The sequence below is a fragment of the Streptomyces sp. NPDC054757 genome (assembly GCF_053612185.1).
Genome location: NZ_JBSHBW010000035.1, coordinates 1 through 55,770, shown reverse-complemented (window position 1 = coordinate 55,770; position 55,770 = coordinate 1). Strand labels below are relative to the sequence as shown.

Sequence of the window (55,770 nt, the reverse complement as noted above, 5' to 3'; positions counted from 1 at the left end):
CAGAGGAACGTCCCTATGCGGCGCATCGACGTGAACGCGGAGACGTCACGTCCGGCGCTGCCGGCACTCTGGTCCAGCAGGCTCCCCAGGAACAGGTTGTAGTGGATGCTCGCGAGAGTGCAGAGGCCACCGTCCACCACTCCGGTCCACTCGTGCAGCGCGCACAGCCGCCGTACGTCGAAAGCCAGGTCCGCGGCGTCGCCGGCGGCGTCGTTGACCAGACGCAGCCGGGAGTACGAGAGCTGGACACGCTCCGCGGGGGAGAGCCCGGGACGGTGCCGGAAGCCCTCCGTGGCGATGAGATCCCGCCAGGGTCCGTGCACCCGGGCCCGGTCCTCGCCGTCGAAGAGGAGACGGGTCAACTCTCGGCTCGGGGCAGAGGCATGCGCCACTCCCCCCTCCTTCACCAGACGGCCCCGTTCCGACGCGGCAGCAAGGGGAGCCTTGTCACGGAATGGCTGCATGGTCACGAAGTACTCCGCAAGGACGCTTTACACCAGTGAATGGAAAGTTGAAACAAGTGAATACCGGCCAACACTCCTTATCCAGAGCCAGTGTGATCTTTTTTTGAGTGGAAGATCACTACGGAAAGGACTTGAGAAGAGGGGTCATCTCAATTACCCTGGGCGCCCGCACGACTCCAGGGCGTAAGTTGGCAGACCGGGCGAAATGGACTTTTTCGCCGATAACACCGGACTGGCAGGGGATGTTTATCCATCGGATCTCGCGGGGTATCCTTCTCCCTACGCGGAGTATTCACATCGGTGGCGACGCCATTCATCGTCTCATACGACACGCAAAGCGCCGAACCCGGCCGGGCGGCGGCTCTCACCGTCGCATTCTTCAGCCTCTCTGAATGAGGATTTCCCGTAAAGGAAATAGCCCGGCCACTTTCCGGCGATATGGTGGATCCGTCCAATACCGGAAGCCGCGCGACACCGCCGGCCCAGCGGGGAGAAGGACGGTGGACCGGGCCGCGGGCCAGCGCGGCCCCCGTCAGCCCGTGGCGGCCCCGTCAGCCTGTGGTGGCGATGAAATCCCGTAGCGCTGATACGAGTTGCTCCGGCTGGTCCTCGGCGATCAGAGTGCCGCTGTCCTCGATCTCCAGGAGCCGCCCCTGCGGCAGCAGCCCGGCGAGCCGCCGGCCATGGGCCCGGGGCATCATGCGGTCATCGAGCGCCCAGACGACCAGGGCGGGCTTGTCGAACCTCCGCAGGCCCTCCGCGGCCTCCAGGAGTTCCGTTCTGCGTACGCCCAGACCGTAGCGGCGGAAGTCCTCGCGGATCGCCGGGTCGGTGAGGAGCGGGTGCAGCCAGCCGTCGACGATCTCCTCGGGGACAGGCCGCTTGGTGAGCGCCCCGAAGCCGACCGGCAGACGCCGCAGCGGCTTGACCGCGAGCGTACGGACCAGCAGGGGGATGCCGCCCGGCACCCGGCAGGCCAGTGCGATCAGTTTGCCCGGGACACCCGGCGGATAGTTGTCGAAGGCCTCACAGGACGTCAGGACCAGCCGGGCGAGCCGCTCCGGATGGCGGGCGGCGACGGACTGGGCGCGGCCGCAGTCGTTCTCGACCAGGGTGACGTCACTCAGCTCAAGCCGTTCGAGGAACTCGGCGATGAGCTCCACGACGGAGTCCGGGGTCAGCGGTACGTCACGGCGCATGGGGATGCGGTGCGCGCCGTACGGCAGGGTCGGCGCGAGCACACGGTGGCCGTGGCGCAGTCCTTCGACGACCTTGCGCCAGACGGTGGCGTCGTGGACGAGTCCGTGGAGGAGCACGACGACGGGGCCTGGGCCGCCGGTGTCCACGTACTCGACGGTGCCTGCGGTGAGTGTGATCTCGGGCATGTCAGGACAGTACGGCGACTCCGTCGATTTCGACCATCGCCTGCGCGTCCCAGAGCCGCGTGGCGCCGATCACCGCCATGGCCGGGTAGTCGCGTCCGGCCAGTCTCCGCCAGATGCGCCCCAGTTCGGCGGCGTGGGCGCGGTAGTCGGCGACGTCGGTGGCGTAGACCGTGACCCGGGCGAGGTCGGCGGGGCCGCCGCCCGCGGCGCTCAGCGCGGCGAGCAGATTCGAGAGCGCCACCTCGAACTGGGCCGGAAGGGTGGCCCCGGTGACCGCGCCCGCTCCGTCCAGGGCGGTCTGCCCCGCCAGGAAGACCAGCCGGGTCCCGGTGGCGACGACGGCGTGGGAGAAGCCGGTGGGGGGCGAGAGCTCCGGCGGGTCGATTCGGTCGAGGGTCATGCGTGCGGCTCCTTGGCGTCGGTCCGGCCTGGGCTCATCCGTGCAGCCCCCTGGCATCGGTGCGGCCGGGGCTCGTCCGGGCCCGTCCGCCTCATCCGTACAACTCCTTGGCGATGATGGTCCGCTGGACCTCGGTGGCGCCCTCGTAGATCCGCGGGGCGCGGACCTCGCGGTAGAGGTGTTCGAGGAGGTGGCCGCGCTGGAGGGCGCGGGCGCCGTGCAGCTGGACGGCGGCGTCCACCACGTACTGGGCGGTCTCGGTGGCGAAGAGTTTGGCCATGGCGGAGCGTTTGGCGATGCCCGGGTCACCCGCGTCGCAGGCGGCAGCGGCAGCGTGCACCAGCAGGCGTGCGGCCTCGGTGCGGGTGGCCATCTCGGCGACCTGGTGGGCCACGCTCTGGAGGTCCTTGAGCGGGCCGCCGAACGCGGTGCGCGCCGAGGTGTGCGCGACCGTCGCGTCCAGGGCAGCCTGGGCCATGCCGACCGCGAAGGCGCCGACACTGGGGCGGAAGAGGTTGAGGGTGTTCATCGCGACCCGGAAGCCCCGGCCCTGCTCGCCCAGGACGTCCTGCGGACCGACCGGCACCGCGTCGAACTCCAGCGTGCCGATGGGGTGCGGCGAGAGCATGTCGAGCCGGGACCCGGTCAGCCCCGGCCGGCCGGACGGCACCAGGAACGCGGTGATGCCGCGCGCCCCCGCGCCCTGCGTCGTACGGGCGAAGACCGTGTAGAAGTCGGCGTCGGGGGCGTTGGAGATCCAGCGTTTCCCGCCGGTGAGCCGCCAGCCGCCGCCGTCCGGTACGGCCTTCAGCTCCAGGGCCGCCGCGTCCGACCCCGCACCGGGCTCGCTCAGCGCGAAGGCGGCGACCGCACGGCCCGCGATCACCTCGGGCAGCAGCCGCGCGCGCTGCTCCGCGGTGCCGGCCTGGACGAGGGGGTAGCTGCCGAGCCCCTGGAGGGCGAGAGCGGTCTCCGCCTCGGTGCAGCCGTACGCCAGGGACTCGCGCAGCAGACAGAGATCGAGGGCGCCCGCACTGAACAGCCGCTCCAGCAGGCCCAGTTCACCGAGAGCGGCGACCAGGGGGCGGTTGACGCGGCCGGGCTCCCCCGCCGCGGCGATCGGCCCGAGCTCCTCGGCGGCCAGGGTGCGCAGCTCGGCGCACCACTTCCGCTGGTCCGGGTCCAGTGCGAATGCGGTCATCCCCGATCCCCTCTATCGTGAACCGTTGACTGTCGTCACGCAAACGATACGCTCCATATGCGATGCCGCCTAAGGGGGCGATCCTGTGATGGAGCTGAAAACCTCAGCGCACGTCGACACTTTTCCCCGCGAGCAGCTGCCGCCCGCCGACCAGTGGCCCCGGCTGCTCCTCGATGACCTTCCCGGGCCGGCCTGTCCGGACCGGCTGAACTGCGGGGCGGAGCTGCTCGACCGGACCGCCGAGCGCTTCGGTGCCGACCGCCCCGCCTTCCGTACCGGCGCCGGTGAGCTGTGGACGTACGGCGAACTCCGGGCCGAGGTCGCCCGTATCGCCCATGTCCTCACCTCGGACCTCGGGGTCGTGCCGGGGAACCGGGTGCTGCTGCGCGGCCCCACCACACCGCATCTGGCCGCCTGCTGGCTCGCGGTGGTGAAGGCGGGCGCGGTGGCGGTGACCGTACTGGCCACCCAGCGCCCGCACGAGCTGGCCGAGGTGTGCGCGCTCGCCCGGATCAGCCACGCGCTGTGCGACGCCCGCTCGGTCGACGACCTGGTGAAGGCGGAGGTCCCCGGGCTGCGGATCACCCCGTACGGCGGCGAGGGTCCTCGGGACCTGCTGCGGCTGGCCGCGGCCCGGCCCGATGAGTACGAGGCCGTCGCGACCTCAGCCGACGACGTCGCGCTGATCGCCTTCACCTCCGGCACCACCGGGCGCCCGAAGGGCTGTATGCACTTCCACCGCGATGTGCTGGCCGTCGCGGACACCTTCGCGCGGTACGTACTGAAGCCGCGGCCCGACGACGTCTTCGCGGGCAGCCCGCCGCTCGGTTTCACCTTCGGTCTCGGCGGCCTGGTGGTCTTCCCGCTGCGGGCGGGGGCCTCGGCGCTGCTGCTCGAACGGTCCGGGCCGCGCGAGCTGCTGCCCGCGCTCGCCAGGCACCGGGTCTCGGTGCTGTTCACGGCGCCGACCGCCTACCGCACCATGCTGGAGGGCCTGGACTCGTACGACGTGTCGGCGCTGCGGCGCTGTGTGTCGGCCGGGGAGAACCTGCCCGCGGCCACCTGGCACGCCTGGCACGAGCGGACCGGGCTGCGCATCATCAACGGCATCGGTGCCACGGAACTGCTGCACATCTTCATCTCGGCCGCCGACGGCGCGGTGCGCCCCGGCACGACAGGTGTTCCGGTGCCCGGCTGGCAGGCGCGGGTGGTCGACCGCTCCGGGCGCCCGGTGCCCGACGGCGAGCCGGGGCTGCTCGCGGTGCGCGGCCCGGTGGGCTGCCGCTACCTGGCCGACGCACGCCAGTCGGAGTATGTGCGGGACGGCTGGAACCTCACCGGGGACACGTATCTGCGCGACCGGGACGGCTACTTCACGTATGTGGCCCGCGCCGACGACATGATCATTTCCGCCGGTTACAACATCGCGGGCCCCGAGGTCGAGGACGCGCTCCTGCGCCACCCGGACGTCCTGGAGGCCGCCGTGGTGGGCCGCCCGGACACGGAGCGGGGGCAGGTGGTGGTGGCACATGTGGTGCTGCGCGAAGGGGCGGCGCGGGAGGCCGAGCCGCTGCGGGAGTTCGTAAAGTCCGAGCTGGCACCGCACAAGTGCCCCCGCGATGTGGTCTTCACGGACGCCCTGCCACGCACCGGCACGGGGAAACTCCAGCGGTTCCGGCTGGGGTGAGCGGGGGGCGGGGGCGGGGGGTGCTATCAGTGCATCGCCCGGAAATCGCGTGCCCCGCACCCCGGCACCGCGCACCATGTCCTGCATGACATGGACCTTCACCCGTGACCTGGACGTCTTCCTCGCCACGGCGGAGCCCGCCGCCGCCGCGCACCCTGCCGAGAACACGCTCGTCCTGACCATCACCGCCGCCCTGAGGCGCCATGGGCCGCGCTTCTACGGGGACGGCACACCGCTCTTCGGCTGGTGGCGCTCGGCGGACGGCACGGTGGACGGCTCCGTCGTATGGACACCACCGCGCCCTCTGCAGGTCGGTGTGGTCCCGCCCGAAGCGGTGCCGCCCCTGGCACAGGCCCTCGGCGAGCGGGGCGTCACCGCCGTCAACGCCGAACGGGGCGTGGCCGACGCGCTCACCGCCTCGTGGCGCGGCCGTACGGTCGCGCAGGAGCAACGTCTGTACCGGCTCGCCGAGTTGACCCCGCCGTCGCCCTGCCCGGCCGGCCGGGCCCGTACCGCCACCTTCGCCGACCGCGCGCTGCTGATCGAGTGGCGCCGTGCCTTCGGGCGCGACACCGGGCAGTCGGCGGACCGGGTGGAGAGCGCCGTCGACGACCGGCTCTCGTACGGGGGTCTGTCGCTCTGGGAGCACCGGGGCGTCCCGGTGTCCATGGCCGGGGTGACCCGTCCCACCGCGGGCACCGTGCGCGTCGCCCCGGTGTACACCCCGCCCGGCCTGCGCGGTCGTGGCTACGCGGCAGCGGTCACCGCGCACGTCAGCCGGGCGGCGCTGGACGCGGGCATGGCCGAGGTGCTGCTGTTCACCGATCTCGCGAACCCGACCAGCAACGGCGTGTACCAACGCATCGGATACCGGCCGCTGGCCGAGCGGGTCGTCGTCACCGGGGCGGGCCGACCAGCCGTCACATGAGGGTGAGCCGCGGCTTCGGGGCGTCCGTCCGGCCCGTTCTGGGGGCCCGGCTGCCCGCCCGGTAGGGCAGGGGCCAGGGGGCCGCCGGGCCCTCGTAGCCCTGGTCCGATGCCGCGTGCAGGGTCCAGTGCGGGTCGTACAGATGCGGGCGGGCCAGAGCGCAGAGGTCCGTACGCCCGGCGAGGAGCAGGGAGTTGACGTCGTCCCAGGACGAGATCGCGCCCACCGCGACCACCGGGACGCCCAGTTCGTTGCGGATACGGTCGGCGAACGGGGTCTGGTAGGAGCGGCCGTACGCGGGCTTCTCGCCGGGGACGACCTGCCCCGTCGAGACGTCGATCGCGTCGGCCCCGTGGGCCGCGAAGGCGCGGGCGATCGCCACCGCCTCGTCCGGTGTCGTGCCGCCGGGCGCCCAGTCCGCCGCCGAGATACGGACCGTCATCGGCCGGTCGTCGGGCCAGGCCGCCCGCACCGCGTCGAAGACCTCCAGGGGAAAGCGGAGACGGCTCCGGAGCGGACCGCCGTACCCGTCGGTGCGCAGATTGGTGAGCGGGGAGAGGAAGCCGGAGAGCAGATAGCCGTGGGCGCAGTGCAGTTCGAGCAGGTCGAAGCCGGCCTCGGCAGCGCGGCGGGCCGCTTCGGTGAACTGTCCGCGCACCGCGGTGAGCCCGGCCGTGTCCAGCTCCGCCGGGGTCTGGCTGACGCCCGGCCGGTACGGCAGCGGGGACGCGGCCGACAGCGGCCAGTTGCCGTCCGGGAGCGGCTCGTCCATGCCGTCCCACATCAGGCGGGTGGAGCCCTTGCGGCCCGAGTGCCCCAGCTGGACGCCGATGGCGGTGCCGGGCGACTGCGCGTGCACGAAGGAGGTGACGCGCTGCCAGGCGGTGGTCTGTCCGTCGGTGTAGAGGCCGGCGCAGCCGGGCGTGATGCGGCCCTCGGGGCTCACGCACACCATCTCGGTCATCACCAGGCCCGCGCCGCCGAGTGCGCGGGCGCCCAGGTGGACGAGGTGGAAGTCGCCGGGGACACCGTCGTGTGCCGCGTACATGTCCATGGGCGAGACGACGACGCGGTTGCGCAGTTCGAGGCCGCGCAGCCGCAGCGGGGTGAACATCGGCGGGGTGCCGCCGCGGCAGCCGAAGTCGCGCTCCACCGTGTCCGTGAAGGTGCGGTCGCGCAGCCGCAGATTGCCGTGTGTGACCCGGCGGCTGCGGGTCAGCAGATTGAAGGCGAACTGCCGTGGCGGCTGGCCGAGATACATCTCCAGCTGCTCGAACCACTCCAGGCTGGCCGCGGCAGCCCGCTGGGTGGAGGCGACGACCGGGCGGCGTTCGCTCTCGTACGCTTCGAGAGCCGACGCCAGGTCGGGCTGTTCCCCGATGTTCGCCGCCAGGGCGAGGGCGTCCTCGACGGCGAGCTTGGTGCCGGAGCCGATGGAGAAGTGCGCGGTGTGGGCCGCGTCCCCGATCAGCACCGTGTTCCCGTGCGACCAGCGTGCGTTGACCACGGTACGGAACGCGGTCCAGGTGGAGTTGTTGCCGGTGAGCGGGCGCCCGCCGAGCGCGTCGGCGAAGATCCGGGCGCACCGCTCGGTGGACTCCTTCTCGTCGCAGCGGTCGAGGCCCGCGGCGTGCCAGACCTCCTCGCGCATCTCGACGATGACGGTGGAGGCCGTGGGCCCGTACGGGTAGCCGTGCAGCTGCATCACACCGTGCTCGGTCTCGGCTGTCTCGAAGCGGAAGGCGTCGAAGGCGAAGGGCGCGGAGAGCCAGATGTAGCGGCAGCGGTGGGTGGTGACGCGGGGCCCGAAGGTTTCGGCGTAGGCCCGGCGGGTGGCGCTGTGCACCCCGTCGGCGGCGACCACCAGGTCATGGGTCGCGGCCAGTTCGCCGGGGGGCGGCGCCTCGGTGCGGAAGCGGATCCGTACGCCCAGTTCGCGGCAGCGCCCGTGCAGGATCTCCAGGAGCCGGCGCCTGCCGAGCGCGGCGAAGCCGTGTCCGCCCGAGGTCAGGGTCGTGCCGCGGTGGACGATGTCGATGTCGTCCCAGCGTACGAACTCGTCCTGGAGGGCGCGGTGGACGGCCGGGTCCGCCTGCTCGATGCCGCCGAGCGTCTCGTCGGAGAGGACGACGCCGAAGCCGAAGGTGTCGTCGGGGGCGTTGCGCTCCCAGACGGTGACGGATCTGGCGGGGTCGAGCCGTTTGAGGAGGGCGGCGGCGTAGAGGCCGCCCGGCCCGCCGCCGACGACCGCGATCCGCAGGGCGGGGCGCGGGCGCTCTCCCGCACCGGCCGCCACGGCTACCTGCCCTGCCACTTGGGGGGCCGCTTCTCGGTGAAGGCGGCGTGGAACTCGGCGTAGTCCTCGCCGTTCATCAGCAACGCCTGTGTGGTGGCGTCCAGTTCGACGGCCGCCGCGAGCGGCATGTCGAGTTCGGCGGTGAGCAGCGCCTTGGTCTGCGCGTACGCGAGGGCCGGCCCTTCGGCGAGGCGGCGGGCCAGCGCGGCGGCCCGCCGGTCCGCGCCGCCCTCCTCCGCCACCTCGCTGACCAGGCCGATCCGCTCCGCCTCGGGCGCCAGGACCGGCTCCCCCAGCATCAGCAGCCGCGTCGCGTGCCCGAGTCCGACGACGCGGGGCAGCAGATAGGCGGCGCCCATATCGCCGCCGGAGAGCCCGACCCGGGTGAAGAGGAAGGCGAACCGCGCGGTCGGGTCGGCCACCCGGAAGTCGGCGGCCAGGGCGAGGACGGCGCCGGCGCCCGCCGCGACCCCGTGCACGGCGGCGATCACCGGGAAGGGGCATTCGCGCAGGGCCCGGACGACCTGTCCGGTCATCCGGTTGAAGTCGAGGAGCTGGGCGGTGTCCAGGGCCAGGGTGGCGCCGATGATCTCCTCGACATCGCCGCCCGAGCAGAATCCGCGGCCCTCACCGGCGAGGACCAGGGCCCGTACCGACCGCTCACGGGACAGCTCGGCGAGCAGGTCGCGCAGGTCCGCGTAGGCGCCGAAGGTGAGGGCGTTGAGCTTCTCCGGGCGGGCGAACGTGACGGTCGCGACCCCGTCCTGCCGGCTCACCCGGAGGTGCTTCCAGTGCTCGACGGGGTCTGCTGAGCCGGAAAAGGGGCTCATGGGGTGCGGCCTCCTTCGGTCGGGGGCTCGTCCGGAGGAGGCCGGCCGGGACCTGGTGACAGAGCGGCGTGCCCCCTCAAATTATCACTCCGGCGTGACTACCGTCACGGGTACGCGATAGAGAGGCGCCGGAGCCTCCGTCAGGAAGGGCCTCCGGCCGGAAGTCCCGTCAGAATGTGGCGCAGGTCCCTTTTCCTGCGGGCCGCAGCCTCTACTCGCAACGTCCCCGGCTCCGTATCGTTGAAATCAGGACAACCCCCTCCACACCGAACGGAACTCCAGCCGTGCCGGACACCTCGCGCCCCGCCTCATGGCGCATCGCCCTGCCGCACACCGCGGCCGCGGTGCCGATAGCGCGCGCCCTGATCCGTACGGTGCTCGCCGACCTGGAGGGCGAGGAGGCCGCGGACAGCGACACGGCCGAGCTGCTCACCTCCGAGCTGGTCGCCAACGCCGTGGAGCACACGCTCGGCGACGAACCCATCGAGCTGGTCGTCGAGGTGCTGCATACCGGCTGCCAGGTCGAGGTGCACGACCGGGACCCGGCCCCGCCCGGCGATCTGGTCCACCCGGCCCCGGCAGGCCCGCCCGACCCCTGGCAGGAGCACGGTCGCGGTCTGCTGCTCATCCGGACGCTCAGCTCGTCCTACGGCCACCGCCCGACCGAGCACGGCAAGGCCGTCTGGTTCACCCTGCCTGCGGGGCCTGCGTACTGAGCCGCGAACGGCGGCGCCCGTAGCCCGCGTAGACGGCCGCGCCCACCAGCAGGAAGCCCGCGAACTGGAGCCAGGTCCGCCACCCGGTCCCGTACATCAGGTACACACAGAACCCGACCCCCAGGACAGGGCTGACGGGGAAGAGCGGCACCCGGAAGGAGCGCGGCAGCTCCGGGTGGCTGCGGCGCAGCGCGACGACGGCGACGTTCACCGCCACCATCGTGGCCAGCGCCCCGATAGTGGTCAGGTTCACCACGACGTCGAGCGAGGCGAACGCGGCGGGGACCGCCACGACGGTCGCCACGATCCAGGTGTTGGAGACCGGCGTCGAGGTCCTCGGGGAGACCTTCTCGAAGACGCCGGGGACCAGCCCGTCGCGGGACATCGACATCAGGATGCGGGTCTGCCCGTACATCACGGCGAGCACCACAGAGGCGATGGCGACGACCGCCCCGAAGGCGATGACACCGCCGCCCACGGACGAGCCGGTGACCTGGTTGACGATCAGTGAGAGGGCCGCGGGCCGGTCGGCGACGGCGGGCGCGCCGAACGCGCCGATGGCCGCCACGGCGACCGCGCAGTAGAGCACGGTGACGACGCCGATACAGATCATGATCGCGAGCGGGATGTTGCGCCGCGGGTTCCGCACCTCCTCACCCGCCGTGGTGATGGCGTCGAACCCGATGTACGAGAAGAAGGCGATCGAGGCACCGGATGTGATGCCGCCGACGCCGTCGGGGGCGAACGGCACCAGATGGCCGTCCCGGAACGCGGTGAAGGCCACGGCGCAGAAGACCAGCAGGATGCCGATCTTCAGTACGGCCATCGCCGCCGTCGCGCGGGCACTCTCCCGCACCCCGCGCACCAACAGGGCCGCGGCGAGCGCGACGACCACGACGGCCGGCAGGTTGATCACCCCGCCGTCGCCCGGGCCGCTGGAGAGCACCGCGGGCAGCTGCCGCCCGACGAGGCTGTTCAGCAGTTCGTTGAGGTACTGGCTCCAGCCGACGGCGACCGCGCTCACCGAGATGCCGTACTCCAGGAGCAGACACCAGCCGACCAGGAAGGCGGTGCGCTCGCCGAGCGTGGCGTACGCGAAGGAGTACGAGCTGCCCGACACCGGGATCGCGCCGCCCAGCTCGGCGAAGGAGAACGCGGTGAAGACACAGGTGACCGCGGCGAGCACGAACGAGATGATGACCGCGGGCCCGGCCTTGGCCACCGTGTCGGAGAGGCCGACGAAGATACCGGTCCCGACGATGGCCCCGACGCCGAAGCACACCAGCTGGAAGAGGCCCATGGTGCGGCGCAGTCCGTGTCCCTCCAGGTCCGCGCCGGACTCGGCGATGAGGAGTTCGGGCGGCTTGACGCGCAGACCGGGGCGGCGAGCCGGGCGCGGTTCTGCGGGGCGGGGGGAACGCATGGGGGGGCGGGTCTCTTTCCGGACGTGCGCGGAGCGGCGCGCACAGGGGGCACACACGGCACAACGGGGGGCACACAGCGCAGTGGGGTTCGAGCGTGCGAGCCCGAACCCCACCAAGGGACGACATCGTAGCCGCCTTGTCGCATATTCACCCAATTGGGCGTATTGCTATCCCTTGCCGGTCGGCCGGGCACCCCTGGCCGGCCGGTTCGGCTACCCCTGACCTGCCAGCGTGGCGACCATGACCGCCTTGATCGTGTGCATCCGGTTCTCCGCCTCGTCGAAGACGACCGAGTGCTCCGACTCGAAGACCTCGTCGGTGACCTCCAGCTCGCTCAGCCCGAACTGTGCGTGGATGTCCCGTCCGACCTGGGTGCCCAGATCGTGGAAGGCGGGCAGGCAGTGCAGGAACTTGACCCCGGGGTTGCCGGTGGCGCGCAGCACGTCCATCGTCACGGCGTAGGGCGAGAGCGCGGCGATGCGCTCGGCCCAGACCTCCTTCGGCTCCCCCATCGACACCCAGACGTCGGTGACGACGAAGTCGCAGCCCCGCACCGCATCGGTGATGTCCTCGGTGAGTGTGACGGTGCCACCGCTCTCCGCGGCCAGCTCCCGCGCCCGCGCGACGACGCTCTCGGCGGGCCAGTAGGCGCGCGGGGCGGCGATCCGGACATCGAGACCGAGCAGCGCGCCGGTGATCAGATAGGAGTTGCCCATGTTGAAGCGGGCGTCGCCGAGGTAGGCGAAGACGATCCGCTCCAGCGGCTTGTCGCTGTGCTCGGTCATGGTGAGCACATCGGCGAGCATCTGCGTGGGGTGCCAGTCGTCGGTGAGCCCGTTGTAGACGGGAACCCCGGCGTGCGCGGCCAGCTCCTCCACCTGCGGCTGGCTGTCGCCGCGGTACTCGATGGCATCGAACATCCGGCCGAGCACCCGCGCGGTGTCCTTGAAGGACTCCTTGTGCCCGATCTGCGAACCGGAGGGGTCGAGATACGTCGTCGACGCCCCCTGGTCGGCCGCGGCGACCTCGAAGGCGCAGCGCGTCCTGGTGGAGGTCTTCTCGAAGATCAGAGCGACGTTCCGGCCGCGCAGCCGCTGCACTTCGGTGCCCGACTTCTTGGCCGCCTTGAGCTCGGCGGCCAGCTCGACCAGGGCGCGGAACTCCTCCGCGGTGAAGTCGAGCTCCTTGAGGAAGTGGCGGCCTGCGAGGTCTATCGCCATGGGGACTGCTCCTGGGTCACGCGGGGAGGGGTCGCGCGTAGTGGGGACGGGGGTCAATGGAAGTCTATGCGATTGATCGCATCACTATACGGCATCCCGCTGAACCGGGCAGCTCATGCACCGCGGCCCTCCCCTGCCCCGCCCCAGCTCACTCCCCGGGATCTCGATGACGTCGATGCCCTCCTTGCGCAGATGTGTGTTGGTGGTGAAGTTCCGCTCGTACGCCACGACCACCCCCGGCTCGACGGCGAGGACGTTGCAGCCGTCGTCCCACTGCTCGCGCTCCGCCGAGTGCACGTCCTGGGTGGCGGTCAGCACCCGGATACCGCTCAGCCCCAGCGCCGCGGCGATCGCCTGGTGCATCTGCTCCGGGGGATGGTCGGTGACCTTCAACTCCCTTTCGGTGCTGCCCGGTTCGATGGTGTACGAGCGGAGCATCCCGAGTCCCGCGTACTGGGTGAAGGTGTCGCCGTCGACCATCGTCATCACGGTGTCCAGATGCATGAAGGCCCGCCGCTTGGGCATGTCGAGCGCCACGATGGTGCGCGCGGAGCCGGCCGCGAAGAGTCCGCGGGCCAGCATCTCCACCGCCTGCGGGGTGGTCCGCTCGCTCATTCCGATCAGGACCGCGCCGTTCCCGATGACGAGGACGTCGCCGCCCTCGATCGTGGACGGGTAGTCGACCTGCCCCTGCGACCAGTGGTGGAAGGCCCCGGAGCCGGTGAAGAGCGGGTGGTGACGGTAGATCGCCTCGAAGTGGACGGTCTCGCGCTGCCGGGCGGGCCAGCGCATCGCGTTGATGGAGACACCGTCGTAGATCCAGGCCGATGTGTCCCGGGTGAACAGGTGGTTCGGCAGCGGGTCGAGCAGGAAGTCGTCCAGGTCCATCACATGGAAGCGGACCGAGACCGGCTCCCGGTAGCGCTCCAGGAACTCCCGCTTCGTCATCCCGCCGACCAGCACCTCGGCCAGGTCGGCGACGGACAGTTCGTCGAAGACCGTCCGCAGATGGTGGGTGGCGAGCGGACCGTACTCCTTCTCGTCGAAGACCCGGTCCAGGACGAGCGTGCGGGCCTCGGGCACCTCCAGCGACTCCCGCAGCAGGTCGTCGAAGAGATGCACCTCCACACCGCGCTCGCGCAGCACGTTGGCGAAGCCGTCGTGCTCCTGGCGGGCGCGGCGCACCCACAGCACGTCGTCGAAGAGGAGCGCGTCCTTGTTGCTGGGGGTGAGCCGCTTCAGTTCCAGACCCGGCCGGTGCAGGATGACGCGGCGCAGCGGCCCCGTCTCGGAGTCGACATGGAATCCCATGCCCCCATCCTGTCCCCGGTCCGCCCCGCTCACCCCTGAAGGGAACGAGCGGGGCGTGTCCGGCGGTGCCGCCGTGGCGGGCGCGAGGTGGCGGTGCCGCGGTGGCGGGGGCGCCGTGGCGGTGCCGCCGTTCAGAGCCTCGGGTCGACCGGCTCCGACTCAAGGGCCAGTACGGCGAAGACCGCCTCGTGGATCCGCCAGAGCGGTTCGCCGTCGGCGAGCCGGTCCAGCGCCTCAAGACCCAGGGCGTACTCGCGCAGGGCGAGGGAGCGCTTGTGGCCGAGAGAGCGCTGGCGGAGCCTGGCCAGGTTGTCCGGGCGGGTGTACTCGGGTCCGTAGACGATCCGCAGATACTCCCGGCCGCGCACCTTGATGCCGGGCTGGACGAGCCGGCCCCTGGCGTCCCGCACGAGCGCCTGGAGCGGCTTGACGACCATGCCCTCACCGCCGCGTCCGGTCATCTCAAGCCACCAGTCGGTGCCGGAGCTGACGGACTCCTGGTCGCCCGTGTCGACCACCAGCCGCCGGGTGGTCCGCAGCAGCCCGCTCTGGTCGTGCTCGACCAGCCGGTCGAGCCAGGCCAGCTGCTCGTCGTGGGGTACGGCGGCGAGCGAGCGGCCCTCGGCGGCGAGCAGCTGGAACGGTGCCAGGCGTACGCCGTCCAGGCCGTCCGTCGTCCAGCAGTACCGCCGGTACGCCTCGGTGAAGGCGACCGCGTCGTCGGCCCGGTCGCGCTGCCCCGCGAGCAGTCCGCCGACTTCGACACCCCGGGCTGCGGCCGCTTCCAGCGCTCCGATGACGCCGGGCAGCACGGCGCGTGAGGCGGCGCCCACCGCCGCGTACTGCTTGCGCAGCAGGCCGGTCGCCTTGAGCGACCAGGGCATCAGCTCCGCGTCGAGCAGCAGCCAGCCGGTGCCCAGCTCGTCCCAGAGTCCGGCGTCGGTGACCGCGGTGCGCAGCCGTCCCAGGATCTCCTCGGTCACAGCCGGGTCGTCGAAGAAGGGACGGCCGGTCCTGGTGTGCAGCGAGCCGGTCGGCCCGGACACCCCGAAGCGTTCCCGCGCGGTCCCGGCGTCCCGGCAGACCAGAGCGACCGCGCGCGAGCCCATGTGCTTCTCCTCGCACACAACCTTCGCGACACCGTCCGACCTGTACTGCGCGAAGGCCTCGGCGGGGTGTTCCAGATAGCCGTCCAGCCGGGAGGTGCCGGTGGGGGACATCGTCGGCGGGAGGTAGGCGAGCAGCCGCGGGTCGACCGCGAAACGGCTCATGACCTCAAGAGCCGCCGCCGCGTTCTCCTCGCGGACCGAGACCCGGCCGGTGTGCCGGGTCTCCACGGTGCGACGGCCACTGACGTCGGTGAGGTCGAGCGGGCGCCCGTCATGGCCGCCCGGCGCCTCGGTGACGAGCGGGCGGGCCGGCTCGTACCAGACCTGTTCGGCGGGGACGTCGACCAGTTCGCGCTCGGGCCAGCGCAGCGCCGTCATCCGCCCGCCGAAGACCGCGCCGGTGTCCAGGCAGAGGGTGTTGTTGATCCAGCCGGCGTTCGGTACGGGGGTGTGGCCGTAGACGACGGCGGCCCGGCCTCGGTAGTCCTCGGCCCAGGGGTAGCGCACGGGCAGGCCGAACTCGTCGGTCTCGCCCGTCGTGTCCCCGTACAGCGCGTGCGAGCGGACCCGCCCGGAGGTGCGGCCGTGGTACTTCTCGGGCAGCCCGGCATGGCAGACGACGAGCCGGCCGCCGTCCAGGACGTAGTGGCTGACGAGCCCGTCGATGAACTCCCGCACCCGCTCCCGGAAGTCGGGGTCCCTCGTGTCCTCCTTCTCCAGCTGCTCGATGGTCTCGGCGAGTCCGTGGCTGTGCTGGACCTTCCGGCCCTTGAGGTAACGGCCGAGCTTGTTCTCGTGGTTCCCGGGCACACAGAGCGCGTTGCCCCCGGCGACCATCCCCATGACCCGGCGCAGCACACCGGGGCTGTCCGGGCCGCGGTCCACCAGGTCGCCGACGAAGACGGCGGTACGGCCCTCGGGGTGCGCGCCGTCGGTGTAGCCGAGGCGGGTGAGCAGGGTCTCCAGCTCGGAGCTGCAGCCGTGGATGTCGCCGATGATGTCGAAGGGGCCGGTGAGGTGGGTGAGGTCGTTGTACCGCTTCTCCAGGACGACTTCGGCGGTCTCCACCTCCGCCACGCTGCGCAGGACGTGCACCTTGCGGAAGCCCTCGCGCTCCAGACCGCGCAGTGAGCGGCGCAGTTCACGGCGGTGGCGCTGGATGACGTGGCGGGGCATCCCCGCGCGGTCGGGGCGTACGGCGTTGCGCTCCGCGCACACCTCTTCGGGCAGGTCGAGCACGATCGCGATGGGCAGCACGTCGTGCTCGCGCGCCAGCCTCACCAGCTGCTTGCGGCTCTCGGACTGCACGTTCGTCGCGTCCACGACGGTCAGCCGCCCGGCGGCCAGACGCTTGGCCGCGATGTAGTGGAGGACGTCGAAGGCGTCGCCGCTGGCGCTCTGGTCGTTCTCGTCGTCGGCCACCAGTCCGCGGCAGAAGTCCGACGAGATGATCTCGGTGGGCCTGAAGTGCCGCTGCGCGAAGGTCGACTTGCCCGAACCGGTGGCCCCGACCAGCACCACGAGGGAGAGGTCGGTCACGGGGAGGGTACGCGGGCCGGGCGGGTCGGCCATGCCGGGGCCGCCAGGCCCAGTCGCGCTCTGCGTGCTGCTGTCGCTGTCGCCGGTACTGCTCATGCCGCTTCCGCCTCCTTCGGGGACGTGCCGGACTTCGGGGCTGTGCCGGACTTCGATTCGGTGCCGGATTCCGGGGCCGCGCCGGACTTCGGGGTCATGGTGAACACCGCGAGCTGGGTCGGCGGGCCGACCTCGGGGTCGTCGGGCCCCACGGGCCTGAACTCCACTCCGTAACCGTGCCGTTCGGCCACCCCCGCGGCCCAGGCCCGGAACTCCTCACGGGTCCACTCGAAACGGTGGTCCCCATGACGCACCTGACCGGCGGGCAGCGTCGCCCAGCGCACGTTGTACTCGACGTTCGGCGTGGTCACCAGGACGGTCTGCGGCCTGGCCGCGCCGAAGACCGCGTACTCAAGCGCGGGCAGCCGCTCGGGGTCGACATGCTCGACGACCTCGCTCAGCACCGCGGCGTCGTACTGCTTGAGCCGCTTGTCGGTGTACGCGAGAGAGCCCTGGATGAGCTTCACCCGGGCGGCACCGCGCTCGCCGAGCTGGTCGAGGCGGAGCCTGCGGGCCGCGCTGTTCAGTGCGCGCATCGACACATCCATGCCGACGATCTCGGTGAAGCGGGCGTCCCTCAGCAGCTCCTGCAGCAACTGGCCCTGGCCACACCCCAGATCGAGCACCCGCCCCGCGCCCGCGGCGCGCAGGGCAGCCAGGATCGCCGCACGGCGCTGCGCGGCCAGCGGCACCGGCCTCTCCTCGGTGTCGGTGGTCTCGTCCACGGCGTTGTCGACCGACTCGACCTCGGTGTCGTCGGCCTCCGCGAGCCGCACCAGCTCCAGCGCCTCGGTCGCCTGCCGGGTCAGTCCCCGGCGCCGCGACAGATAGCGGCTGGTGATCAGCGACTGCTCGGGGTGCCCGGCCAGCCAGCCCTCACCGGCCCGCAGCAGTTTGTCGACCTCGTCGGGCGCCACCCAGTAGTGCTTGGCGTCGTCGAGGACCGGCAGCAGCACATAGAGCTGCCGCAGCGCGTCGGCGAGCCGTAGCTCGCCTTCGAGCACGAGACGCACATACCGCGATTCGCCCCACTCGGGGAACTTCTCGTCCAGCGCGACCGGTTCGGCCTTCACCCGCTCCCAGCCGAGCGGCGCGAAGAGCTGGTGCACCAGACCCGGTCCACCGCTGGCGGGCAGGGCTGGCACCTCGATCCGCAGCGGCATCGGAGCTGCTGCCCGCTCCGGCAGCGCGGCGCACACCCCGCGCAGGGCGCTCTTGAAGACGGTGGTCATGGCGACGGAGAGCAGCGAGGACGCGGCGTAGGGCCGGTCGTTGACGTACTGGGCGAGCGCGGTGCCGGGTGCGCCGCCGCGCCCCTTGCCCTTGCCGCGCCGCACCAGCGCCACCGGGTCCACCTCAAGGAGCAGCGCGGCCGTGCAGCGCTCGGCGGTGGCCTCCGGATAGAGGACATGCGCCGTGCCGTGCGAGGTGGAGAACGCCTGCGCCTTGTCGGGATGCTTGTGCAGCAGAAAGCCGAGGTCGGTGGCGGGGCGCTCTGGGGTGCCGGTCGTACTGATCGTCAGGAACACGCGTCCGATTATCGCCCGCACGGCCCGGTCCGACCAGAGGTTTTCATGCCCCCGGGGCCGGCGTCCGCGGCCCGGCGACGGCTGCGATGTCCGCGATCTCAGCCGGGCCGACCCGGCAGCAGCCGCCGACCAGTGCGGCCCCGGCCCGCTCCCAGCCCCGCACCCGCGAAGCGGCGAAGGCGGCGGGGCCGCGCCAGTCACGGCGCCCGGCGTCCCACTCCTCACCGCTGTTCGGATAGACGACCACCGGCTTGCCGGTCACCGCGGACGCGAGCTCCACCGCCCGATCCGCATCCCCCGGCGCGCAGCAGTTCACTCCCACGGCGACGACCTGGTCCCGGCCCGCCGCCAGGCCGAACGCCTCGGCCAGCGGCTGCCCGGCCCGGGTCCGCTCCCCCGTGACGCTGTACGAGAGCCAGACCGGCGTCCCGCACCCGTCGGCCGCCCGCAGCAGCGCCTCGGCCTCGTCGGTGTCCGGCACCGTCTCCAGGGCGAGCACATCGGGCTCCGCCGCGGCCAGCGCCTCGATCCGCGGCCGGTGGAAGCGCTCCAGCTCCCGGACGGAGAGCCCGTACCGGCCGCGGTACTCACTGCCGTCGGCGAGCATCGCACCGTACGGACCGACGGAGGCGGCGACCCAGACCTCACGGTCCGCCGCCCCGGCAGCCTCCCGCGCCAGCAGCACACTGCGGGCCAGCAGCCCCGTGGCCTCGGCCCGGCCGGTTCCGCGCCGCGCGAACCCCGCGAACGTGGCCTGGTAGCTCGCGGTGATGAGCACCTGGGCGCCCGCCCGTACATACGCCGTGTGCGCCGCCACGATCTGCCGGGGACCGTCGGCGAGCAGCCGCGCCGACCAGAGCGCGTCGGAGAGATCGCAGCCCTGTGCCTCCAACTGGTTGGAGAGTCCGCCGTCCAGGACGACGGTGGACTCGGCCAGTGCGGCGGCGAGGGTACGGACGGGGCGCATCCGGTCCTACTTCAGCTGGGAGAGGACCTGTGAGGAGATCAGCTCCAGGTGGTCCAGATCGTCGAGGTCGAGCACCTGGAGGTAGATGCGCGACGCGCCGATGGCCTCGTAGCGGCCGATCTTGTCGACAACCTCGGCGGGTGAACCGCCCAGCCCGTTCGCCTTCACATCCGCCGTGTCACGCCCGATGGCCTCCGCCCGGCGCGCCACCTCGGCGTCGTCCTTGCCGACACAGACGACCAGCGCGTTCGAGTACACCAGGTCGTCCGCCCGGCCGGCCGCCTTGGCCGCTGCCCTGACCCGCCCGAACTGCCGCTCGCTGTCCTCGATCGAGGCGAAGGGGATATTGAACTCATCGGCGTACTGCGCGGCCAGCCGGGGGGTACGGGTCGCGCCGTGTCCGCCGATCAGCACGGGCACCTTCGCCTGGGCGGGCTTGGGCAGCGCGGGCGAGTCGCTCAGCTGGTAGTAGGCGCCGTCATAGCTGAAGGTCTCACCCGTCCTGGTCCCCCAGAGCCCGGTGACGATGGCCAGCTGCTCTTCCAGGCGGCCGAACTTCTCCTTGGGGAAGGGAATCCCGTACGCCCGGTGCTCCTCCTCGAACCAGCCTGCCCCCAGGCCCAGTTCGACCCGGCCGCCGGACATCTGGTCGACCTGCGCCACCTGGATGGCCAGGACTCCGGGGAGCCGGAACGTGCCCGCCGTCATCAGCGTCCCGAGCCGGATCCGCTTGGTCTCGCGGGCAAGTCCCGCCAGGGTGATCCAGGCATCGGTGGGGCCTGGCAGGCCGTCGCCCGATCCCATGCGCAGATAGTGGTCCGAGCGGTAGAAGGCGTCGAAGCCCAGGTCCTCGGTTGCCTTGGCGACGGTCAGCAGAGTGTCATAGCTCGCCCCTTGCTGGGGCTCGGTGAAGATTCGAAGATCCATACATCCATCCTGCACCTTCCTCCGTCCCCCGACGCTCCCCGAACTGCCCGTACGGCGATTTCCCGGCACACCGGGAGGGGGCTCACCACCCCCCACCCCTGCCGCCGCCCCCTACCGCCGGGACCCCTCCGCGTCCCGCTCCTCCAGCTTCCGCAGCATTCCGCGCACCCGGTCCCCCGACTCGTCGGCCGCGTCCATGGCCTCGATGCACTGCCAGTAGACGGACTCCTCGTCGGTGCCGCAGGCGACGCCCACCAGTGCGATACCCACCTCCCCCAGCAGCACCCCGAGCGCGGCCAACGCCTCGTGCACATTCGACACTTCGGTCAACTGCGCCGCCCGTATCAGCCCGCCGCGCACCGTCGGCACGTCGAGCGCCCCGCAGCCCCGGCCGCCCGATTCGCCCAGCGCCCGCGCGTCGGCCCGCAGCTCCTGCGGGCCGCGCAGCGCCAGATGTCCGCCCACGGCGCGGGAGAGCGCCTGCGCCTGCCACGCCTCCACCATGGTGTCCAACTCCGGGACGCTCCGCGCCAGAGCGTCCCGGCTGATTGCGATGAGCCGCACCCCGTCCATCCCAGTCCCCGTTCGTATGACGTACCGTCTCCCCTTTCATTACCCAGAGTGAAGGCGGATGGACCATAAAGCCAGGGGAATTCGGAAATCTGTGGACGCAAGACGCATTGTTGATAACTCACTCACTCCGGAGAGTGACGATCCGCATCCCGCTCCACCGGAAACCGTGTCTCATTTCGGTCAATTTTATCGGAAAGCGCCGTAAGGGCATCGATCCCCAGCACCTCGCAGAACTGCAGCAGATACGCGAGGACATCGGCGACCTCGTCCGCGACCCGGTGTGCCGACCCCGGATCCTCCATCACCCGGACCGACTCCTCGGGCGTCAGCCACTGGAAGATCTCGACCAGTTCGGCCGCCTCGACGCTCAGTGCCGCCGCCAGGTTCTTCGGCGTGTGGTACGGCTGCCAGTCCCGCGCCGCGGCGAACTCGGCCAGCCGACGCTGCAATTGCGCTACATCCCGTTCTGTCACACGTCCAGATCTACCACCGAGACGCCGGCCAGCCGACCGGCCCACCCCGCGTCCGATGCCGTGCCCACCACCCTGATGTGGCCCTGACCGCAGATGGCCGCGGCGAGAGCGGCCAGCTCGCGCGCCTGCCGGGGGTCGAGGGAGCGGTCGAAGCCATCGGCCAGGACCGTCAACGACTGCATCGCGGACGGCACCTCGCCCGCGGGATCCACCGCGAGCACTCCGGGCCCGGTCAGCAGCACCAGCGCGAGGGCGAGATAGCGCAGCTCGCCCTCGCCCAGCCGCTCCAGCGGCGTGCCCGCGCCACTGCCCCGGCCGAGCACCGCCCGTACCCTCCCGTCCGTCAGCTCCTCGGCCGCGAGCCCCGCCACCGGGCCCACGCACCCGGCGCGCGCCGCTGCGACCAGCTGCCGGTGCCGGTTCGCGCACTCGGACTGGGTGCGGTAGAGCACCGAGGCCAGGTTGTCGCAGCCCCGCCGCAGCAGCCCGGCACCCGCGGCCACCGGGCGGCGCATCCGGTGCGGCTGGGGATCGCAGGCGAAGACCGAGCGCAGCGCCACCACCACCTGTTCGGCTGCGGCCAGCACCTTCAGCTGCCCGTCGGTCTTGCCCGCCACGCGCAGCGGAAGCAGGGCGGTCCCCATCCGGTCGTCGGGCAGCGGTGCCCGGGTCACCGGAACCGCGCCCGCGGTGTGCCAGGCGGCCTGTACGGTCCTGCGCGCCGGATCGCGCAGCGCGGTGGAAAGCAGCAACTGGCCTTCCGCGGCCAGCCGTTCGCCCACCACCCGCAGTTCGGGCTCGGCCTGCACCGCGAGATCGAGCTGTACGGGGCCGGCCGGTCCGTCCACGGTGCAGCCGATCCGGAACCCCCGTCGCCCCTGGGCGTCCGCGCAGGCCCGCTCCGGGACGCAGCTGCCCGGGTCGTCGAAGACCTCACCCAGCTCGTCCCCCGCACCGAGCCGCGCCAGCGCCTCGTACACCTGGAGTGCGCTCGTCTTCCCGCTCCCGCTCGCCCCCGTGAAGAGGGTCAGCGGGGCGAGCGGGAAGGCGGCGCCGCGGTGCGACTTGAAGGCCGAGAGCCGGAGTTCGGTGACGGTGGGGCGTGCGTAGGTTGCGTCCATGGTCCGGACCGTATGCACGCGCCTCGGTGGCGAACCGTTACGCCTGGATGACCTTCCTACGATCGGGGGACTGCGGCCGCCGCGATCCCCTCCACCTCCATGCCGGCCGGGGCCAGCAGGAAGACGTTCTTGTCGACCCGGTGCATTCCGCTGCCGAGGCCGAAGACCACTCCGCTGCTGAAGTCCAGGATGCGTTTGGCCACTTCGGTCTCGGCCCCGGTCAGATCGAGCAGTACCGGAACCTGGCCGACGAGGTACTCGGCGACTTCACGGGCGTCCGCGAAGACCTGGACACGCAGGACCACGAATCGGCGCTGCTCGGCCGCGTACTCGTGGGGAATCGTCTCGTGGTCGACGCGCGAGGGCCATTCGTTGCGCCCGCGCAGCGGCACCACCTGGGCGAGCCCCTCCCACTGCTCGTCGGTGACGTCGTAGTCGTCGTACCTGCTCACCGGACCACCTCGGCTGGACTTTCTATCTGCATCAGCCAATTCTGACCCCCTTCACCCGTTCGGCCCAACACCGACACGGATGAGTCCCCGGCGGAGCGCGTCCTTGATCGTCCGGGCCCTTGACCGTCCGCACCCTGACCGCCCGAGTCGTTGACCCATCAATTCCCTGACCCACCGGGTCCCTGACCGGACTCAGAGGCGTGAGCGCCCTCACTCCGTGGCGGCGGCCTCCAGCGCGTCGGCCACCGAGCCGAAGAACCGCGCATGGGACCGGGCGCTGTCCGGGGCTTCCGGATTCCACGGCAGGACCCGTGCCCGGCCGGTGAGGTTCAGCCATCCGTCGATGCCGCTCAGCTCGCCGATGGGTGTGGCGTTCGACCGGACGTCGGCGAGGACGATCCCGGGGTTCAGTGCCGCCGCCTCCGCCCAGCTGACGGTGGCCCAGTTCGCGCCGGGGCCGTCGGGCGGCTGCACCGTGCTGACGCCGTGCGCGGTCAGCGCACGCAGCTCCGGCCAGGCTCCGGGGCGCGCCAGATGCACCTGGTCGGGCCCGGCGGGCGAGAGCGCGAGCACCTCCGGCCCGGACGGTGCGTCCGCCGCCGCGCGCAGCCGCCGGTGTGCGGCGTCGAGCACCTGCTGCTGTTCGGCGTCGCCGCGGGTCCCCAGCGAGCGGGCGAGCGCGTCGAAGCGGCCCCTGATCCCCTCCAGCGTGTGTGTCTGCCCGACGTCGATGACCACGACGGGGACCTGCTCCTCAAGGTGTTTGGCGGTGTCCGGGTCCAGTCCGTACACCTGACCGCCGCCGTAACTGACCGCCACCACGAGATCGGGGCCGCCGCTGAGCAGCGTCTCCAGATCCAGCGTGCCGCCGGCCCCCAGGTAGCGGACATCGCCGGACGGCAGCGCCCCCGCCTTCGCCGGGTCGACCACCGCACCGTCGTGCAGGGAGCCGAAGACCGCGAGCGGGGCCAGGCCGTGGTCCCACAGGGTGGCACCCGCCCGTATGTACGCCGTCACTCTCGACGGTGTCCGCGCGGCCGTCGACAGCTGTCCACGGTCGTCGGAGAACTGCCAGCCAGCTTGTTCCATGACGTTTCGCGCCCCCTCCGGGTCTGCGCCGCCCGGCCTTCCGGTCGCCGCACACCCGTACCTGCCCAGCTCTCGTGTACGGCATTCGGCGCGAGCCGTGCCGCGTACGGCGAACACGAGCCGCCCCCGTACTCGGCCGCGGCTTGAGTACCGGTACTCAGGCCGCCGCGGCCCGTCTCCGGCAGTCTGGGAGAAGAGGGACACCGGGACACGGCCCCCGAATCCGAGCGGAGCGGTCGGACGGGCGCGCCATTCCGGTCACATCGACGAGAGGGTGGTGGAGGGACGATGAGCGGCAGGAACCTGATGCAGCGGATCGGCAGGACGGTGGCGGGCGACTGGATCTCGCGCGGATACCTCGTGGTCGTCGCGGCCCTGCTGGTCTGGGTGTGGGTGGACACCACACTGGTCTCCCACCCGGACGCGTCGTTCGCCGGGGTGTACCCGATCCTGCTCACCGCGCCGACGAGCCTGCTTCTGCTGCTGCCGGGCATCGAGGGAGCCCTGGTGTACGTCGTGCTGGTGGCGGCGGCACTGGTCAACTCCTCGGTCGTCGGCCTGATCGTCCGCCTGGCCGACGGACAGGGCCCTGGGCGCGGCCCCGGACACAGCACCAGCCGCCGCGTCGGCCCCGGCTCGGCCCCGGCCCGGTGACGTACCCGCCCTCCCCCAGATGTGCCCGCCCGTCCGCGTTGCCCGGTCGGGCGAATGCGGGACAATGACGACATGCAGAGACTCTCTCTCGAAGCGCTGGCCCGTCAGCAGATCGAGCTGGCGGCCACGGCCGGTGGCGGGCACACGGCGGACACCGTCTACGGCGGTCATGAGAAGGTCCTGCGCCAGACGGTCATCGGGATGACGCGCGGCTCACACCTCGCCGAGCACGAGAATCCCGGCGAGGCCACGGTGCAGGTACTGCAGGGCCGGGTGCGGCTCTCGGCGGGCGAGCTGGCCTGGGAAGGCCGTCAGGGCGACCTGATCATCGTGCCCGACAGCCGGCACCGGGTGGAGGCCCTGGAGGACTCGGCCCTGCTGCTGACCGTCGCCAAGCTGCCCTGACCACGCGCACCCCCGCTTCTCAACTCCCGGCTTGCCGCGCCCCAATACTGGACTGCGGACACGCAGGTTAGCCTCGGCGGCTGAAGAGATTCAGCCGACGGGCAACGGGGGTTACGGAAGTGAACAGCGAGCATGACGGCGCACATGACGGCATATCTGGTGAAGCCGGGATACCGGGAAACCCCGAACGCGTCCGGCCGGAACGGTCGTTGGGGCGGCTCCCCGCAGTCGTGAGAGGTGGCGCGACCCTCGCGCTGCTGATCGCGGTGGCCGCGGTGGGCCTGCTCCTCCTGCCGGTGTCCCCGACCGTCCACGATCCGTCCGATTACGCGGAGGACAGCGCCACCGTGCAGCTGACCTGCGGATCGATCCTGAACCCGGCGGGCGACGACGCTCTGGCGGACAACCGCGAGGAAACCGCGCCGGCCTGCGGCTCGGCCCGGACCCAGCGCGCGGGATGGTCCGGCGTGGGCCTCGGCGCCGCCTTCGCCGTCCTGGTGGTGTCGCTGCTCATGGGGGACGGCATGTCCGAGGACCCCGAGAATCCCAAGGGCCCCGGGGGCCTCGGGGGCTCCGGAAGTCCCGAGGATCCCGCACGGCCGGCATGATCCGGTTGAAAAACCCTGTGCTGCGGCCAGGAGCCGCAGAGCAGAATGGCCGACATGCCTGTTTCCTTGCATCACATCGTGATCGACGCCCACGACCTGCCTGGCCTGGCCCGTTTCTGGGCAGCGGTGCTGGGCTGGCGGATTCTGTCCGAACGCGAGCGGGAAGTGGTGATCGGGCCGGAGGAGACCGCGCCGACAGGCATCTGCTTCATGCCGGTAGCGGATCGTAAGTCCGGCAAGAACCGCCTGCACCTCGATCTGACGTCCGCCGCGGAGGACCGGGACGCCGAGATCGCGCGCATCCTCGCGCTGGGCGCCAGCCCGGCGGACGTCGGCCAGAGCGGAAACGAGTCATGGACCGTACTGGCCGACCCGGAGGGCAACGAGTTCTGCGTGGTCCGCCCGAAGGAAACCCTCATCGCCTAGATCCTTTCCGGGCAACACCGCACCGGAGGTTCCATGACGCTCACTCAGGCGTGACTGTGGCGGCGGGAGTCGTGGTCCTGTGGTCCGACGCGAGCCACTCGGCGATACAGCGCCTGCCGTCATGCCAGTGCTCCTCGACGACCGCCGCCGCACCCTCGCGGTCCCCCGTCGCCAGCGCCGAGAGCACCTCCCGGTGCTGCCGGTCCGCCGGGCCGCGCGACGGGATGTGCTGCATATACGCGATCTCGTAGCGGGAGAGGCTGGTGCGCAGCTTCGCGATCGTCTCCTGGAGGTACTGATTGCCGCAGAGCCTGATCAGTCCGGTGTGGAAGGCCGTGTCGAGCGCGCGCCGCTCCACCGCGTCGCCGCTCGCCTCCAGTTCGTCCAGGAGCCCGGCCAGCCGGTCGTGCTCCGCGGGGGCGAGCGGGCGGGGGGCCGAGCGTACGGCCAGCGCTTCGAGAGTGGCCAGAACGGGGTACACCTCGGAGACCTCACGGCCGCTCAGGGGCCTGACCACGAAGCCGCGCGCCAGGGCGGAGTGGACCACGCCCTCGGCCTCCAGACGTAGAAGGGCCTCGCGCACCGGTGTGCGGGAGACATCGAGGGCACGGCTGAGGGCTGCCTCCGTCACGGACATGCCGGGTGCGAGGCTGCCGGTGGAGAGCAGCGCGACGATACGGGCGTAGACGGCCTCCCTCAACGGCTCGCTCCGGGCGATCCTGGCGAGGGGAGCAACAGGCTCGGAGGTGCTCGTCGCCGAGTCGGGGGCGTTCGTCGCGGGCTCGGGTGTGCTCATCGGCGGTAGGGGCTTTCGTCGCGGTGCCGCGCCTCGAACTCCGTGCGCATGCAGAGGGTGGACACATCGGTCATACGGTCGACGGCGAGATAGCCGTCAAGGTGGTCGATCTCGTGCTGGAGCAGCTCGCTGAGCTCTCCTTCGGCGCGCACGGTGTGCGCCCGGCCGTCCGGGGACTGGTAGTCGACGGTGATCCAGGTATGGCGGCGGACACGGCAGAAGATCTCGACGGAGAAGCTGAGGCAGGCGTCCCAGGGCTCCCAGGTCGCCTCCGAGCGCTCCGTGATGCGGGGGTTGACGAGCGTACGGGGCTCGTCGAGCCGCAGATGCACCATCCGGACGCCTGCCCCGATCTGCGGCGCGGCTATGCCCCGGCCGTAACCGGTGCGTCTCACCCAGTCCGCCAGGGTGTCGTCCAGATCGGCGGCGAGCGCTCGCGCTTCGCCGGAGAGCGGGGTGGCCAGCGGCCGGGCGGGCGTACGCAGGAACGGGTCGCCGAGTTGCAGGGTCTCTTGTACCGTCACACACCTATCGTATACGATGTGCAGCGTGCTGTCAGTAGAGAACATCGAGGAAGCCGGCCGTACCATCGCCCCCGCCTTCGCCAACACGCCGCAGTTCGAGGACGAGGCGCTCCGTGCCGCCCTGGGCCGCCGGCTGATCGTCAAGGTGGAGACGGTCAACCCGGTCCGTTCTTTCAAGGGCCGCGGCGCCGACCACTTCATGAGGGGGCTCGCCCCGGGAAGCCACGTGGTGTGCGCTTCGGCCGGGAATTTCGGCCTCGCTCTGGCGTGGGCGGCCCGCCACCACGGCATCACCGTGACCGTCCACTGCGCGGAGCACGCCAACGCCGTCAAGCTGGCCCGTATGCGCAGCCTCGGCGCCCGGCTGGAGATCGGCGGGCAGGACTTCGACGAGGCGAAGGAGCGAGCACTCCGGCAGGCGGGCGAGGATCCCGGCACGGTGTTCGTGGAGGACGGCGACGACTCGCGCATCACGGCCGGGGCCGGGACCATCGCCCCCGAGCTCGCCGGGCTCGCCCCCGACACCGTCCTCGTCCCGGTCGGCAACGGAGCGCTGGTCAACGGTGTGGGCACCTGGTTCAAGGCCCGCTCGCCCCACACCCGTGTGGTGGGAGTGTGCGCGGCGGGCGCCCCGGCCATGGCACTGAGCTGGCGGGCGGGCGAAGCCGTCAGCACGCCGGCCGTCCGTACGGCTGCCGACGGGGTCGCGGTACGGGTCCCCGTTCCCGGCGCCCTGGCCACCATGCTCAAGGTCGTCGACGACATGCTGCTGGTCGACGAGACAGCCATCAGCCGCGCGCAGGCACTCGCCCACGAGCACCTGGGGCTGGTCCTCGAACCTGCGGGCGCGGTGGCCCTGGCCGCGGTCTCCGGGGCCGGGCCGGGGCCCGAAGTCGGTGAGCGCCCCGCCGTGATCCTCACCGGCGGCAACCAGGCGCCCCGGTAGAGACATCCCGGAGAGACACCTCGGCAGAGGCCCTGGTTCCTGCGCATGACAGGGTCCCTACCGGACCGGCAGGCGGCGCACGCCAGGACCGGCCACAGCACACGGAAGGACTGCATGTTGATCACCGTCGCCGAAGCGGCCGCGCCCGAAGGCGCAGCCGTCCACTCCAGGAGCCGCACATGACCAGCGGGGCCTATCTCTCCGACCTGTTCTCGCTGGACGGCCGGGTCGCCGTCGTGACCGGTGGGAGTTCCGGCATCGGCCGCAGCATCGCAGGGGCACTCGCCAGGGCCGGTGCGAGCATCGTCATCGTGGCACGCCGCGAGGCGGAGCTGACGGCGACGGTCGAAGAGCTGGTGACCGACGGTTGCCGGGCGGCCTGGGTGAGCGCCGATCTGAGCACCCGCGAGGGGGTCCGCACGGCGGCCGGGAAGGCGGTCGAGGCCTTCGGCGAGCCGGACATCCTGGTCAACTCCGCGGGGGTCAACCTCCGCCCGCCGATGGGTGAGTTGACCGATGAGGTGTGGGACACCACGATGAGCGTGAATCTGGAGGCGCCCTATCTGCTGGGGCAGCGGTTCGGGCCGGGGATGGCCGACCGCGGCTTCGGGCGGATCATCCACGTCACCTCACAGCAGGCGCACCGGGCCTTCGTCCAGAGCGGGGCCTACGGGGTGTCCAAGGGGGCACTGGAGTCCCTGGCCCGTTCCCAGGCCGAGGCCTGGTCGCCGCACGGCGTCACCTGCAACACCCTCGTGCCCGGTTTCGTGATGACCCCGCTCAACACACGGCTGTCCTCCGACCCCGGGAAGACAGCCGCACTGGCGGCGCGCACACTGACCGGCCGTAACGGCCTGGCCGAGGACTTCGAGGGCGCCGCGGTGTTCCTGGCCGGCCGCGCCTCGGCGTACATCACGGGGCAGTCGGTCTTCGTCGACGGCGGTTTCTCCGTCCACTGAGGGCTGTGCGCCCGCTGGGCGCGTCCCCCTGAGCGCTGTCCCTCAGGCGGCGCAGAACTCGTTGCCTTCGGGGTCCCGCATGACCCACCAGTGACCGGCCGGCCCGTGGTCCTCCTCGCGGACCCGGGTCGCGCCCAGGTCCACGAGGCGTGCGACCAGTTGGCCGAGACCACCGGGCTCGCCGTGGATGTCGATGTGCAGCCGGTTCTTGCCCGCCTTGGCCTCGGGCACGTCCTGGAAGAGCAGCCGGCGCCCACGGCCGATGCCGCTGGTCCGGTCGAAAGGGTCGTCGGGATGACGGACCGCGGCGTAGCCACGGAAGGTCTTGCGTCCCTGGTGCTCGGCGATCGCGTCCTCGCCGATGTGACCGGCTGTCTGCAGCTGCTCGATGAGCTCGCTCGGGTCCTCCACGTCGTAACCCAGCGCCGCCGCCCAGAAATCCGCGAGCACGGGCGCGTTCATGCTGTCGATGACGAGTTTCCAGCTGAGGGTCATAGGACTGGTTCTAAGGGTGCGCACACCTCAGGTCAACTCGTGGCGGTCCCGCCGGTCACCGCCCGGGAAGGGACGGTCAGCCCAGGAGCGGTCAGCCCAGGAGCATCCGGTCGTCCAGCGCCACCACCCAGTCGTACCACTGGTCCATCCCCTCGCCCGTCGTCGCGGACACCGTCAGTACCCGTACGTCCGGGTTGACCGAGCGCGCGTACGACTCGCACCGGGCCACGTCGAAGTCGACATGGGGCAGTAGATCGATCTTGTTGATGAGGACGAGGTCGGCGGCGCCGAACATGTAGGGGTACTTGAGCGGCTTGTCGGTGCCCTCGGTGACCGAGATGATGACGACCCTGCTGTTCTCGCCGAGGTCGAAGAGGGCCGGGCACACCAGGTTCCCCACGTTCTCGACCAGGACCAGTGCCCCGTCCTCCGGGGCGAGGGTGGTGAGTGCGCCCCGCATCATTTCGGCGTCCAGGTGGCAGCCGGCGCCGGTGTTCACCTGCACCACCGAGCATCCCGCGCGCTTGATGCGCTCCGCGTCGAGCATGGTCTCCTGGTCGCCCTCGACCACGGCCACCGGACGCCGGCCGGAGAAGTCCCTGATGGTGCGCTCCAGCAGGGTCGTCTTGCCGGCGCCGGGTGAACTCATCAGGTTCACGGCCACGATGTGCCGCTCGGCGAGCCAGGCGCGATTGCGCTCCGCCTCCAGCTCGTTCTTGGCGAGCACCCGCTCCTCAAGGGTGACGGTCTCCCCACCGTCACCGCCCACCGCGCCGTCCTGTGCGCCCTCATGCGGGCGATCGTGGGTGTGATGACCGTGGTCCTGGTGGGGGTGGCCGGCCTGCGAGTGGTCGTGGTGGTGGCCATCCTCGTGGTGATGGTCGTGGTGGTGGTCGCCCTGCGGACTCCGGGCCGCCCGTGCGTGGTCCTCGTGGGGCAGCGCGATCCGCGTGCCGCCGCCCTCGTCGCCACAACCGCAGGTACCGCACATGGTCAGCCCACTTTCATCGAGATGATCTGCAGTTCACGCCCCGCCGTGATCTCCACGTCGGCACTGCCGCACGGACAGAGCAGTACGGGATCGGCCAGGGTGAAGTCCTCTTCGCACGTGCGGCAGCGAGCCGCCCCCGGCGGCTGGTCGATCTCCAGTCGCGCGCCCTCGGCCACCGTGCCCGCCGTGACGAGGTCGAAGCAGAACCGCATCGACTCGGCCACGACGGCGGTGAGCACCCCGACCCGCACACTGACCATGCGGACCGGTCTGCCTTCGGCGCGTTCACAGACCATGTCGACAACGCTCTGCGTGATCGACAATTCATGCATCTCTGCCTCGTTCCCGCATCGTTGGCACGACCGTAGGGCCTGAAACCGGCGTGTGCCTCTTACGCTTGATTCGGTCGGCCCATTTCTCTTTCCGGTTCATTCGACCGGCGCAATCCGAATCCGGCCGCGAACGTACATGCCCGCCCGTTCCTTCAGGGCCGAATACATCCCGGTGCGCACACCGCCGAATGGCGCGGCCAGGGGACGCCCATACGGATTTCTTCTCGCGTTGACAGAGCGCCCGCGCCGGGCCTAGATGGTAGCAATGTGAGCGACACCACACGCGTGTGCCAGGCCCCCATCCAGCGCTGTCTGGAATGGAAACGTCGGCCCCGGAAGGCGGCAGAGCTATGCCGACAGAAGCAGCGGTAAAGGCAGAAGAAACGCTGATCCACGTCCTCTGGATCAATGCCGGACTCAGTTGTGACGGCGATTCCGTGGCCCTGACGGCGGCCACTCAGCCCAGCATCGAAGAGATCGCGCTCGGCGCCCTGCCCGGCCTCCCCCAGGTCGCGGTGCACTGGCCGCTCATCGACTTCGAGTGCGGGCCGAACGGCGGCGCCGATGACTTCCTCGAATGGTTCTTCAAGGCCGACAGAGGAGAGCTGGAGCCGTTCGTCCTGGTCGTTGAGGGGTCGATCCCCAACGAGCGACTGCACGACGAGGGCTACTGGTGCGGCTTCGGGAACAACCCCGCGACCGGACAGCCGATGACCACCAGTGAGTGGATCGACCGGCTGGCGCCGAAGGCCACCGCGATCGTCGCGGTCGGCACCTGTGCGACCTACGGCGGTATCCACGCCATGTCGGGCAACCCGACGGGCGCCATGGGGGTCCCGGACTATCTCGGCTGGGACTGGAAGTCCAAGGCGGGAATTCCGATCGTGTGCGTCCCGGGCTGTCCCATTCAGCCGGACAATCTCTCCGAGACGCTGACCTATCTGCTCTACATGGCGACCGACCAGGCCCCGATGATTCCGCTGGATGACGCACTGCGCCCCAGCTGGCTCTTCGGACAGACCGTGCACGAGGGCTGCGACAGGGCTGGTTACTACGAGCAGGGCGATTTCGCAACCGAATACGGATCGCCGAAGTGCATTGTCAAACTCGGCTGCTGGGGCCCCGCGGTCAAGTGCAACGTTCCCAAGCGTGGCTGGATGAACGGTATCGGCGGTTGCCCCAATGTCGGCGGAATCTGTATCGGCTGCACCATGCCGGGATTCCCGGACAAGTTCATGCCGTTCATGGACGAGCCGCCCGGCGGCAAACTCTCGTCGAACGCGGTCGGTCTCTACGGGGCGACCATGCGCCGGCTGCGCCACATCACGACACACACGCTGGACCAGGAGCCCAAGTGGCGCAGGCCCGGCAGGAGTCTCACGACCGGTGCCACCCGCACCTGGTGACCGACCGCAACGGACAGAAAGATGAGGCGGCGCAATGACCGCGACGCAACGCAGGGGTGGCAGCGGGACCCAGGGCAAGGACGGCCTTGTCGAGATGGCGTGGGATCCCATCACCCGCATCGTCGGCAGCCTGGGCATCTACACGAAGATCGACTTCAAGCAGAAGACGGTGGCCGAGTGCCACAGCACCAGTTCCATCTTCCGCGGCTACTCGGTCTTCATGAAGGGCAAGGACCCGCGCGACGCCCACTTCATCACCAGCCGGATCTGCGGCATCTGCGGCGACAACCACGCCACGTGCTCCTGCTACGCGCAGAACATGGCGTACGGGGTCAAGCCGCCGCACCTCGGTGAGTGGATCGTCAACCTCGGCGAAGCCGCGGAGTACATGTTCGACCACAACATCTTCCAGGAGAACCTGGTCGGGGTCGACTACTGCGAGAAGATGGTCGCGGAGACCAACCCGGGCGTGCTGGAGCAGGCCAACCGCACCCAGTCCCCGCACGCCGAGGCCCACGGGTACAAGACCATCGGCGACATCATGCGCTCGCTGAACCCCTTCACCGGTGAGTTCTACCGCGAGGCGCTCCAGGTGAGCCGGATGACCCGGGAGATGTTCTGCCTCATGGAGGGCAGGCACGTACACCCCTCCACGCTCTACCCGGGCGGCGTCGGCACCGTGGCGACCGTGCAGCTGATGACGGACTACATCACCCGGCTGCAGCGCTACGTCGAGTTCATGAAGAAGGTCGTGCCGATGCACGACGACCTCTTCGACTTCTTCTACGAGGCGCTGCCCGGCTACGAGCAGGTCGGCAACCGGCGCATCCTGCTCGGCTGCTGGGGCTCCTTCCAGGACCCGGAGCACTGCAACTTCAAGTACCAGGACATGACCGACTGGGGACGGAAGATGTACGTCACCCCCGGTGTGGTCGTGGACGGGAAGCTGGTCACCACCGACCTGGTGAAGATCAACCTGGGCATCCGGATCCTCCTCGGCTCGTCGTACTACGGCGACTGGGAGGAGCAGGAGATGTTCGTGACCCACGACCCGCTCGGCAACCCCGTCGACCGCCGCCACCCGTGGAACCAGCACACCAACCCGCAGCCGCAGAAGCGGGATCTGGACGACAAGTACAGCTGGGTCATGTCGCCGCGCTGGTTCGACGGCAAGGAGTACCTCGCGCTCGACACCGGCGGCGGCCCGCTCGCCCGGCTGTGGACCACCGCGCTGGCCGGTCTCGTCGACATCGGTTACATCCAGGCCACCGGCAACAGCGTCAAAATCAACCTCCCCAAGACCGCGCTCAAGGGCCCGGTCGAGCTGGAGTGGCACGTCCCGAAGTGGAGCAACACCATCGAGCGCAACCGGGCGCGCACCTACTTCCAGGCGTACGCGGCCGCCTGCGCGCTGCACTTCGCCGAGAAGGCGCTGGTGGAGATCCGCGCGGGCCGTACGAAGACCTGGGAGAAGTTCGAGGTCCCGCAGGAGGGCGTCGGCTGCGGTTTCACCGAGGCGGTACGCGGAGTGCTCTCGCACCACATGGTGATCCGGGACGGCAAGATCGCCAACTACCACCCGTACCCGCCGACCCCCTGGAACGCGAGCCCCCGCGACACCTTCGGCACACCGGGTCCCTACGAGGACGCGGTGCAGGGCCAGCCGATCTTCGAGGAGAACGACCGGGAGCACTTCAAGGGCATCGACATCATGCGCACGGTGCGCAGCTTCGACCCCTGTCTGCCCTGCGGTGTGCACATGTATCTCGGCGAGGGCAAGAAGCTGGAACTGCTGCACTCCCCCACCCAGTCCGCGGGCAGCGAGTGATGCCGGAGGAGACCGCTTCCGGGCCCGCCGACTGGCGGGCGACCGGCGACCGTATCGACACCCTCATCGCCGCGAGTGCCGCGGGCGGCGCCGTCGCCCGTGAGCGGAGCGAGGAGCTGGTCCGGCTCGTCACGGACTTCTACGGCGCCGGACTTGAGCGGCTGCTCGGCCTGGTGCACGAGCAGGGCCGCCTTGACGACGAGGTGCTGGCGGCCCTCGCCGGCGACGATCTGGTGGCCAGTCTGCTGCTGGTGCACGGGCTGCACCCGTACGGCGTGGAGACCCGGGTCGAGGAGGCGCTGGAGAGCGTGCGCCCGTATCTCGGTTCGCACGGCGGCGATGTGGAGCTGCTGGGCGTCACGGCCGACGGCGTCGTGACGCTGCGGCTGCTCGGCAGCTGCGACGGGTGCCCCTCGTCGTCGGCCACGCTCAAGCTGGCGGTGCGCAGTGCGGTCGAGGCCGCGGCTCCGGAGATCACCGGGATCGAGGTGGAGGCCCCGGCCGGGGACGAGACGGCCGGGGCGGGGCCGCTGGTGACCGTGGACTCGCTCTTCTCGCGGCTCCACGAGGCGGCATCGGCCCCCGGTGACGGCGGTTCGTCCTGGGAGGCCGTGCCGGGTCTGGACACCCTGGAGCCCGGCGCCGTACGCCACTTCACCGCGGGTGCGATCCCGGTGCTGGCCTGCCGGATCGGCTCCGGCCTCTTCGCGTTCCGCGACTGGTGCGCCCGGTGCGACCGGTCCCTGGAGGGCGCGGCGCTGGCCCGCAGGCTGGGCGGCGGCTCCGGTGATGCCGTGCTGCGCTGCCCCGGCTGCCGTGCCCACTACGACGTACGGCGGGCCGGTGCCTGTCTCGACGCGGAAGGACTGCATCTCGACCCGCTGCCCCTGCTGGTGGACGGCCCGACGGTCTCGGTCGCGGTGCCCGCCCCGGTCTCCGCATGAGCGCCCCCGGGCGTACGGCGACTCCGGTGTCCGCGCTGCGGCGGATCGCCAACAGCCGCCCGCGCTCCGCGGACGGGGAGCGCTGCGAGATGTGCGCCGAGCCGGTCGCCCCCGAACACTCCCATGTGGTGAACCTGGAGAGCCGGGCGCTGATGTGCAGCTGCCGCCCCTGCTATCTCCTCTTCACCGATGAGGACGCCCGGCTGCGCTACCGCGCGGTGCCGGAGCGGTATCTGCGCTTCGACGGAGTGCCGCTGGACGCACGGGCCTGGGACGAACTCCAGATCCCGGTGGGTCTCGCGTTCCTCTTCCGCAACTCGGTGCAGGACCGCACCATCGCGTTCTATCCGGGGCCCGCGGGCGCCACCGAGTCCGAACTGCCCCTGGAGGCCTGGGAGTCCGTCATCGGGTCAGCGCCCGCGCTCGCGACGCTGCAACCCGACGTCGAGGCGCTGCTGATCCGCCGCCCGGAGACCGGCGACAGCACCTGCCATCTGGTGCCCATCGACGCCTGCTACGAACTGGTCGGCCGGCTGCGGACGCTCTGGCGCGGCTTCGACGGCGGCAGTGAGGCGCACGCGGCGATCGACGCCTTCTTCGCCCGGGTGCGGGAGCGCAGCGGGACCGTACCGGCGGAGGGTGCCTCGTGAGCGGCGCCGACTTCTCCGTACTGGACTTCTCGGTCCTTGACGTGGTGGCCGAACGGTACTCGGCGGCGCCCCAGTTGACGGCCAGACTGCGGATCGAGGAGAGCAGCGGCGAGCGGATCCACGCGCTCGTCCTGCAGTGCCAGGTCCGTATCGAACCGCAGCGGCGCTCCTACGACGCGGCCGAGGAGGAGCGGCTGCGCGGGCTGTTCGGGGAGCGTTCCCGGTGGGGGGACACGCTGCGGCCGTTCCTGTGGATGCAGTGCAACACCACCGTCCAGGGGTTCACCGGTGCCACCGATGTCGATCTCGCGCTGCCCTGCACCTACGACTTCGACGTGACGGGTGCGCGGTATCTGCACGCTCTCGGGGAGGGCCCGGTGCCGCTCACGCTGCTCTTCTCGGGCACCGTCTTCACCCGGGGCAGCGCCGGCTTCGGCGTACGGCAGATCCCCTGGGACTGCGAGGCCCGTCATCCGATGCCCGTCGCGGTCTGGCGGGAGATGATCGGCGCCCACTTCCCGAACACCGGGTGGATCAGGCTCGATCACGACGTCATCACCGAGTTCGCCCGCTTCCGCGCCCGGCACGGGCTGATCAGCTGGGAAGAGACGGTCCGGACCCTGCTGGCCGAGACCGGAGAGGTGGTCCCGTGACCCCCGTGAACGCCCCTGGCCTGGACCAGGTCCGTACGATCGCCGACGCGGTGCTGTACGAGGGGTATCTGCTGTACCCGTACCGGGCCAGCTCGCACAAGAATCAGTCCCGCTGGCAGTTCGGGGTCCTCGGGCCGCCGTCGGCCGCACCCGCCTGCTTCGGCGAGGAGCCGGACATGGCGGTGCAGTGCCTGCTGGCGCCGGACGGGCCCGCCCCGGCCGTCACGGTCCATCTGCGCTTTCTCCAGGTGCAGGTCCGGGAGGTGCAGCGGCTGGGCGCCGACGGCCGCCACACCCCGGTCGCCGGGCTCACCGTGGCCGGTGCGCAGGTGCTGAGCTGGGAGGAGGCGGTGGAGCAGGAGATCGTGCTGCCCGAGCTCTGCCTCGCTGAGCCCGCCGATGTGCGGCGGACGGTTCCCGGCGGTGAGGACGTGGAGGAGCTGACGGAGGCGGACGGCACACCGGCAGGCCGCATCGTACGGCGGCGGCTGCCGCTGGACGTCCGGATCCGGGTGGGCGCCACCCCCGACGACGGCCTGCTGCGGCTGTCGCTGGCCGTGTCCAACGAGCACCCGGGGACGCCCGGGTCCAAGGACGAGGCGATCCGCAGTTCGCTGATCGGGGCGCATCTGATCCTGCGGGCGCACGGGGGCGGGTTCGTCTCGCTCCTCGAACCGCCCGAGCACGCGGCGGCCGCCGCCACCCGCTGCCAACAGCGCAGATGCTGGCCGGTCCTGGCCGGGCCCAGCGGCTCGGCGGACACCGTCCTCGGCGCGCCGATCATCCTCTACGACTACCCCGAGGTGGCCGAGCAGAGTCCGGGCGCACTCTTCGACTCCACCGAGATCGACGAGATCCTCACCCTGCGGGTCATGACCATGACCGAGGAGGAGAAGGCGGAGGCACGGGCCACCGACCCCCGGGCCAGGGAGATCATCGAACGCTGCGACTCACTGTCCCCCGCGGACCTCCAGCAGTTGCACGGACTGCTGCGCGATCCGCACGCCGCGGCGGTGCGGGACGGGTCCGCGCCGCCCGCCGCCGACCTCCGGGACGCTGAGCCGCCCGCCTTCGACACCGGCGGGGCGCCGTGGTGGGACCCGGCGTCGGACGCGAGCGTCCGTCCGGCGTCCGACGCGGTGGTGATCGACGGCGTCAGCGTCTCCCAGGGCAGCCTCGTGCGGGTGCATCCCTCGCGCCGCGCGGACGCCCAGGACCTCTTCTTCGCCGGTCAGGTGGCGCGGGTGACCGCGGTGCTCTCGGATGTCGACGGCGTGACGCATGTCGCCCTGGTCCTCGTCGACGATCCGGCGGCGGACCTGCACGACTGGTACGGCCGCTACTTCTACTTCTCCCCCGACGAGCTGGAGCCCCTGCCCGCCGGGACCACCACCGAAGACCGAGAGGAGAGCCCATCGTGAAGACCCTTGGTGTGATCACCGTTGTCGCGGGAGCCGTTCTGGCGGCGGCCGCTGTGGCCGTGGGAGTCCAGTCCATTCCGGACATCCGCCGGTATCTGCGAATGCGCTCGATGTGAGCGCGGTGCGGGCTGCGGCCCACAGCCCGGAAACAGCCGGGGCGTGGCGCCGGTGACGGAACGCGTACTGGTCGCCGGGGTCGGCAACCTCTTCCTCGGCGACGACGGCTTCGGCCCCGAGGTGGTCCGCGCACTCGCCGCCCCGGGTGCCCTGCCGCCCGGGGTCCGCGCCGTGGACTACGGGATCCGGGGCATGCACCTCGCGTACGACCTGCTGGCCGGGTACGAGGCGCTGGTGCTGGTGGACGCCTGTCCGGGCGGGGGGCCGCCCGGTGAGGTGACGGTGCTCGAAGTGGGACCCGACGACCTCGGTTCGGGTGAATTCGACGCGCATGGCATGAATCCGGTCGCAGTGCTGGCGAACCTGGATCAACTGGGCGGTACCCTTCCGTCCACCTACGTCGTGGGCTGCACGCCCGCCGACGTCGGTGAGGGCATCGGGCTCAGCCGCGCGGTCCTGGCGGCGGTGCCCACGGCCGTGGACGCCGTACGGATTCTGGTGGACCGGCTGCTGCCCGCCGAGCCCGCCCCGACCAGGAGGTCCTGAACATGTGCCTTGGCATTCCGGGGCGGGTCGTGGAGCTCGTCGACGGATATGCCGGCCAGCTCGCACTCGTCGATGTCGAGGGCGCGCAGCGGCGCATCAATGTCGGGATGCTCGACTCCCCTCCTGCCCACGGCGACTGGGTGCTCCTCCACATGGGCTTCGCGATGGAGGTCATCGACGCGGCGAAGGCCGGTGAGGCGCTCTCCGGTCTGGAGATGATGGGCCGGGGCCGCGCCGAGGAGCCGGGCAGCGAAGCGGAGCCGACGGGTGACGGCGCCCCGGCGGGCCGGGTGCGGCGGCGGTTCGAGGTGCACGGTGTGGTCCAGGGGGTCGGGTTCCGGCCCTTCGTCTATGTGACGGCCCGTGAACTCGGCCTCAGCGGTGCGGTGGTGAACACCGGCTCCGGAGTGGTCGCCGAAGTAGAGGGCGAGGCCGGGTCGGTGGCGGAGTTCGGCCGCAGGCTGCGCACGGACGCACCGGTGCTCGCCGTGGTCGAGTCCGTCCGGGAGACGGAGCTTTCGCCCCTGGGCGGTACGGAGTTCACCATCGGCGACTCCGTGGGGGGCGGCCCCGCCCGCACCCTGGTATCGCCCGATGTGGCGACCTGCCGGGAGTGCCTGGCGGAACTGCGCGATCCGGGGAACCGCCGCTACCGCCACCCCTTCATCACCTGCACCCACTGCGGCCCCCGGTTCACCATCGTGACCGGTGTGCCCTACGACCGGGCGGCCACCACGATGGCCGATTTCGAGATGTGCGCCGACTGCCGGGCGGAGTACGGCGATCCGGGCGACCGCCGCTTCCACGCCCAGCCGATCGCCTGCCATGCGTGCGGGCCCGTGCTCGAACTGGTCCGCAAGGACGAGGCGCCCGCGCTGAGCGGCGAGGACGCGCTGCGGGAGGCCCGGGAGCTGCTGGCCGACGGGCGGATCCTCGCGGTGAAGGGGCTCGGCGGCTACCACCTGGCGTGCGACGCCCGCAACGAGACGGCGGTGGCCGAGCTGCGGCGGCGCAAGCGGCGCGGCGGCAAACCGTTCGCGGTGATGGTCGCGGACATCTCGGTCGCGGCGGATCTGGTGACGCTGACCGGGGACGAGGAGCAGTTGCTGACCGGGGCCCGCAGGCCGATCGTGCTGCTGCCGCGGCGCGGGAGGCCGGAGGAGACCGGAATCGCCGCATCGGTGGCGCCGGACAGTCCGGATCTGGGGCTGATGCTCCCGTACACCCCGCTGCACGCCCTGCTCTTCGGCATCGGGGACGACCGGCCGGGGCCCGACGCGCTGGTGATGACCTCGGCCAACCTGACGGGTGAGCCGATCGTCACCGACGACGCGGCGGCCCGCACCGGTCTCGCGCCGCTGGCCGATGCCTGGCTGCGGCACGACCGGCGGATCGAGGTGCCCTGCGACGACTCGGTCAGCCGCTTCGTGGCCGGCGCCGAGCTGCCGCTGCGCCGCTCCCGCGGTTACGCCCCGCTGCCGCTCGCGCTGCCCTTCGACGTACCACCGCTCCTCGCGGCCGGCGCGGATCTGAAGAACACCTGTGCGCTGGGCGAGGGGCGGTACGCCTGGGTGAGCCAGCACATCGGCGACATGGACGATCTGGCCACGGCCGAGGCGCTGACCGGGACCGAGCGGCAGCTGGAGCGGCTCACCGGCGTCCGGCCGGAACAGCTGGTGGCCGATCTGCACCCCGGGTACCGGTCGGGTGCCTGGGCCGTGGCGCACGCCGGGTCCCGTCCGGTGCGGCGGGTGCAGCACCACCACGCCCATATCGCGTCCGTCATGGGTGAGCACGGCATCGGGCCGGGCGAGAGCGTGATCGGGGTCGCCTTCGACGGCACCGGCGCCGGTACGGACGGGGCTGCCTGGGGCGGCGAGGTGCTGATCGCCGGGTACAAGTCCTTCGAGCGGGCGGCACATCTGGGGTACGTACCGCTGGCGGGCGGCGATGCGAGTGTGCTGCGGCCGTACCGGATGGCGCTGGCCCACCTCCGGGCGGCCGGGGTCGACTGGGACGAGCGGCTGCCGTCCGTCCGGGCCTGCCCGCCGCGGGAACGGGAGGTGCTGGCCCATCAGTTCGGCACCGGCTTCGGCTGTGTGCCGACATCGAGCATGGGCCGGCTCTTCGACGCTGTGGCCTCGCTCGCGGGGGTGCGCCACGAGGTGGAGTACGAGGCCGAGGCCGCGATCGGCCTGGAGGGCCTGGCCAGGTCCGCGGGGCCCGAGGGAGCGGGTCCGGACGGCGCCTACTCCTTCGGGATCCGGGACGCGGCGGACGGCGGGCCCGTCGTCGCGGACCCCGGCCCTGTGGTGCGTGCGGTGGTCTCGGACGTACGGGCGGGGGTGCCGGCCGAGCTGGTCTCGGCACGGTTCCACGCCGGCGTCGCCGGTCTGGTGGTGGCGCTGGCCGCACGCGCACGGAGCAGGACCGGGTTGCGGACGGTGGCTCTCGGCGGGGGCGTCTTCCAGAACGCCGTACTCCTCGAAGCCGCTCAACGCTCCCTGGAGGCGGAGGACTTCACCGTGCTCCGGCCGAGACTGCTGCCCCCGAACGACGGGGGCATCGCCCTGGGGCAGCTCCTGATCGCCGCGTCGGGCTGACCGCCGTACACGCGGGCATCCGCAGAGATCCGCAGGATCCACCGGGTCCCACCGGGACCCACAGAGAAGAGGGACCATGTGTCTGGCAGTTCCGGGGCGAGTCCTCAGTACCGCCGAGGTCGACGGCACGTTGATGGCCGATGTCGACTTCGGCGGGGTGCGCAAGGAGGTGTGCCTCCAGTACATCCCGGATGTGACGGCCGGTGAGTACGTCGTCGTACACGTCGGGTTCGCCATCCAGCGCCTCGACGAGGAGTCGGCCCGGCGCACGCTGGCCGACTTCGACCGGCTCGGCATCCTGGAGGAGGAGTTCGGCGACGGTTTCGAACTCGCCGCACGGGCCGCACAGCAGGAGGCCCCCGAAGGAGCCGGCCGGTGAAGTATCTCGACGAGTTCAGCGACCCCGAGCTGGCGAAGAAACTGCTCGACCAGATCCATGCGGCGGCCACCCGGCCTTGGGCCCTGATGGAGGTCTGCGGCGGCCAGACGCATTCGATCATCCGGCACGGCATCGACCAGCTGCTGCCCGAGGGCATCGAGCTGATCCACGGGCCGGGCTGCCCCGTCTGCGTCACCCCGCTGGAGATCATCGACCGGGCGCTCGCCATCGCCGCCCGGCCGGGGGTGATCTTCTGCTCCTTCGGTGACATGCTCCGGGTGCCGGGCAGCAGCCAGGACCTGTTCTCGGTGAAGAGCGCCGGAGGGGACGTAAGGGTGGTGTACTCACCGCTCGACGCGCTGAAACTGGCCCAGCAGAACCCGGACCGGGAGGTCGTCTTCTTCGGGATCGGCTTCGAGACCACGGCCCCGGCGAACGCGATGACCGTGTACCAGGCCAGGCGCCTGGGGGTACGGAACTTCTCGCTGCTGGTCTCCCATGTCCTGGTGCCGCCCGCCATCTCGGCGATCATGGAGTCCGCCACCTGCCGGGTGCAGGGCTTCCTCGCCGCCGGACATGTGTGCAGCGTGATGGGTACCTCCGAGTACCCGCCGCTCACGGAGAAGTACCGGGTGCCGATCGTCGTCACCGGCTTCGAGCCGCTGGACATCCTCGAAGGCATCCGCCGCACGGTCGTCCAGCTCGAAGAGGGCCGCCACGAAGTGGAGAACGCCTACTCGCGTGCGGTGCGCGACGAGGGCAATCTGCCGGCCATGGAGATGCTGCGGGACGTCTTCGAGGTGACCGACCGGACCTGGCGGGGCATCGGGACGATCCCGCGCAGCGGCTGGCGGCTGGCGCCCGGGTACGCGGAGTTCGACGCGGAGCTGCGTTTCGACGTGACCGGGATCCGTACCGCCGAGTCGGAGCTGTGCCGGTCGGGCGACGTCCTCCAGGGGCTGATCAAACCGCATGAGTGCCCGGCCTTCGGCAAGGAGTGCACCCCACGCAACCCGCTGGGCGCCACGATGGTGTCGTCCGAGGGAGCCTGCGCCGCCTACCACACGTACCGACGACTGGAACTGGTCGAAGCCAAGTGACCGAAGCGATGCAGTCCTCCGCAGCGATGCCCTCCCCCACAGCGATGCCTTCCCCCGCCGAGCTCGACTTCGAGAGCTGGGTCTGTCCGGTCCCGCTGCGCGAGACGCCGTCCGTGGTGATGGGCCACGGGGGCGGCGGTGCGATGTCGGGCGAGCTGATCGAGCATCTGTTCCTGCCCGCGTACGGCGCGGCCGCCGCTGCCGAACTGGGCGACTCCGCCGTGCTGTCCGTCGGCGGCGGCCCCCGTCTGGCCTTCTCCACCGACTCGTACGTGGTGAAGCCGATGTTCTTCCCCGGCGGGTCGATCGGCGACCTGGCCGTGAACGGGACGGTGAACGACCTCGCGATGTCGGGCGCCGTACCGCTCTTCCTGTCGACGGCCTTCATCCTCCAGGAGGGGACTGAACTCGGAGAACTCGGGCGTATCGCCGATGCGTTGGGCGCGGCGGCGCGGTCGGCCGGGGTCAGACTGGTCACCGGGGACACCAAGGTCGTCGACAGCGCCAGTGGTGACGGTGTCTTCATCAACACCTCGGGGATCGGCGTGGTGCCCGACGGTGTGGATATCGGCGCGCGGCGTGCGCGCCCCGGGGACGCCGTGCTGATCAGCGGTGACATCGGGGTGCACGGGGTAGCGGTGATGAGCTGCCGGGACGGCCTGGAGTTCGGCACGGCGGTCGAGAGCGACACGGCCGCGTTGCACGGGCTTGTCGCGGACATGATCGCCACCGGCGCGGATCTGCATGTGCTGCGGGACCCGACCCGTGGCGGGGTCGCGGCCTCGCTGAACGAGATCGCCCGCGCGGCTGACGTCGGGATCGAGCTGGTGGAGCGGGAGCTGCCGGTGCCCGAAACGGTGCGCGACGCGTGCAGCCTGCTGGGGCTCGACCCGCTCCAGGTGGCCAATGAGGGGAAGCTCATCGCGGTGGTCCCGCAGGAGAGCGCGGAGCAGGTGCTCGCCGCGCTGCGGGCCCACCCGCTGGGCCGCGCGGCCTGCCGGATCGGTACCTGCGTGGCGGACCACCGCGGGATGGTGGTGGCCAGGACCGGGCTGGGCGGCAGCCGGGTGGTCGGGCTGCCGATCGGCGAGCAGCTGCCCCGGATCTGCTGAGTGAGCGCCGAGGGCGCGCTGCTGTTCGCGCGCTACGCCTATCCGCCCAACGAGCTCGGCTACTGCGGCCCCGACGACGCGGCGGCGCTGCTGCGCCCCGGTGCGGTGGCCGGGATGGAGGAGCGGGCCCGGCAGTTCGAGGGGGCCTGGTGCTATCTCGAATTCCTGGCGGAGTGCGCCGGTGTCCCGGATCCGCTCGACGTCCGGGTGGTGGAGGCGTACTGGATCGGCAACGAGCTGCTGGAGCTGGCCGACTCCGGGGCGCTGGTGGAGCGGCTCACCGACCGGTTCCGCGGGCAGACCGGCGGCACCTGGCGGGAGGCGGCGCACCGGGCGGTGCCGCACCACAGCTTCCAGGTGTTCGACGTCTATCCGTGGGCGGCGCTGCTGCGCGCGAGCGGCAACCCGACCGCGCTCTCGGTGCTGGACCAGTGCCGGATCCGTACCGGGGTGGTCGTCGCCGTCGACGGTGAGTCGGCGACCGTGGAGTCCCGCCCGCTGATCTGGGACGGCGGCGTGCTCGCGCCCGGCCCGGCCCGGCGGGAGGCGGCCCGCTGGTCCACGGGCGGCAGGTCACTGATCGACGGGGTCTGCCCCGGTGACCGGGTGGCGCTGCACTGGGACTGGATCTGCGAGGTGATCAGCGACGGGCAGGCCGCGCGCATCGAGTCGATCGAGGCCCTGCGGCACGCGGAGAGCAACTCCCTCGCACCGTCGCCCTGACGGGACAGCCCTTACCTCAGGACGGCGCCCCCTGCGGCACATCGCGCGCCACCACCTCGCGCACCAGGTCCATCAGGGCGCGTGCCCGGCGGGTCTGGCGCACCCCCGCGAGGTGGGCGATCACCAGGTCGAGCGTGGGGTGCGCGCTGGCCAGCGGGAGTGCGACGACCTCATCGCCGCTGTACGTCTGGGTGGTGGCCGGGAGCTGGTTGAGCACCGAGAAGCCGTGTCCGCGCGCCACCAGTGAGCGCACCGTCTCATAGCTCTGGGAGCGGTGGCGGACGACCGGGCGGGTGCCCGTCGCGTTCACCATCGACCAGAAGTAGTCGCGGCTGTACGGCAGATCGAGGAGGACGAGCGGTTCACCGGCCAGTTCGGCCAGGTCGACCGAGTCACGTCGGGCCAGCCGGTGACCCGCGGCGACCAGGGCGTGGGCCGGTACGGTGGCCACCGTCTCCCGCTGGACCTCGGGGCCGAACCCGAAATCGTAGGTCAGCGCACACTCGATCCGGCCTTCGTTCAACGCCCTTCCCAGCTCGGTCGCTTCGGCCTCCAGGACGCTCACCTCGACACCGGGGCAGCGGTCGGCGAACTCGGTGAGGAGCGCGGGCAGGAAGAACGGCGCCAGGGTGATGAAGCAGCCCAGCGCCACCGGGCCGGTGAGCCGGTCGCCCGTCCCCTTCGCCTCGTCCGCGACCTCCCTGGCGTGCGCGAGCAGCTTCCGGGCCTCGTGCAGCAGCCGGTTTCCCGCGGGTGTGGGGGTCAGGCCCTTGGCGCGGCGGCGGAGGAACAGCTGGACACCCAGCTCGTGCTCCAGATTGGACACGGCGGTGGAGACCGCCGACTGGGCGATCAGCAGGCGTTCGGCGGCGCCGGTCATACTGCCCGCCTCGGCCGCTGCGACGAAGTAGCGCAGCTGGACCAGCGTGAACGCGACTGGTGGCATGGGCGGTTACCCTCCCGGGTTCTCGACGTACGGTTCCGGAGCCCCCGCCGGGCAGCGGCGGTTCACAGCCCCGGGCAGCCGGTGGCCGTGCGCGCGTATCCGGCGATCATCCGCAGCGCGGCCGTGCGGTCCACCGCGGTGTTGCGGCTGACGATGTGCAGACCGTAGCCGTCCTCCAGGGTGACCAGATTGCGGGCGGTGTCCTGGAGAGGTTCGGTCAGTGTGAAGTCCCCCGATGCGGCGCCGAGTTCGAGGACCGTCGCGTACAGGGCGGTCTCCCTGGCGAAGAGCGATCCCATCAGCGCGGCGTGCGAGGCGCTGCGGTCGGCCCTGCTGTGGAGTTCGTACAGGAGCCGGTGCGCGGCGTCCTCGGCGTCGGCGGGCAGGCCGGACGCGATGGCCTCGCGCAGCCGCGCCACGGGGTCGGCGATGCCGTCCGTGCGGCTGTGCCGGTCGGCGAGGAACCGCTCGACGGCGCCCTGGTGGACTTCGAAGACGAGGTCGTCGAGGTCCGGATAGTAGTAGAGGACCGAGCCGGCGGAGACCCCCGCCTCGGCCGCGATGTCCTTGATCCGCAAGGACGCGATGCCCCGCTCGGAAATCGCCCGGCCGGCCGCGTCGATCAGCGCCTCGCGCCGGGCTCCCTGGTTCTTGGGTCGGGCCATGAAGTCGTTCTCCGTCCGTCGATTCAATTTACCTGATCTCACCCTGTCGCTGCTATTGACGGCACCCTTCAGCATTGTTTGAATCTCGCATCAAAGAATCCAGCCTGGCAGGGCGCTCTGCGAACGGCGCCGAGGAGGCAGCATGGAACACCCTTCGCCGCCCGCTCCCGGCGTCGTGGAGCACCGCACCATCGACGCCGTCCCCGTCTCCGAGCGGCACGGCCGCACCCGCGATCTGTTCACCATCTGGTTCAGCGCGAACCTGGGCCCGCTGACCGTCGTCACCGGGGCACTGGCCCCCACCGCTTTCGGTCTGTCCTTCTGGTGGAGCCTGGCCGCCCTGCTGGTCGGTCATCTCGGCGGCGGCTTCCTCATGGCACTGCATTCGGCGCAGGGCCCGCAGCTCGGTGTTCCGCAGATGATCCAGAGCCGGGGCCAGTTCGGCTCCGTGGGCGCGCTCGCCGTCGTGCTCGTCGTCATCGTCATGTACCAGGGCTTCTTCGCCTCCAATCTGGTGGTCGGCGCCCAGTCCCTGAGCGAGGTGACCCCGCTGGGGACGCGGACGGGTGTGCTGATCGGTGGCGTGGTCAGCCTGGCCGTCGCCGTGGTGGGGTACCGCCTGATGCACCGGATCGGCGCGCTCACCAGCTGGGTGTTCGGCGCCGTCCAACTCGTCGGCGCGGTCTGGCTGTTCACCGGCGGGCTGCCCGAAGGGCTGCTGACCCGGGGCGGCTTCAGCGTCGGCGGGTTCCTCGGCGTGGTCTCGGTGGGCGCGCTCTGGCAGATCGCGTACGCGCCGTACGTCTCGGACTACTCGCGCTACATGCCCGCCGACCGCGCCGGGGTCCGCTCGACGCTCTGGTGCACCTACGCCGGGTGCGTCCTCGGCAGTCTGCTGCCCATGGTGGTCGGCGCGGCGATCGGACTGTCCGGCGGCGACAACCCGATCGCGGCGCTCGACGGTCTGCTGGGCAGCGCGCTCGGGCAGCTCACCCTGTGGAGCTTCGCCCTGGTCACGATGCTCACCAACTCCATGAACCTGTACGGGGCGGTGCTCTGCGCGGTCACCGCCGTACAGACCTTCGCCCACCGCTGGCTGCCCCGGGCCACCGGCCGCGCCGTACTGGGGACCGCACTGACGGTGCTCTCCGTCTTCCTCGCCCTGGTGCTCGCCGGTTCCTTCATGAGCAGCTACCTGGATCTGATCTACCTCCTGCAGTACGTACTGATCCCCTGGACGGCGATCAACCTCGTCGACTTCTACCTGGTCCGGCACGGCAGCTATGACGTCGCGTCGTTCTTCGCCGCGGACGGCGGGATCTACGGCCGCTGGAACCCGGTGGCACTGGGTGTGTACGTACTCGGCATCCTCGCCGAGATCCCGTTCATGGCGCAGTCCCTCTACACCGGGCCGGTCGCCCACGCCCTCGGTGACACCGATCTCGGCTGGGCCGCGGGGCTCGTCGTCACCGTCCCCGTGTATCTGCTCGCCGCCCGGACGACCGCACGCCGCCACCGGGCCGCCGCCGGCTCTCCCTCCACCACCGCCCCCAACGACCCCACGACACCGCCCGTTTCGCCCGCACCGACTTCCGGAGCCCCGACCGTATGAACACCCACGCCGACTGGCGGCAGCGCGCCGCCGGACTCTCCTTCCGTACCCGTGCCTTCATCGACGGCCGCTGGGCCGACGCCGCCGGCGGCGCCACCTTCGCCACCGTCGACCCGGCCACCGGGCGGACCGTCGCCCGGGTCGCGCGGGGCGGCGCACCCGAGATCGACGCGGCGGTGCGCGCCGCCCGTACCGCCTTCGACGACGGCGGCTGGTCCGGCGCCGACCCGGCCGTCCGCAAACGGGTCCTGTTGCGCCTCGCCGCGCTCATCGAGGCGAACGGCCCGGAGCTCGCGCTCCTCGACACCCTCGACATGGGCAAGCCCATCACGGAGTCGTACGGCACCGACGTGCCCGGCGCCGCGGGCTGTTTCGCCTGGTACGCGGAGGCGGCCGACAAGCTGTACGACGAGGTCGCCCCCACCCCGCCGGGCAGCCTCGCGCTGGTGCGGCGTGCACCGCTCGGCGTCGTCGGCGCGGTCGTGCCGTGGAACTTCCCGCTGGACATCGCCGTCTGGAAGCTCGCGCCCGCACTGGCGGCGGGCAACAGCGTCGTACTCAAGCCCGCCGAGCAGTCCCCGCTCTCGGCGCTCCGGCTGGCCGAACTCGCCATGGAAGCCGGGCTGCCCGAAGGAGTGCTCAACGTCGTGCCGGGGCCGGGGCCGGAGGCCGGGCGCGCGCTGGGGCTCCACCCGGACGTGGACACCCTCGTCTTCACCGGCTCCACATCGGTCGGCAAGCGGTTCCTGTCGTACGCGGCCGATTCCAATATGAAGCAGGTGTGGCTGGAGGCGGGCGGCAAGAGCCCGTGCCTGGTCTTCGCCGACGCCGATCTGGACGCCGCGGCGGAGCGCGCCGCGTGGGGCTTCCTCTCCAACGCGGGGCAGGTCTGCTCCGCCAACACCCGGCTGCTGGTCGACGCTTCGATCGCCGACGAGTTCACCGAGCGGGTCGTCAAGCACACCGTCGCCTACGTCCCCGGCGATCCGCTCGACCCGGCCACCCGGCTCGGGCCGCTGGTCGACGAGGAGCAGGCCGTACGGATCCTCGCGGCGGTCACCGGATCGGGCGGCCGGATCGCCTGCGGCGGCACCCGCCCCGAGCGGCCCGGAGCCTATCTGGACCCGACCGTGGTCACCGGCCTCGCCCCGGACGCGCCACTGGCACGCGACGAACTGTTCGGGCCGGTGCTGACCGTACTGCCGTTCACCGATGAGGCCGACGCGGTACGGATCGCCAACGACTCCCCGTACGGCCTCGCCGCCTCGCTCTGGACCCGTGACCTCTCCCGCGCCCACCGGGTCGCCGACGCGCTGCGCGCCGGGACGGTCTCGGTCAACACCGTGGACGCGCTGAGTCCCGCCACCCCGTTCGGCGGGTTCAAGCAGTCGGGCTTCGGCCGCGATCTGTCCCTGCACTCCTTCGACAAGTACACCGGCCTGAAGACGACTTGGATCGACTACGCATGAACACCTCGGATGTGGACTCCGTCCTGGAGGAGATCGACCGGCGCGCCGACGACCTGGTCCGCCTCACCTGCGACCTGGTGGCCTTCGACACGACGGTGCGCGGCAGCGCGTCCGAACCCGCCCGCGACGAGGCCGACCTCCAGGAGTATCTGGCCCAGCGGCTGCGCGCGGCCGGCGCCACCGCCGATGTCTTCACCCCGGCCCCGGGCGCCCTGCCCGCGTCGCCGCAGACACCGGCGGGGCTCGGCTTCGACGGCCGCCCGCAGCTGATCGCCCGCTTCCCGGGCACCGGGGGCGGCAGGTCACTGCTGTTCAACGGGCATATCGATGTGGTGTCCGCCGAGCCGGCGGCCGACTGGAGCAGTGATCCGTTCCGCGCGGAGGTCCGTGACGGGCGGCTGTACGGGCGCGGTACCTGTGACATGAAGGGCGGTATCGCGGCAGCGGTCGTCGCCGCCGAGGCGCTCGCCGCTCTCGGTATCAGGCTGCCGGGCGATCTGCTGGTCAACACCGCGACCGACGAGGAGTGGAACGGCGCGGGCACCCTCGCCTCGGTCCACCACGGCGTACGCGCCGACGCGGCGATCGTCCCGGAGCCGACCGATCTCGATGTCGTCACCGCGCAGCGGGGCATACTCGGCGGCACCGTCACCGTCGCGGGCCGCCCCGGGCACGCCGAGCACCCGCCGGGCGACTGGCGCTCCGGAGGCGCGGTCAACGCCATCGAGAAGACCCTGCCCGTGCTCGCCGCACTCCAGGAGCTGCGCGAACGCTGGGCGGCCGACCCGGCGCACCGGCACCCGCTGCTGCCGCCGCCGTCGATCGTGCCGACCACCATCCGGGGCGGCGAGTGGTGGGTGACCTACCCGGCTTCCTGTGAAGTCGCCCTGGACATCACGTACTTGCCGGTCCAGGCAGACGAGGGCGGCTGGGCGAGCCGGGTACGGGACGACATCGAGCGGACGGTACGCGCGGCCTGCGCCCGGGACGGCTGGCTGTCCGCACACCCGCCCCGGTTCGCCTGGGACACCGAACTGCCGCCCGCCGAGGTCGGATCCGGTCACCCGCTGCCCGTACGGCTCGCCGCCTGCGCCACCGCGCTGGGCCGCACGCCCCGGGTGCTCGGCGAGCCCTCCTGGACCGACGCGGCGACGCTCACCCGCTTCGGACGTACCCCCGCCGTCTGCCTGGGACCCACCGCTACCAGGCCGGACGGATCACCGACCCTCCACACGATCGACGAGTACATCGAGGTCAGCGATCTCGTCGACACCGCCAAGGCACTGGCCCTGGCAGCCGTAGAGCTGACCGGCCCGGCCTGACCGGGCCCAGGCCCGACCACACACGGCACCGACTCATCGCGCAGCACCGAATCGCACAGCAACGGACAGCTGTGCAACGGACAGCTGAGCAACGAACCGCACCGCAACGAAAGGACTGACGGCCATGCCCTTCAGCCATGCCGAACTCGCCGCCACCGACCGGGCACACATCATCCACCCCTACCTCCCCGGGTCCGCCGATGAGCGGGTCGTGATGACCGGCGGCTCCGGCTGCCGGCTCACGGACGCCGCGGGACGCTCCTACCTCGACGCGACCGGCGGGCTCTGGCTCGCGCAGATCGGCCACGGCCGCGAGGAGGTCGCCCAGGTCGCCTTCGACCAGATGAAGCAGCTGGAGTACTTCACCAGCTTCTGGGAGTTCTCCAACGACAAGGCCGTCGCGCTCGCCGCCCGGCTGGCCTCGCTCGCCCCCGCCGGTCTGGACCACGTCTACTTCACATCGGGCGGCTCCGAGGGCAACGAGGCCGCCATCAAGATGGCCCGCTACTACCACCACCGGCGTGGCGACACCGACCGCACCTGGATCCTGGCCCGGGACAAGGCGTACCACGGCATCGGCTACGGCGGCGGCTCCGCCACCGGATTCCCCGTCTACCACGAGGGGTTCGCGCCGATGATGCCGCATGTCTCGCACCTCACCCCGCCGTGGCCCTACCGCACCGAGCTGTACGGCGGCCAGGACCCCACCGACTTCCTGATCGCCGAACTGGAGGCCCGTATCGCGGACATCGGGCCCGGCAACATCGCCGCCATGATCGGTGAACCCATCATGGGCGTCGGCGGCATGCTCGTACCGCCCGCCGACTACTGGCCGCGGGTGCGCGAGGTTCTCGACCGGCACGGGATCCTGCTCGTCTTCGACGAGGTCGTCACCGCATACGGCCGCGTCGGCGAGTGGTTCGCGGCCCAGCACTTCGGTGTCACCCCCGACATCATCGTCACCGCCAAGGGCATCACCTCCGGATACATCCCGCTCGGCGCGCTGCTGGTCGCCGACCGGGTCGCCGATGTGCTGCTGCGCGACCACGGCTTCCCGATGGGCTACACGTACAACGGCCATCCGGTCGCGGCCGCCGTCGCCCTGGCCAACCTCGACATCATCGAGCGCGAGGGGCTGCTCGGCCGCGCCGTCACCATGGGCGCCCGGCTCCACGCCGAACTGGACTCGCAGCTGGGCGAGTTGCCGATCGTGGGAGAGATCAGGTCGGTCGGGATGATGCTGGCCGTCGAACTCGTCGCCGACCGCGCGTCCCGTGCCCCGCTCCCCCTTGACCCGGCACGGATGCCGCACGACGTGATCCGGCGCGAGACCGGTGTCATCGTCCGCGACTCGGCGCACAGTCTGGTCCTGTCGCCCCCGCTGATCATGACGGACGCCGAGGCCAAGGAGGCTGCCGTGGCCCTGCGTTCGGTCCTGGAGCGCACCCTGCCCACCGGAGAGGTCCGGGCCTGAGCACACCCGGCGCACGCACGGGCGGGGCCGGCCGCCGCGGCCGGCCCCGCCCGTCACTCCGGCGCCCCCGTGGGCGGGCGCGCCACCGGCCGTATCCCACCGTTCTTCACGTGCCTCCCGCGGCGCGTGCCAGCAGGAGGACCCCGTGTCTGCACCACCGGCCTCACCCGCACCAGCGGCCGTGCCCCCGCCGCCCCATCTCTCCCGCAGCCTGCGCCGCTTCGACATCATGGCGATGGGGATCGCCGCCGTCATCTCCTTCGACGTGGTCGGCCAGATCGCCACCGGTGGCGGCGAGGCGGTCACCTGGACCGCGGTCATCGCGCTGCTCTTCCTCGTCCCGTACGCGCTGCTCTTCGCGGAGACGGGCGCGGCCTTTCCGCAGGAGGGCGGCCCCTATGTCTGGGTCAAGCTCGCCTTCGGCAAGGCGACGGCCGCGCTCACCACACTCTTCTACTGGGTCACCAACCCGGTCTGGCTGGGCGGTTCGCTGGTCTTCGCCGCGTCCGACGCCTGGAACAGCTATGTGTCGCACCTGGGCAGCGGTACCTTCGCCGACTACGCCTTCAAGCTCGTCTTCATCTGGGCCTCGATCCTGACCGCCGTCGTCTCGCTGCGCCGCGGCAAATGGATCACCACGGCGGGCGCGGTCGTCAAGGTCGGCTGCGTCCTGCTGTTCACCGGTACCGCCCTGGCCTACGGCCTGCGGCACGGTTTCAGCGGGCTGGAGCACGCGCGGTTCACACCGACCACCGCCGGGTTCCTCGCCCTGGTGCCCGTCCTGCTCTTCGCGTACGTGGGCTTCGAGGCGCCGAACGCGGCGGGCGACGAGATGCACGACGCCAAGCGCGATGTGCCCGTCTCCATCGCGGTCTCCGCGTCCGTCGCGGCCTGCTGCTATCTGCTGCCGGTCATCGCCATCCTGTCGGTGGCCCCCGCCGACAAGGTCACCGGCATCGGCGGGTTCATGGAGGCCGCGGCCCTGGTCTTCGGCGTGTACGGCTCCTGGAGCGGGCCGCTGCTGACGGCTGCCGGGGTCATGTTCGCCTTCGCGCTGCTCACCCAGGGCAGCGCCTGGATGATCGTCAGCGACCGGATGCAGGCCATGGCGGCGGCCGACGGCGGGTTCTTCGGCCGCTCGCTCGGCGCCTTCCACCGCGGGCTCGGCACCCCGGTGCGGATGAATCTGCTCTCCGGGATCACCGCCACGGTCTTCATGGTCGCCGCGACGGTTCTGGTACGGGGCGACAGCGCGGCGGTCTTCGGTGTCGTCCTCACCGTGGCCATCACCACGCTGCTCCTCTCCTACCTGGTCGTCGTCCCGGCGCTGGTCACCCTGCGCCACCGCCACCGCGACACCCCCCGCCCCTACACCGTGCCCTTCGGTACCCCGGGCTTCCGGGTCTGCGCGGCCCTCGTCTACGTCTGGATCCTCGTCGGCTCGTGGGTCGCGCTCTTCCCCGGCACCCTGGAAGCGCTCCTCGGTGTCGGCTACGACTTCCGGAGCACCTGGGGAGTCAGCCGTACCACGTTCGAGGCGTTCACCTTGGGCACGGTGGTGCTCCTGCTCGCGGTGGGCGCGCTCGGCAGGGGTGTCGGCTCGGTCCGGGACCGGGTGGCGCGCGCCGAGGACGGACCCGACGCCGCGGGGTCCGACGCCGCCGGGTCCGCCGGGCGCGCCCGCAACTCGGCCCGGTAGCGGCGGCGCCGCGGGCCTCTGCCCGGTCCCGGCTCCGGCCGCCTCCGTACGGCCTCCGGCCCCGGCCCTCCGCGAATCAAACATGGGATGTTAGGTTGATTGGAGGAATTGAGCCTGGAGGTGGACATGCCGCTGCGCGCGACGGAGCGCACCAGTCTGGTCGGACGCGTGATCGACCAGCTGCAGACCCTGATCGAGTCCCGGGAGTGGCCGGTCGGTACGAAGATCCCGGCCGAGCCGGTCCTGGTGGAGCTGCTGGGCGTCGGCCGCAACACGGTGCGTGAGGCGGTGCGCGCCCTGGTGCACAGCGGGATGCTGGAGCCGCGCCAGGGCGACGGGACCTATGTACGCGCCGCCGACGACCTCGGCGCCGCGCTGCTGCGGCGGCTGCGCCGGGCGAGCCATCTGGAGGCGCTGGAGGTACGCGCCGGTCTGGAGCGCGACGCCGCCCGGCTGGCGGCCGAGCGCCGTACCCCCGAGGACCTGACCGCACTGCGGGCCGCGCTGCGACGGCGCGACGAGACCAGGCAGCAGCCGGACCCGGCGGAGTTCGTCGAAGCGGATGTCGCCTTCCACCGTACGGTGGTGGCCGCCGCGCACAACGGCATGCTCACGGATCTGTACAGCCACCTCACCGACGGGCTGCGCGCCGCCATCACCTCCGTCGCCCACGCCCCGCTCCCGGACGGGCCGCGCTTCCAGCTGGATTCGCACGCCGCCCTGGTGGACGCGATCGAGGCGGCGGACGCGGACCGGGCGGTCCGCAGCGTCGAGCACTACATCAACGAGACCATCGCCTCCGTACGGACCCTGCAGGACGCGGACCCCCTGCCCGGCGGTCCGGACGGCGGCGCAGCGGGCCCCGGCCCGGGGGCGGACGCCGAGGCGTGCCCCGACGAGAACACTGGAGGCCGCTCATGACGGGCACCCCTGCCGAGCAGACCGCACCCCGGACCTCCGGCGAACGGATACCCGCGGCGCCCGGGCCCGCGGTGCGGCCGGGCGGGCTGCTCGCCTTCGGCGTGATCGTCCTGGCGCTGAATCTGCGCCCCGCCCTGGTCGCCGCTTCGCCCCTGCTCGACACCATCCGCGACGACACCGGGATGTCCGCCACCGCGGTCGGGCTGCTGACCACCCTGCCGCTGCTCTGTTTCGGACTGCTGGCCCCCTTCGCACCGCGTCTGGGGCGCCGGTTCGGCATGGAGCCCGCGCTCCTCGGCACCATGGTGCTGATCTGCGCCGGGACCGCGCTGCGGCTGCTGCCCTCGATGGCCGCGCTGCTCGGCGGCACGGTCGTCGTGGGTGCGGGCATCGCCGTGGCCAACGTCCTGCTGCCCGGCGTCATCAAGCGGGACTTCCCGCACCGGGTCGGCCTGATGACGGGCCTCTACTCGATGTCGCTGTTCGGCGGCGCCGCCCTGGCGGCCGGTATCACCGTCCCCGTCGAGCACGCCGCCCACCTGGACTGGCGCTCCACGCTGGCACTCTGGGGGCTGCTGGGCCTGGTGGCCGTCATCGTCTGGGCCCCGCAGATCCGCCGCCACAGCCGGGCCAGTGCCGCTGAGGCACGCAGCGCGGCCCATCCCGTCCGGGGGCTCTGGCGCCACCCGGTCGCCTGGCTGGTCACCGGCTACATGGGGCTGCAGTCCCTCTCGTACTACGCCGCTGCCGCCTGGCTGCCGACCATCCTGAGCAACGCGGGCATGGCCGAGGGCACCGCGGGATGGATGCTGTCCTTCTCCAGCCTGCTGGGCATCGCCGGGGCCTTCGTCTCCCCGGTGCTGGCCTCCCGGGGCGTACGGCCCGGTCTGCTGGCGACGGTCGGCGCGGTGCTGACCGTGGGCGGTTTCGTGGGGCTCATCTGCGCCCCTGTGGGCGGGGCCTACCTCTGGATGATCCTGCTCGGGCTCGGCCAGGGCGCGGCGATCTCGCTCGCGATGCTGTTCATCGTGGAGCGGGCGCCGGACGGCCGGCATGCCGCGCAACTGTCCAGCATGGCCCAGTGCTTCGGCTATCTGCTGGCCTCGGTGGGACCGCTCGCACTGGGCGCGGTGCACCAGCTGACCGACGGCTGGACGGTGCCGCTGGTGATGCTCATCGTGCTGCTGGTGCCGCAGGCCGTCATCGGCATCGGTGCCGCTCGCGACCGGCACGCGGCGCCGGAACAGGGGGCGCGTCACTGACGGGCGCCCGGCCGGTGCGCGTCACTGACGCGCACCAGCCCGGGC

54 protein-coding genes (1 of these 54 only partly in view) are annotated in these 55,770 nt (G+C 71.4%); 29 read left to right on the top strand and 25 right to left on the bottom strand.

The genetic code is table 11. The features are described from left to right. From ACWGKJ_RS30280 to ACWGKJ_RS30265, 4 genes are all read right to left on the bottom strand, one after another. On the bottom strand, positions 1-464 hold the start of the coding sequence (locus ACWGKJ_RS30280; RefSeq protein ID WP_385024533.1) for an acyl-CoA dehydrogenase family protein. Its footprint begins 1,462 nt before the window's first position; only the first 464 of its 1,926 coding nucleotides appear in the window; it begins with the start codon at positions 462-464; its stop codon lies beyond the left edge, outside the window. Between the two features lie 551 nt (positions 465-1,015). Continuing rightward, on the bottom strand, positions 1,016-1,849 hold the full coding sequence (locus tag ACWGKJ_RS30275; RefSeq protein ID WP_385024521.1) for an alpha/beta fold hydrolase: 834 nt from the start codon (positions 1,847-1,849) through the stop codon (positions 1,016-1,018). Between the two features lies 1 nt (position 1,850). Beyond that, positions 1,851-2,249, bottom strand: coding sequence for a RidA family protein (locus ACWGKJ_RS30270; protein ID WP_385024519.1), 399 nt, complete (start codon positions 2,247-2,249; stop codon positions 1,851-1,853). A gap of 91 nt (positions 2,250-2,340) precedes the next feature. Then, complete coding sequence (locus tag ACWGKJ_RS30265; RefSeq protein WP_385024518.1) at positions 2,341-3,450, bottom strand: acyl-CoA dehydrogenase family protein; 1,110 nt, start codon at positions 3,448-3,450, stop codon at positions 2,341-2,343. Positions 3,451-3,538: 88 nt separating this feature from the next. On the opposite strand from ACWGKJ_RS30265, the gene ACWGKJ_RS30260 reads away from it, so the two are divergent. Beyond that, on the top strand, positions 3,539-5,137 hold the full coding sequence (locus ACWGKJ_RS30260) for an AMP-binding protein (RefSeq protein ID WP_385024516.1): 1,599 nt from the start codon (positions 3,539-3,541) through the stop codon (positions 5,135-5,137). Positions 5,138-5,222: 85 nt separating this feature from the next. Further along, positions 5,223-6,065, top strand: a complete 843-nt coding sequence (locus ACWGKJ_RS30255; RefSeq protein WP_385024514.1) for a GNAT family N-acetyltransferase — start codon at positions 5,223-5,225, stop codon at positions 6,063-6,065. On the opposite strand, the gene ACWGKJ_RS30250 is transcribed toward ACWGKJ_RS30255, so the two are convergent. Together ACWGKJ_RS30250 and ACWGKJ_RS30245 are read right to left on the bottom strand one after the other, a co-directional pair. After that, entirely contained in the window at positions 6,058-8,379 is a 2,322-nt protein-coding gene (locus tag ACWGKJ_RS30250; RefSeq protein WP_385024512.1) for a bifunctional salicylyl-CoA 5-hydroxylase/oxidoreductase, read from the bottom strand. The genes ACWGKJ_RS30255 and ACWGKJ_RS30250 overlap by 8 nt on opposite strands. Beyond that, positions 8,364-9,191 (bottom strand): enoyl-CoA hydratase family protein, encoded by an 828-nt coding sequence (locus ACWGKJ_RS30245; protein WP_385024510.1) that lies wholly within the window; start codon positions 9,189-9,191, stop codon positions 8,364-8,366. Before ACWGKJ_RS30245 ends, ACWGKJ_RS30250 begins: the two co-directional genes overlap by 16 nt. A gap of 284 nt (positions 9,192-9,475) precedes the next feature. Here ACWGKJ_RS30245 and ACWGKJ_RS30240 point away from each other — a divergent pair, with 284 nt between their 5' ends. Further along, complete coding sequence (locus tag ACWGKJ_RS30240; protein WP_385024508.1) at positions 9,476-9,907, top strand: ATP-binding protein; 432 nt, start codon at positions 9,476-9,478, stop codon at positions 9,905-9,907. Here ACWGKJ_RS30240 and ACWGKJ_RS30235 read toward each other — a convergent pair. The 12 genes from ACWGKJ_RS30235 to ACWGKJ_RS30180 form a co-directional block, all read right to left on the bottom strand. After that, entirely contained in the window at positions 9,879-11,330 is a 1,452-nt protein-coding gene (locus ACWGKJ_RS30235; RefSeq protein ID WP_385024506.1) for an amino acid permease, read from the bottom strand. The genes ACWGKJ_RS30240 and ACWGKJ_RS30235 overlap by 29 nt on opposite strands. 213 nt (positions 11,331-11,543) lie before the next feature. After that, the gene (gene argF / locus ACWGKJ_RS30230; RefSeq protein ID WP_385024504.1) at positions 11,544-12,551 is read right to left on the bottom strand and encodes an ornithine carbamoyltransferase; all 1,008 of its coding nucleotides are present in this window, start codon (positions 12,549-12,551) and stop codon (positions 11,544-11,546) included. 84 nt (positions 12,552-12,635) lie between these two features. Next, positions 12,636-13,862 carry an arginine deiminase gene (locus tag ACWGKJ_RS30225; protein ID WP_385024502.1) on the bottom strand — a complete coding sequence of 409 codons (1,227 nt, stop codon included), beginning with the start codon at positions 13,860-13,862 and terminating at the stop codon, positions 12,636-12,638. A gap of 131 nt (positions 13,863-13,993) precedes the next feature. Further along, positions 13,994-16,543: a polynucleotide kinase-phosphatase gene (locus ACWGKJ_RS30220; RefSeq protein WP_453315872.1), complete on the bottom strand. Its 2,550-nt coding sequence runs from the start codon at positions 16,541-16,543 to the stop codon at positions 13,994-13,996. 59 nt (positions 16,544-16,602) lie between these two features. After that, positions 16,603-18,135, bottom strand: a complete 1,533-nt coding sequence (locus ACWGKJ_RS30215) for a 3' terminal RNA ribose 2'-O-methyltransferase Hen1 (RefSeq protein ID WP_385024500.1) — start codon at positions 18,133-18,135, stop codon at positions 16,603-16,605. 43 nt (positions 18,136-18,178) lie between these two features. After that, a complete protein-coding gene (gene mmuM / locus ACWGKJ_RS30210; protein WP_385024498.1) occupies positions 18,179-19,102 on the bottom strand; it encodes a homocysteine S-methyltransferase in 924 nt (307 codons plus the stop codon). Positions 19,103-19,108: 6 nt separating this feature from the next. Then, entirely contained in the window at positions 19,109-20,029 is a 921-nt protein-coding gene (locus tag ACWGKJ_RS30205) for an LLM class F420-dependent oxidoreductase (protein WP_385024496.1), read from the bottom strand. Positions 20,030-20,140: 111 nt separating this feature from the next. Beyond that, positions 20,141-20,602 carry a DUF6099 family protein gene (locus ACWGKJ_RS30200; RefSeq protein ID WP_385024494.1) on the bottom strand — a complete coding sequence of 154 codons (462 nt, stop codon included), beginning with the start codon at positions 20,600-20,602 and terminating at the stop codon, positions 20,141-20,143. A 122-nt stretch (positions 20,603-20,724) separates the two neighbouring features. Continuing rightward, on the bottom strand, positions 20,725-21,075 hold the full coding sequence (locus tag ACWGKJ_RS30195; RefSeq protein WP_385024492.1) for a nucleotide pyrophosphohydrolase: 351 nt from the start codon (positions 21,073-21,075) through the stop codon (positions 20,725-20,727). Beyond that, positions 21,072-22,196, bottom strand: a complete 1,125-nt coding sequence (locus tag ACWGKJ_RS30190; protein WP_385024490.1) for an AAA family ATPase — start codon at positions 22,194-22,196, stop codon at positions 21,072-21,074. Before ACWGKJ_RS30190 ends, ACWGKJ_RS30195 begins: the two co-directional genes overlap by 4 nt. Before the next feature lie 56 nt (positions 22,197-22,252). Continuing rightward, positions 22,253-22,648, bottom strand: coding sequence for a cell division protein SepF (locus ACWGKJ_RS30185; RefSeq protein ID WP_385024488.1), 396 nt, complete (start codon positions 22,646-22,648; stop codon positions 22,253-22,255). Between the two features lie 210 nt (positions 22,649-22,858). After that, positions 22,859-23,737 (bottom strand): ABC transporter substrate-binding protein, encoded by an 879-nt coding sequence (locus ACWGKJ_RS30180; protein ID WP_385024485.1) that lies wholly within the window; start codon positions 23,735-23,737, stop codon positions 22,859-22,861. 288 nt (positions 23,738-24,025) lie between these two features. On the opposite strand from ACWGKJ_RS30180, the gene ACWGKJ_RS30175 reads away from it, so the two are divergent. The 4 genes from ACWGKJ_RS30175 to ACWGKJ_RS30160 all read left to right on the top strand — a co-directional run bounded on the left by ACWGKJ_RS30175 (position 24,026) and on the right by ACWGKJ_RS30160 (position 25,830). Continuing rightward, the gene (locus ACWGKJ_RS30175; RefSeq protein WP_385024483.1) at positions 24,026-24,391 is read left to right on the top strand and encodes an SCO4225 family membrane protein; all 366 of its coding nucleotides are present in this window, start codon (positions 24,026-24,028) and stop codon (positions 24,389-24,391) included. Between the two features lie 72 nt (positions 24,392-24,463). Continuing rightward, positions 24,464-24,796, top strand: a complete 333-nt coding sequence (locus tag ACWGKJ_RS30170; protein ID WP_385024481.1) for a cupin domain-containing protein — start codon at positions 24,464-24,466, stop codon at positions 24,794-24,796. Positions 24,797-24,915: 119 nt separating this feature from the next. Then, positions 24,916-25,404, top strand: a complete 489-nt coding sequence (locus ACWGKJ_RS30165; RefSeq protein ID WP_453315869.1) for a hypothetical protein — start codon at positions 24,916-24,918, stop codon at positions 25,402-25,404. A gap of 54 nt (positions 25,405-25,458) precedes the next feature. Continuing rightward, positions 25,459-25,830, top strand: coding sequence for a VOC family protein (locus ACWGKJ_RS30160; RefSeq protein WP_385024478.1), 372 nt, complete (start codon positions 25,459-25,461; stop codon positions 25,828-25,830). A gap of 40 nt (positions 25,831-25,870) precedes the next feature. On the opposite strand, the gene ACWGKJ_RS30155 is transcribed toward ACWGKJ_RS30160, so the two are convergent. Both ACWGKJ_RS30155 and ACWGKJ_RS30150 read right to left on the bottom strand, forming a co-directional pair. Next, complete coding sequence (locus ACWGKJ_RS30155) at positions 25,871-26,626, bottom strand: GntR family transcriptional regulator (protein ID WP_385024476.1); 756 nt, start codon at positions 26,624-26,626, stop codon at positions 25,871-25,873. Beyond that, positions 26,623-27,150, bottom strand: coding sequence for a peptide deformylase (locus ACWGKJ_RS30150; RefSeq protein WP_385024474.1), 528 nt, complete (start codon positions 27,148-27,150; stop codon positions 26,623-26,625). Before ACWGKJ_RS30150 ends, ACWGKJ_RS30155 begins: the two co-directional genes overlap by 4 nt. Before the next feature lie 16 nt (positions 27,151-27,166). Between ACWGKJ_RS30150 and ACWGKJ_RS30145 the strand changes: the two genes are divergently transcribed. After that, positions 27,167-28,096, top strand: coding sequence for a threonine ammonia-lyase (locus ACWGKJ_RS30145; RefSeq protein WP_385024472.1), 930 nt, complete (start codon positions 27,167-27,169; stop codon positions 28,094-28,096). 179 nt (positions 28,097-28,275) lie between these two features. Then, the gene (locus ACWGKJ_RS30140; protein ID WP_385024470.1) at positions 28,276-29,055 is read left to right on the top strand and encodes an SDR family NAD(P)-dependent oxidoreductase; all 780 of its coding nucleotides are present in this window, start codon (positions 28,276-28,278) and stop codon (positions 29,053-29,055) included. Between the two features lie 42 nt (positions 29,056-29,097). Here ACWGKJ_RS30140 and ACWGKJ_RS30135 read toward each other — a convergent pair whose 3' ends face one another. The 3 genes from ACWGKJ_RS30135 to ACWGKJ_RS30125 all read right to left on the bottom strand — a co-directional run bounded on the left by ACWGKJ_RS30135 (position 29,098) and on the right by ACWGKJ_RS30125 (position 30,873). Further along, positions 29,098-29,550, bottom strand: coding sequence for a VOC family protein (locus ACWGKJ_RS30135; protein ID WP_385024468.1), 453 nt, complete (start codon positions 29,548-29,550; stop codon positions 29,098-29,100). Positions 29,551-29,641: 91 nt separating this feature from the next. After that, the gene (gene hypB / locus ACWGKJ_RS30130) at positions 29,642-30,541 is read right to left on the bottom strand and encodes a hydrogenase nickel incorporation protein HypB (protein ID WP_385024466.1); all 900 of its coding nucleotides are present in this window, start codon (positions 30,539-30,541) and stop codon (positions 29,642-29,644) included. Positions 30,542-30,543: 2 nt separating this feature from the next. After that, positions 30,544-30,873, bottom strand: coding sequence for a hydrogenase maturation nickel metallochaperone HypA/HybF (locus tag ACWGKJ_RS30125; protein WP_385024464.1), 330 nt, complete (start codon positions 30,871-30,873; stop codon positions 30,544-30,546). A gap of 350 nt (positions 30,874-31,223) precedes the next feature. On the opposite strand from ACWGKJ_RS30125, the gene ACWGKJ_RS30120 reads away from it, so the two are divergent. The 13 genes from ACWGKJ_RS30120 (at position 31,224) to ACWGKJ_RS30060 (ending at position 44,355) form a co-directional block, all read left to right on the top strand. Beyond that, the gene (locus tag ACWGKJ_RS30120; RefSeq protein WP_385024462.1) at positions 31,224-32,279 is read left to right on the top strand and encodes an NADH-quinone oxidoreductase subunit B family protein; all 1,056 of its coding nucleotides are present in this window, start codon (positions 31,224-31,226) and stop codon (positions 32,277-32,279) included. A 34-nt stretch (positions 32,280-32,313) separates the two neighbouring features. Beyond that, positions 32,314-34,107, top strand: coding sequence for a nickel-dependent hydrogenase large subunit (locus ACWGKJ_RS30115; protein WP_385024460.1), 1,794 nt, complete (start codon positions 32,314-32,316; stop codon positions 34,105-34,107). Beyond that, complete coding sequence (locus tag ACWGKJ_RS30110; protein ID WP_385024458.1) at positions 34,107-35,051, top strand: NifU family protein; 945 nt, start codon at positions 34,107-34,109, stop codon at positions 35,049-35,051. Before ACWGKJ_RS30115 ends, ACWGKJ_RS30110 begins: the two co-directional genes overlap by 1 nt. Further along, positions 35,048-35,701: a DUF5947 family protein gene (locus ACWGKJ_RS30105; protein WP_385024456.1), complete on the top strand. Its 654-nt coding sequence runs from the start codon at positions 35,048-35,050 to the stop codon at positions 35,699-35,701. Before ACWGKJ_RS30110 ends, ACWGKJ_RS30105 begins: the two co-directional genes overlap by 4 nt. Further along, positions 35,698-36,354: a DUF6084 family protein gene (locus tag ACWGKJ_RS30100; RefSeq protein WP_385024454.1), complete on the top strand. Its 657-nt coding sequence runs from the start codon at positions 35,698-35,700 to the stop codon at positions 36,352-36,354. Before ACWGKJ_RS30105 ends, ACWGKJ_RS30100 begins: the two co-directional genes overlap by 4 nt. Then, the gene (locus ACWGKJ_RS30095; RefSeq protein WP_385024452.1) at positions 36,351-37,775 is read left to right on the top strand and encodes a hypothetical protein; all 1,425 of its coding nucleotides are present in this window, start codon (positions 36,351-36,353) and stop codon (positions 37,773-37,775) included. The genes ACWGKJ_RS30100 and ACWGKJ_RS30095 overlap by 4 nt, the downstream gene beginning before the upstream one ends. Further along, positions 37,772-37,891 (top strand): DUF6893 family small protein, encoded by a 120-nt coding sequence (locus ACWGKJ_RS30090; protein WP_385024450.1) that lies wholly within the window; start codon positions 37,772-37,774, stop codon positions 37,889-37,891. The genes ACWGKJ_RS30095 and ACWGKJ_RS30090 overlap by 4 nt, the downstream gene beginning before the upstream one ends. A 52-nt stretch (positions 37,892-37,943) precedes the next feature. Next, positions 37,944-38,438 (top strand): hydrogenase maturation protease, encoded by a 495-nt coding sequence (locus ACWGKJ_RS30085; RefSeq protein ID WP_385024448.1) that lies wholly within the window; start codon positions 37,944-37,946, stop codon positions 38,436-38,438. A 2-nt stretch (positions 38,439-38,440) separates the two neighbouring features. After that, entirely contained in the window at positions 38,441-41,041 is a 2,601-nt protein-coding gene (hypF, locus tag ACWGKJ_RS30080) for a carbamoyltransferase HypF (protein WP_385024446.1), read from the top strand. A 76-nt stretch (positions 41,042-41,117) separates the two neighbouring features. Further along, positions 41,118-41,420, top strand: coding sequence for a HypC/HybG/HupF family hydrogenase formation chaperone (locus ACWGKJ_RS30075; protein ID WP_385024444.1), 303 nt, complete (start codon positions 41,118-41,120; stop codon positions 41,418-41,420). Continuing rightward, the gene (gene hypD / locus ACWGKJ_RS30070) at positions 41,417-42,520 is read left to right on the top strand and encodes a hydrogenase formation protein HypD (RefSeq protein WP_385024442.1); all 1,104 of its coding nucleotides are present in this window, start codon (positions 41,417-41,419) and stop codon (positions 42,518-42,520) included. Before ACWGKJ_RS30075 ends, hypD begins: the two co-directional genes overlap by 4 nt. Before the next feature lie 26 nt (positions 42,521-42,546). Continuing rightward, on the top strand, positions 42,547-43,632 hold the full coding sequence (gene hypE / locus ACWGKJ_RS30065; protein ID WP_453315871.1) for a hydrogenase expression/formation protein HypE: 1,086 nt from the start codon (positions 42,547-42,549) through the stop codon (positions 43,630-43,632). Further along, positions 43,633-44,355: a DUF6390 family protein gene (locus ACWGKJ_RS30060; protein WP_385024438.1), complete on the top strand. Its 723-nt coding sequence runs from the start codon at positions 43,633-43,635 to the stop codon at positions 44,353-44,355. A 16-nt stretch (positions 44,356-44,371) separates the two neighbouring features. Here the strand turns inward: ACWGKJ_RS30060 and ACWGKJ_RS30055 are convergent, their stop codons facing one another. Both ACWGKJ_RS30055 and ACWGKJ_RS30050 read right to left on the bottom strand, forming a co-directional pair. Further along, on the bottom strand, positions 44,372-45,301 hold the full coding sequence (locus ACWGKJ_RS30055; protein WP_385024436.1) for a LysR family transcriptional regulator: 930 nt from the start codon (positions 45,299-45,301) through the stop codon (positions 44,372-44,374). Positions 45,302-45,363: 62 nt separating this feature from the next. Further along, positions 45,364-45,966, bottom strand: coding sequence for a TetR/AcrR family transcriptional regulator (locus tag ACWGKJ_RS30050; RefSeq protein ID WP_385024434.1), 603 nt, complete (start codon positions 45,964-45,966; stop codon positions 45,364-45,366). 142 nt (positions 45,967-46,108) lie between these two features. On the opposite strand from ACWGKJ_RS30050, the gene ACWGKJ_RS30045 reads away from it, so the two are divergent. The 7 genes from ACWGKJ_RS30045 to ACWGKJ_RS30015 all read left to right on the top strand — a co-directional run bounded on the left by ACWGKJ_RS30045 (position 46,109) and on the right by ACWGKJ_RS30015 (position 55,725). Continuing rightward, positions 46,109-47,578 (top strand): purine-cytosine permease family protein, encoded by a 1,470-nt coding sequence (locus tag ACWGKJ_RS30045; RefSeq protein ID WP_385024432.1) that lies wholly within the window; start codon positions 46,109-46,111, stop codon positions 47,576-47,578. Continuing rightward, on the top strand, positions 47,575-49,047 hold the full coding sequence (locus ACWGKJ_RS30040; RefSeq protein WP_385024430.1) for an aldehyde dehydrogenase: 1,473 nt from the start codon (positions 47,575-47,577) through the stop codon (positions 49,045-49,047). Before ACWGKJ_RS30045 ends, ACWGKJ_RS30040 begins: the two co-directional genes overlap by 4 nt. Next, positions 49,044-50,369: an ArgE/DapE family deacylase gene (locus tag ACWGKJ_RS30035; RefSeq protein ID WP_385024428.1), complete on the top strand. Its 1,326-nt coding sequence runs from the start codon at positions 49,044-49,046 to the stop codon at positions 50,367-50,369. Before ACWGKJ_RS30040 ends, ACWGKJ_RS30035 begins: the two co-directional genes overlap by 4 nt. A gap of 124 nt (positions 50,370-50,493) precedes the next feature. Then, positions 50,494-51,843: an aminotransferase family protein gene (locus ACWGKJ_RS30030; RefSeq protein ID WP_385024426.1), complete on the top strand. Its 1,350-nt coding sequence runs from the start codon at positions 50,494-50,496 to the stop codon at positions 51,841-51,843. A gap of 145 nt (positions 51,844-51,988) precedes the next feature. Beyond that, complete coding sequence (locus tag ACWGKJ_RS30025; RefSeq protein ID WP_385024424.1) at positions 51,989-53,542, top strand: APC family permease; 1,554 nt, start codon at positions 51,989-51,991, stop codon at positions 53,540-53,542. 99 nt (positions 53,543-53,641) lie between these two features. Continuing rightward, positions 53,642-54,463: a FadR/GntR family transcriptional regulator gene (locus ACWGKJ_RS30020; RefSeq protein ID WP_385024422.1), complete on the top strand. Its 822-nt coding sequence runs from the start codon at positions 53,642-53,644 to the stop codon at positions 54,461-54,463. Beyond that, positions 54,460-55,725, top strand: coding sequence for a CynX/NimT family MFS transporter (locus ACWGKJ_RS30015; protein ID WP_385024420.1), 1,266 nt, complete (start codon positions 54,460-54,462; stop codon positions 55,723-55,725). Before ACWGKJ_RS30020 ends, ACWGKJ_RS30015 begins: the two co-directional genes overlap by 4 nt. Positions 55,726-55,770 lie beyond the last annotated feature (45 nt).

What these genes read in the sequence shown, in the direction of transcription:
- ACWGKJ_RS30180 (WP_385024485.1), bottom strand. Translation starts at nt 23,737, where the DNA reads ATGGAACAAGCTGGCTGGCAGTTCTCCGACGACCGTGGACAGCTGTCG.
- ACWGKJ_RS30245 (WP_385024510.1), bottom strand. Translation starts at nt 9,191, where the DNA reads ATGAGCCCCTTTTCCGGCTCAGCAGACCCCGTCGAGCACTGGAAGCAC.
- ACWGKJ_RS30045 (WP_385024432.1), top strand. Translation starts at nt 46,109, where the DNA reads ATGGAACACCCTTCGCCGCCCGCTCCCGGCGTCGTGGAGCACCGCACC.
- ACWGKJ_RS30055 (WP_385024436.1), bottom strand. Translation starts at nt 45,301, where the DNA reads ATGCCACCAGTCGCGTTCACGCTGGTCCAGCTGCGCTACTTCGTCGCA.
- ACWGKJ_RS30030 (WP_385024426.1), top strand. Translation starts at nt 50,494, where the DNA reads ATGCCCTTCAGCCATGCCGAACTCGCCGCCACCGACCGGGCACACATC.
- ACWGKJ_RS30135 (WP_385024468.1), bottom strand. Translation starts at nt 29,550, where the DNA reads ATGACCCTCAGCTGGAAACTCGTCATCGACAGCATGAACGCGCCCGTG.
- ACWGKJ_RS30125 (WP_385024464.1), bottom strand. Translation starts at nt 30,873, where the DNA reads ATGCATGAATTGTCGATCACGCAGAGCGTTGTCGACATGGTCTGTGAA.
- ACWGKJ_RS30170 (WP_385024481.1), top strand. Translation starts at nt 24,464, where the DNA reads ATGCAGAGACTCTCTCTCGAAGCGCTGGCCCGTCAGCAGATCGAGCTG.
- mmuM (WP_385024498.1), bottom strand. Translation starts at nt 19,102, where the DNA reads ATGCGCCCCGTCCGTACCCTCGCCGCCGCACTGGCCGAGTCCACCGTC.
- ACWGKJ_RS30235 (WP_385024506.1), bottom strand. Translation starts at nt 11,330, where the DNA reads ATGCGTTCCCCCCGCCCCGCAGAACCGCGCCCGGCTCGCCGCCCCGGT.
- ACWGKJ_RS30120 (WP_385024462.1), top strand. Translation starts at nt 31,224, where the DNA reads ATGCCGACAGAAGCAGCGGTAAAGGCAGAAGAAACGCTGATCCACGTC.
- ACWGKJ_RS30220 (WP_453315872.1), bottom strand. Translation starts at nt 16,543, where the DNA reads ATGGCCGACCCGCCCGGCCCGCGTACCCTCCCCGTGACCGACCTCTCC.
- ACWGKJ_RS30275 (WP_385024521.1), bottom strand. Translation starts at nt 1,849, where the DNA reads ATGCCCGAGATCACACTCACCGCAGGCACCGTCGAGTACGTGGACACC.
- ACWGKJ_RS30270 (WP_385024519.1), bottom strand. Translation starts at nt 2,249, where the DNA reads ATGACCCTCGACCGAATCGACCCGCCGGAGCTCTCGCCCCCCACCGGC.
- ACWGKJ_RS30015 (WP_385024420.1), top strand. Translation starts at nt 54,460, where the DNA reads ATGACGGGCACCCCTGCCGAGCAGACCGCACCCCGGACCTCCGGCGAA.
- ACWGKJ_RS30105 (WP_385024456.1), top strand. Translation starts at nt 35,048, where the DNA reads ATGAGCGCCCCCGGGCGTACGGCGACTCCGGTGTCCGCGCTGCGGCGG.
- ACWGKJ_RS30140 (WP_385024470.1), top strand. Translation starts at nt 28,276, where the DNA reads ATGACCAGCGGGGCCTATCTCTCCGACCTGTTCTCGCTGGACGGCCGG.
- ACWGKJ_RS30035 (WP_385024428.1), top strand. Translation starts at nt 49,044, where the DNA reads ATGAACACCTCGGATGTGGACTCCGTCCTGGAGGAGATCGACCGGCGC.
- ACWGKJ_RS30075 (WP_385024444.1), top strand. Translation starts at nt 41,118, where the DNA reads ATGTGTCTGGCAGTTCCGGGGCGAGTCCTCAGTACCGCCGAGGTCGAC.
- hypF (WP_385024446.1), top strand. Translation starts at nt 38,441, where the DNA reads ATGTGCCTTGGCATTCCGGGGCGGGTCGTGGAGCTCGTCGACGGATAT.
- hypE (WP_453315871.1), top strand. Translation starts at nt 42,547, where the DNA reads ATGCCCTCCCCCACAGCGATGCCTTCCCCCGCCGAGCTCGACTTCGAG.
- ACWGKJ_RS30200 (WP_385024494.1), bottom strand. Translation starts at nt 20,602, where the DNA reads ATGGACGGGGTGCGGCTCATCGCAATCAGCCGGGACGCTCTGGCGCGG.
- ACWGKJ_RS30040 (WP_385024430.1), top strand. Translation starts at nt 47,575, where the DNA reads ATGAACACCCACGCCGACTGGCGGCAGCGCGCCGCCGGACTCTCCTTC.
- ACWGKJ_RS30225 (WP_385024502.1), bottom strand. Translation starts at nt 13,862, where the DNA reads ATGGGATTCCATGTCGACTCCGAGACGGGGCCGCTGCGCCGCGTCATC.
- hypB (WP_385024466.1), bottom strand. Translation starts at nt 30,541, where the DNA reads ATGTGCGGTACCTGCGGTTGTGGCGACGAGGGCGGCGGCACGCGGATC.
- ACWGKJ_RS30255 (WP_385024514.1), top strand. Translation starts at nt 5,223, where the DNA reads ATGACATGGACCTTCACCCGTGACCTGGACGTCTTCCTCGCCACGGCG.
- ACWGKJ_RS30265 (WP_385024518.1), bottom strand. Translation starts at nt 3,450, where the DNA reads ATGACCGCATTCGCACTGGACCCGGACCAGCGGAAGTGGTGCGCCGAG.
- ACWGKJ_RS30155 (WP_385024476.1), bottom strand. Translation starts at nt 26,626, where the DNA reads ATGAGCACACCCGAGCCCGCGACGAACGCCCCCGACTCGGCGACGAGC.
- ACWGKJ_RS30050 (WP_385024434.1), bottom strand. Translation starts at nt 45,966, where the DNA reads ATGGCCCGACCCAAGAACCAGGGAGCCCGGCGCGAGGCGCTGATCGAC.
- ACWGKJ_RS30175 (WP_385024483.1), top strand. Translation starts at nt 24,026, where the DNA reads ATGAGCGGCAGGAACCTGATGCAGCGGATCGGCAGGACGGTGGCGGGC.
- ACWGKJ_RS30110 (WP_385024458.1), top strand. Translation starts at nt 34,107, where the DNA reads ATGCCGGAGGAGACCGCTTCCGGGCCCGCCGACTGGCGGGCGACCGGC.
- ACWGKJ_RS30145 (WP_385024472.1), top strand. Translation starts at nt 27,167, where the DNA reads ATGTGCAGCGTGCTGTCAGTAGAGAACATCGAGGAAGCCGGCCGTACC.
- ACWGKJ_RS30190 (WP_385024490.1), bottom strand. Translation starts at nt 22,196, where the DNA reads ATGGACGCAACCTACGCACGCCCCACCGTCACCGAACTCCGGCTCTCG.
- ACWGKJ_RS30160 (WP_385024478.1), top strand. Translation starts at nt 25,459, where the DNA reads ATGCCTGTTTCCTTGCATCACATCGTGATCGACGCCCACGACCTGCCT.
- ACWGKJ_RS30260 (WP_385024516.1), top strand. Translation starts at nt 3,539, where the DNA reads ATGGAGCTGAAAACCTCAGCGCACGTCGACACTTTTCCCCGCGAGCAG.
- argF (WP_385024504.1), bottom strand. Translation starts at nt 12,551, where the DNA reads ATGGCGATAGACCTCGCAGGCCGCCACTTCCTCAAGGAGCTCGACTTC.
- ACWGKJ_RS30205 (WP_385024496.1), bottom strand. Translation starts at nt 20,029, where the DNA reads ATGGATCTTCGAATCTTCACCGAGCCCCAGCAAGGGGCGAGCTATGAC.
- ACWGKJ_RS30115 (WP_385024460.1), top strand. Translation starts at nt 32,314, where the DNA reads ATGACCGCGACGCAACGCAGGGGTGGCAGCGGGACCCAGGGCAAGGAC.